52 protein-coding genes, 3 tRNA genes and 3 pseudogenes (2 of these 58 only partly in view) are annotated in these 55,376 nt (G+C 72.9%); 24 read left to right on the top strand and 34 right to left on the bottom strand.

Features of this window, described 5'->3' with window-relative positions:
• Positions 1–42 carry the 3' end of a VOC family protein gene (locus tag OTB19_RS11375; protein ID WP_267797934.1) on the top strand. It extends 366 nt beyond the left edge of the window, so only the last 42 of its 408 coding nucleotides appear in the window; its start codon lies off the left edge, out of view; it ends in the stop codon at positions 40–42.
• A gap of 128 nt (positions 43–170) precedes the next feature.
• Here the strand turns inward: OTB19_RS11375 and nirD are convergent.
• Together nirD and nirB are read right to left on the bottom strand one after the other, a co-directional pair.
• A pseudogene (gene nirD, locus OTB19_RS11370) lies at positions 171–485 on the bottom strand (nitrite reductase small subunit NirD); the annotation flags it as partial.
• Positions 482–3,025, bottom strand: coding sequence for a nitrite reductase large subunit NirB (nirB, locus tag OTB19_RS11365; RefSeq protein ID WP_267797933.1), 2,544 nt, complete (start codon positions 3,023–3,025; stop codon positions 482–484). The pseudogene nirD and the gene nirB, both read right to left, overlap by 4 nt.
• Positions 3,026–3,295: 270 nt before the next feature.
• Here nirB and OTB19_RS11360 point away from each other — a divergent pair, with 270 nt between their 5' ends.
• The 4 genes from OTB19_RS11360 to OTB19_RS11345 all read left to right on the top strand — a co-directional run bounded on the left by OTB19_RS11360 (position 3,296) and on the right by OTB19_RS11345 (position 5,826).
• Positions 3,296–4,237, top strand: coding sequence for a ferric reductase-like transmembrane domain-containing protein (locus OTB19_RS11360; RefSeq protein WP_267797932.1), 942 nt, complete (start codon positions 3,296–3,298; stop codon positions 4,235–4,237).
• Entirely contained in the window at positions 4,228–4,590 is a 363-nt protein-coding gene (locus tag OTB19_RS11355) for a hypothetical protein (RefSeq protein ID WP_267797931.1), read from the top strand. The genes OTB19_RS11360 and OTB19_RS11355 overlap by 10 nt, the downstream gene beginning before the upstream one ends.
• Positions 4,591–4,727: 137 nt before the next feature.
• Positions 4,728–5,012, top strand: coding sequence for a hypothetical protein (locus tag OTB19_RS11350; RefSeq protein WP_267797930.1), 285 nt, complete (start codon positions 4,728–4,730; stop codon positions 5,010–5,012).
• A gap of 37 nt (positions 5,013–5,049) precedes the next feature.
• Entirely contained in the window at positions 5,050–5,826 is a 777-nt protein-coding gene (locus tag OTB19_RS11345; protein WP_267797929.1) for a sulfite exporter TauE/SafE family protein, read from the top strand.
• An 83-nt stretch (positions 5,827–5,909) separates the two neighbouring features.
• Here OTB19_RS11345 and OTB19_RS11340 read toward each other — a convergent pair whose 3' ends face one another.
• Positions 5,910–6,356, bottom strand: a complete 447-nt coding sequence (locus OTB19_RS11340) for a DUF1772 domain-containing protein (protein ID WP_267797928.1) — start codon at positions 6,354–6,356, stop codon at positions 5,910–5,912.
• 91 nt (positions 6,357–6,447) lie between these two features.
• On the opposite strand from OTB19_RS11340, the gene OTB19_RS11335 reads away from it, so the two are divergent.
• Positions 6,448–7,026, top strand: coding sequence for a TetR/AcrR family transcriptional regulator (locus OTB19_RS11335; RefSeq protein WP_267797927.1), 579 nt, complete (start codon positions 6,448–6,450; stop codon positions 7,024–7,026).
• 55 nt (positions 7,027–7,081) lie between these two features.
• On the opposite strand, the gene OTB19_RS11330 is transcribed toward OTB19_RS11335, so the two are convergent.
• From OTB19_RS11330 to OTB19_RS11315, 4 genes are all read right to left on the bottom strand, one after another.
• On the bottom strand, positions 7,082–7,714 hold the full coding sequence (locus OTB19_RS11330) for a class F sortase (RefSeq protein WP_267797926.1): 633 nt from the start codon (positions 7,712–7,714) through the stop codon (positions 7,082–7,084).
• Between the two features lie 136 nt (positions 7,715–7,850).
• A complete protein-coding gene (locus OTB19_RS11325; RefSeq protein WP_267797925.1) occupies positions 7,851–8,393 on the bottom strand; it encodes a hypothetical protein in 543 nt (180 codons plus the stop codon).
• 227 nt (positions 8,394–8,620) lie between these two features.
• The gene (locus OTB19_RS11320; protein WP_267797924.1) at positions 8,621–9,895 is read right to left on the bottom strand and encodes a sensor histidine kinase; all 1,275 of its coding nucleotides are present in this window, start codon (positions 9,893–9,895) and stop codon (positions 8,621–8,623) included.
• A gap of 178 nt (positions 9,896–10,073) precedes the next feature.
• The gene (locus OTB19_RS11315) at positions 10,074–10,310 is read right to left on the bottom strand and encodes a hypothetical protein (RefSeq protein ID WP_267797923.1); all 237 of its coding nucleotides are present in this window, start codon (positions 10,308–10,310) and stop codon (positions 10,074–10,076) included.
• Positions 10,311–10,600: 290 nt separating this feature from the next.
• Between OTB19_RS11315 and OTB19_RS11310 the strand changes: the two genes are divergently transcribed.
• A complete protein-coding gene (locus tag OTB19_RS11310; protein ID WP_267797922.1) occupies positions 10,601–11,044 on the top strand; it encodes a gamma-glutamylcyclotransferase family protein in 444 nt (147 codons plus the stop codon).
• A 37-nt stretch (positions 11,045–11,081) separates the two neighbouring features.
• Here OTB19_RS11310 and dnaG read toward each other — a convergent pair whose 3' ends face one another.
• The 4 genes and pseudogenes from dnaG to OTB19_RS11290 form a co-directional block, all read right to left on the bottom strand.
• Positions 11,082–12,983, bottom strand: a complete 1,902-nt coding sequence (gene dnaG, locus OTB19_RS11305) for a DNA primase (protein ID WP_267797921.1) — start codon at positions 12,981–12,983, stop codon at positions 11,082–11,084.
• A 34-nt stretch (positions 12,984–13,017) separates the two neighbouring features.
• Positions 13,018–14,292 carry an NAD(P)/FAD-dependent oxidoreductase gene (locus tag OTB19_RS11300; RefSeq protein ID WP_267797920.1) on the bottom strand — a complete coding sequence of 425 codons (1,275 nt, stop codon included), beginning with the start codon at positions 14,290–14,292 and terminating at the stop codon, positions 13,018–13,020.
• Positions 14,293–14,400: 108 nt separating this feature from the next.
• Positions 14,401–15,714, bottom strand: a complete 1,314-nt coding sequence (locus OTB19_RS11295) for a deoxyguanosinetriphosphate triphosphohydrolase (RefSeq protein WP_267797919.1) — start codon at positions 15,712–15,714, stop codon at positions 14,401–14,403.
• Positions 15,715–15,779: 65 nt separating this feature from the next.
• A pseudogene (locus tag OTB19_RS11290) lies at positions 15,780–16,651 on the bottom strand (sirohydrochlorin chelatase).
• 205 nt (positions 16,652–16,856) lie between these two features.
• Between OTB19_RS11290 and OTB19_RS11285 the strand changes: the two are divergent.
• Both OTB19_RS11285 and OTB19_RS11280 read left to right on the top strand, forming a co-directional pair.
• Complete coding sequence (locus tag OTB19_RS11285) at positions 16,857–17,546, top strand: SanA/YdcF family protein (protein WP_267797918.1); 690 nt, start codon at positions 16,857–16,859, stop codon at positions 17,544–17,546.
• A 322-nt stretch (positions 17,547–17,868) separates the two neighbouring features.
• A complete protein-coding gene (locus tag OTB19_RS11280) occupies positions 17,869–19,014 on the top strand; it encodes an RNA polymerase sigma factor (RefSeq protein WP_420716826.1) in 1,146 nt (381 codons plus the stop codon).
• A 101-nt stretch (positions 19,015–19,115) separates the two neighbouring features.
• On the opposite strand, the gene OTB19_RS11275 is transcribed toward OTB19_RS11280, so the two are convergent.
• The 4 genes from OTB19_RS11275 to OTB19_RS11260 form a co-directional block, all read right to left on the bottom strand.
• Positions 19,116–21,038 carry an ABC transporter ATP-binding protein gene (locus OTB19_RS11275; RefSeq protein ID WP_324290514.1) on the bottom strand — a complete coding sequence of 641 codons (1,923 nt, stop codon included), beginning with the start codon at positions 21,036–21,038 and terminating at the stop codon, positions 19,116–19,118.
• Positions 21,035–22,768 (bottom strand): ABC transporter ATP-binding protein, encoded by a 1,734-nt coding sequence (locus OTB19_RS11270; protein ID WP_267797916.1) that lies wholly within the window; start codon positions 22,766–22,768, stop codon positions 21,035–21,037. Before OTB19_RS11270 ends, OTB19_RS11275 begins: the two co-directional genes overlap by 4 nt.
• A 247-nt stretch (positions 22,769–23,015) precedes the next feature.
• Positions 23,016–24,464 (bottom strand): FGGY family carbohydrate kinase, encoded by a 1,449-nt coding sequence (locus OTB19_RS11265; RefSeq protein ID WP_267797915.1) that lies wholly within the window; start codon positions 24,462–24,464, stop codon positions 23,016–23,018.
• Positions 24,465–24,549: 85 nt separating this feature from the next.
• A complete protein-coding gene (locus OTB19_RS11260; protein ID WP_267797914.1) occupies positions 24,550–24,855 on the bottom strand; it encodes a YtxH domain-containing protein in 306 nt (101 codons plus the stop codon).
• A 146-nt stretch (positions 24,856–25,001) separates the two neighbouring features.
• Between OTB19_RS11260 and OTB19_RS11255 the strand changes: the two genes are divergently transcribed.
• The 3 genes from OTB19_RS11255 (at position 25,002) to OTB19_RS11245 (ending at position 25,409) form a co-directional block, all read left to right on the top strand.
• Positions 25,002–25,074, top strand: a tRNA-Asn gene (locus OTB19_RS11255).
• Between the two features lie 5 nt (positions 25,075–25,079).
• Positions 25,080–25,152: transfer RNA gene (locus OTB19_RS11250), tRNA-Asn, on the top strand.
• A 180-nt stretch (positions 25,153–25,332) separates the two neighbouring features.
• Positions 25,333–25,409, top strand: a tRNA-Ile gene (locus tag OTB19_RS11245).
• Positions 25,410–25,530: 121 nt separating this feature from the next.
• On the opposite strand, the gene OTB19_RS11240 is transcribed toward OTB19_RS11245, so the two are convergent.
• From OTB19_RS11240 to OTB19_RS11230, 3 genes are all read right to left on the bottom strand, one after another.
• Entirely contained in the window at positions 25,531–26,502 is a 972-nt protein-coding gene (locus tag OTB19_RS11240; RefSeq protein WP_267797913.1) for a hypothetical protein, read from the bottom strand.
• Between the two features lie 140 nt (positions 26,503–26,642).
• On the bottom strand, positions 26,643–28,256 hold the full coding sequence (locus OTB19_RS11235) for an MFS transporter (protein ID WP_267797912.1): 1,614 nt from the start codon (positions 28,254–28,256) through the stop codon (positions 26,643–26,645).
• Positions 28,257–28,465: 209 nt separating this feature from the next.
• Positions 28,466–29,653: a carboxylate-amine ligase gene (locus tag OTB19_RS11230; protein WP_267797911.1), complete on the bottom strand. Its 1,188-nt coding sequence runs from the start codon at positions 29,651–29,653 to the stop codon at positions 28,466–28,468.
• A gap of 215 nt (positions 29,654–29,868) precedes the next feature.
• Between OTB19_RS11230 and OTB19_RS11225 the strand changes: the two genes are divergently transcribed.
• A complete protein-coding gene (locus tag OTB19_RS11225) occupies positions 29,869–31,131 on the top strand; it encodes an MFS transporter (protein WP_267797910.1) in 1,263 nt (420 codons plus the stop codon).
• Positions 31,132–31,265: 134 nt separating this feature from the next.
• Here OTB19_RS11225 and OTB19_RS11220 read toward each other — a convergent pair whose 3' ends face one another.
• Together OTB19_RS11220 and OTB19_RS11215 are read right to left on the bottom strand one after the other, a co-directional pair.
• Positions 31,266–32,606, bottom strand: coding sequence for a carboxyl transferase domain-containing protein (locus OTB19_RS11220; protein ID WP_267797909.1), 1,341 nt, complete (start codon positions 32,604–32,606; stop codon positions 31,266–31,268).
• 68 nt (positions 32,607–32,674) lie between these two features.
• A complete protein-coding gene (locus OTB19_RS11215) occupies positions 32,675–33,367 on the bottom strand; it encodes a LysE family transporter (RefSeq protein ID WP_267797908.1) in 693 nt (230 codons plus the stop codon).
• 70 nt (positions 33,368–33,437) lie between these two features.
• Between OTB19_RS11215 and OTB19_RS11210 the strand changes: the two genes are divergently transcribed.
• A complete protein-coding gene (locus tag OTB19_RS11210) occupies positions 33,438–33,869 on the top strand; it encodes an Lrp/AsnC family transcriptional regulator (RefSeq protein ID WP_267797907.1) in 432 nt (143 codons plus the stop codon).
• Here the strand turns inward: OTB19_RS11210 and OTB19_RS11205 are convergent.
• Together OTB19_RS11205 and OTB19_RS11200 are read right to left on the bottom strand one after the other, a co-directional pair.
• Positions 33,866–35,455 carry a GAF domain-containing protein gene (locus tag OTB19_RS11205; RefSeq protein WP_267797906.1) on the bottom strand — a complete coding sequence of 530 codons (1,590 nt, stop codon included), beginning with the start codon at positions 35,453–35,455 and terminating at the stop codon, positions 33,866–33,868. The genes OTB19_RS11210 and OTB19_RS11205 overlap by 4 nt on opposite strands.
• Positions 35,452–36,489, bottom strand: coding sequence for a rod shape-determining protein (locus OTB19_RS11200; RefSeq protein ID WP_267797905.1), 1,038 nt, complete (start codon positions 36,487–36,489; stop codon positions 35,452–35,454). Before OTB19_RS11200 ends, OTB19_RS11205 begins: the two co-directional genes overlap by 4 nt.
• Before the next feature lie 221 nt (positions 36,490–36,710).
• Here OTB19_RS11200 and OTB19_RS11195 point away from each other — a divergent pair, with 221 nt between their 5' ends.
• Positions 36,711–37,412: an esterase/lipase family protein gene (locus tag OTB19_RS11195; RefSeq protein WP_267797904.1), complete on the top strand. Its 702-nt coding sequence runs from the start codon at positions 36,711–36,713 to the stop codon at positions 37,410–37,412.
• Positions 37,413–37,437: 25 nt separating this feature from the next.
• Here the strand turns inward: OTB19_RS11195 and OTB19_RS11190 are convergent, their stop codons facing one another.
• Complete coding sequence (locus tag OTB19_RS11190) at positions 37,438–38,022, bottom strand: hypothetical protein (protein ID WP_267797903.1); 585 nt, start codon at positions 38,020–38,022, stop codon at positions 37,438–37,440.
• Between the two features lie 78 nt (positions 38,023–38,100).
• On the opposite strand from OTB19_RS11190, the gene OTB19_RS11185 reads away from it, so the two are divergent.
• Positions 38,101–39,051, top strand: coding sequence for an SCO2400 family protein (locus tag OTB19_RS11185; protein WP_267797902.1), 951 nt, complete (start codon positions 38,101–38,103; stop codon positions 39,049–39,051).
• 18 nt (positions 39,052–39,069) lie between these two features.
• Here OTB19_RS11185 and OTB19_RS11180 read toward each other — a convergent pair whose 3' ends face one another.
• Positions 39,070–39,492 carry a MarR family winged helix-turn-helix transcriptional regulator gene (locus OTB19_RS11180; protein WP_267797901.1) on the bottom strand — a complete coding sequence of 141 codons (423 nt, stop codon included), beginning with the start codon at positions 39,490–39,492 and terminating at the stop codon, positions 39,070–39,072.
• Between the two features lie 109 nt (positions 39,493–39,601).
• On the opposite strand from OTB19_RS11180, the gene OTB19_RS11175 reads away from it, so the two are divergent.
• The 3 genes from OTB19_RS11175 (at position 39,602) to OTB19_RS11165 (ending at position 42,025) form a co-directional block, all read left to right on the top strand.
• Positions 39,602–40,624, top strand: coding sequence for an NADP-dependent oxidoreductase (locus tag OTB19_RS11175; protein WP_267797900.1), 1,023 nt, complete (start codon positions 39,602–39,604; stop codon positions 40,622–40,624).
• Positions 40,625–40,688: 64 nt separating this feature from the next.
• The gene (locus OTB19_RS11170) at positions 40,689–41,111 is read left to right on the top strand and encodes an organic hydroperoxide resistance protein (protein WP_053677825.1); all 423 of its coding nucleotides are present in this window, start codon (positions 40,689–40,691) and stop codon (positions 41,109–41,111) included.
• 68 nt (positions 41,112–41,179) lie between these two features.
• Positions 41,180–42,025: an EI24 domain-containing protein gene (locus OTB19_RS11165; protein ID WP_267797899.1), complete on the top strand. Its 846-nt coding sequence runs from the start codon at positions 41,180–41,182 to the stop codon at positions 42,023–42,025.
• Here OTB19_RS11165 and OTB19_RS11160 read toward each other — a convergent pair.
• Complete coding sequence (locus OTB19_RS11160) at positions 42,022–42,936, bottom strand: NAD(P)-dependent oxidoreductase (protein ID WP_267797898.1); 915 nt, start codon at positions 42,934–42,936, stop codon at positions 42,022–42,024. The two genes, OTB19_RS11165 and OTB19_RS11160, sit on opposite strands and share 4 nt — an antisense overlap.
• A 96-nt stretch (positions 42,937–43,032) precedes the next feature.
• Between OTB19_RS11160 and OTB19_RS11155 the strand changes: the two genes are divergently transcribed.
• Together OTB19_RS11155 and OTB19_RS11150 are read left to right on the top strand one after the other, a co-directional pair.
• Positions 43,033–43,425: a winged helix-turn-helix transcriptional regulator gene (locus OTB19_RS11155; RefSeq protein WP_267797897.1), complete on the top strand. Its 393-nt coding sequence runs from the start codon at positions 43,033–43,035 to the stop codon at positions 43,423–43,425.
• Positions 43,426–43,595: 170 nt separating this feature from the next.
• Positions 43,596–43,913, top strand: a complete 318-nt coding sequence (locus tag OTB19_RS11150; RefSeq protein WP_267797950.1) for a hypothetical protein — start codon at positions 43,596–43,598, stop codon at positions 43,911–43,913.
• 61 nt (positions 43,914–43,974) lie between these two features.
• Here OTB19_RS11150 and OTB19_RS11145 read toward each other — a convergent pair.
• From OTB19_RS11145 to OTB19_RS11135, 3 genes and pseudogenes are all read right to left on the bottom strand, one after another.
• Positions 43,975–44,148, bottom strand: a pseudogene (locus tag OTB19_RS11145) (hypothetical protein); the annotation flags it as partial.
• 193 nt (positions 44,149–44,341) lie between these two features.
• Entirely contained in the window at positions 44,342–45,055 is a 714-nt protein-coding gene (locus OTB19_RS11140; protein WP_267797896.1) for a carbon-nitrogen hydrolase family protein, read from the bottom strand.
• Between the two features lie 56 nt (positions 45,056–45,111).
• Complete coding sequence (locus OTB19_RS11135; protein ID WP_267797895.1) at positions 45,112–45,693, bottom strand: TetR/AcrR family transcriptional regulator; 582 nt, start codon at positions 45,691–45,693, stop codon at positions 45,112–45,114.
• Positions 45,694–45,898: 205 nt separating this feature from the next.
• Here OTB19_RS11135 and OTB19_RS11130 point away from each other — a divergent pair, with 205 nt between their 5' ends.
• The gene (locus OTB19_RS11130) at positions 45,899–48,355 is read left to right on the top strand and encodes a beta-glucosidase family protein (protein ID WP_267797894.1); all 2,457 of its coding nucleotides are present in this window, start codon (positions 45,899–45,901) and stop codon (positions 48,353–48,355) included.
• 78 nt (positions 48,356–48,433) lie between these two features.
• Here OTB19_RS11130 and OTB19_RS11125 read toward each other — a convergent pair whose 3' ends face one another.
• Positions 48,434–49,330: an SGNH/GDSL hydrolase family protein gene (locus tag OTB19_RS11125; protein WP_267797893.1), complete on the bottom strand. Its 897-nt coding sequence runs from the start codon at positions 49,328–49,330 to the stop codon at positions 48,434–48,436.
• 249 nt (positions 49,331–49,579) lie between these two features.
• On the opposite strand from OTB19_RS11125, the gene OTB19_RS11120 reads away from it, so the two are divergent.
• Positions 49,580–50,074, top strand: coding sequence for a DUF3145 domain-containing protein (locus tag OTB19_RS11120; protein ID WP_053677844.1), 495 nt, complete (start codon positions 49,580–49,582; stop codon positions 50,072–50,074).
• An 81-nt stretch (positions 50,075–50,155) separates the two neighbouring features.
• On the opposite strand, the gene fabF is transcribed toward OTB19_RS11120, so the two are convergent.
• The 5 genes from fabF to fasR form a co-directional block, all read right to left on the bottom strand.
• On the bottom strand, positions 50,156–51,421 hold the full coding sequence (gene fabF / locus OTB19_RS11115) for a beta-ketoacyl-ACP synthase II (RefSeq protein WP_267797892.1): 1,266 nt from the start codon (positions 51,419–51,421) through the stop codon (positions 50,156–50,158).
• Between the two features lie 79 nt (positions 51,422–51,500).
• Positions 51,501–51,749: an acyl carrier protein gene (locus OTB19_RS11110; protein WP_150519766.1), complete on the bottom strand. Its 249-nt coding sequence runs from the start codon at positions 51,747–51,749 to the stop codon at positions 51,501–51,503.
• Positions 51,750–51,803: 54 nt separating this feature from the next.
• Positions 51,804–52,808, bottom strand: coding sequence for a ketoacyl-ACP synthase III (locus tag OTB19_RS11105; protein WP_267797891.1), 1,005 nt, complete (start codon positions 52,806–52,808; stop codon positions 51,804–51,806).
• Positions 52,809–52,827: 19 nt separating this feature from the next.
• Positions 52,828–53,745 carry an ACP S-malonyltransferase gene (locus OTB19_RS11100; protein ID WP_267797890.1) on the bottom strand — a complete coding sequence of 306 codons (918 nt, stop codon included), beginning with the start codon at positions 53,743–53,745 and terminating at the stop codon, positions 52,828–52,830.
• 89 nt (positions 53,746–53,834) lie between these two features.
• Positions 53,835–55,004, bottom strand: a complete 1,170-nt coding sequence (gene fasR / locus OTB19_RS11095) for a fatty acid biosynthesis transcriptional regulator FasR (protein ID WP_267797948.1) — start codon at positions 55,002–55,004, stop codon at positions 53,835–53,837.
• A 164-nt stretch (positions 55,005–55,168) separates the two neighbouring features.
• Between fasR and OTB19_RS11090 the strand changes: the two genes are divergently transcribed.
• Positions 55,169–55,376: the 5' portion of a pirin family protein gene (locus OTB19_RS11090; protein WP_267797889.1), read on the top strand. It continues 449 nt past the right edge of the window; the window shows 208 of its 657 coding nt (coding positions 1–208); the start codon lies at positions 55,169–55,171; the stop codon falls past the right edge of the window.

Here is a 55,376-nt window from a genome sequence, read left to right as displayed (position 1 = left end):
TGGGAGATCATGTGGATGGACCCGGCGATGATCCAGGGCTGACCTCAGACGGGGACCGTGACACTCTCGGCGGACGGCGCGAACGCGGCGGCGGGCGTCGCCGCGGGCGCGCAGGTCGCGGGCGCCTCGCAGGTCGCCGGCGGCGCAGGGTTCGCGGAGGTCGCGGTGGTCCGCACCGGGTAGGTCCGGACCGCCACCTCCTCGTCGTCCAGGCAGCGCCCCGATTCCAGGTCGAAACGCTGTTTCAGCAGGGGCGACGCCACGAACGCCCTGCCCCGCGCGCACCCCACCAGCCCCCGCGACAACACGTGCGCGCCGGTGAAGGGGTCCTGGTTGCCGATGGCGTACGGGCGCCCCGCGCGGTCGACGAACACCGCGACCTGGCTCCCGTCGGGCAGCAGCGCCGCGACGCCGCGCCCCGGCACGAGCGAGGACAGCTCGCACACGGCGAGCCAGTGATCGTCCAGCCTCAGTTCCACGGTCATCGGGTGCCTCCCACGGGCTCCAGGGTCAGGATCGCCAGGTCGGGCTTGACCTGGTCGCGTTCGGGTACGAAGCGCACCGTCGGGTCGGGGGCGCCGGGGGCGTTGACGAAGGACACGAACCGGCCCAGACGCTCCGGGTCCCGGAGCGTCTCGGCCCATTCGTCGCGGTAGTGCGCGACGTGGTCGGCCATCAGGGCCTCCAGCTCCGCGCACAGCCCGAGCGAGTCGTGCACGATCACGTCCCGCAGGTGGTCGAGGCCGCCCTCCAGCCGCTCCAGCCAGGTGGAGGTGCGCTCCAGCCGGTCGGCCGTGCGGATGTAGAACATCAGGAACCGGTCGATGAGCCGGACGAGTTCGGCGTCGGACAGGTCCTGGGCCAGCAGGTCGGCGTGGCGCGGGGTGGCCCCGCCGTTGCCGCCGACGTAGAGGTTCCAGCCGCTCGCGGTGGCGATGACCCCGAAGTCCTTGCTCTGGGCCTCCGCGCACTCGCGGGCGCAGCCGGACACCGCCGACTTCAGCTTGTGGGGGGCCCGCAGGCCCCGGTAGCGCAGCTCCAGGTCGATGGCCATCCGGACGCTGTCCTGCACCCCGTAGCGGCACCAGGTCTGCCCGACACAGGACTTCACCGTCCGCAGGGCCTTGCCGTAGGCGTGCCCCGACTCGAAGCCCGCGTCCACCAGCCGTGCCCAGATCCGCGGGAGCTGGTCCACGCTCGCCCCGAAGAGGTCGATGCGCTGCCCGCCGGTGATCTTCGTGTAGAGGCCGAAGTCGCGGGCCACCTCGCCGATCACGATCAGCTTGTCGGGGGTGATCTCACCGCCGGGGATGCGCGGGACGACGGAGTACGAGCCGTTGCGCTGCAGGTTCGCCAGGAAGTGGTCGTTGGTGTCCTGGAGGGCGGCCTGCTCCCCGTCGAGGACGTAGCCGCTCGCGCCGAGCGTGGGGGCCAGGGAGGCGATGATCGATCCGACGGTCGGCTTGCAGACCTCGCAGCCGTCGCCGCCCCGGGCGCCCTCGCGGCCGTGGGCGTCCAGGATCTCCCGGTACGAGGTCAGCCGGCGGGTGCGGACGATCTCGTACAACTCGGCCCGACTGAACGGGAAGCAGCCGCACAGTCCCTTGTCGGCGGCGGCCGGCAGCAGCTGTCCGATGACCTTGAGGCAACTGCCGCAGCCCGTGCCCGCCTTGGTGCACTTCTTGACCTCGGGCAGGTCGGCGCAGTCGGCGATCGCCTTCTTCGTGACGTTGTGACAGGAGCAGATCACCGCGCCGTCCGGGAGCGCCGACGGGCCGAGCGCGACGGGCGCGCCGGCCCCCGCCGGCAGCACCAACTGCTCGGGGGTGACGGGCGGCACGCTGCCGGTGAGCGGGCGCAGCAGCCCGTACGCGTCCGCGTCCCCGACCAGGACCCCGCCGAGCAGCACCCCGTCGGGGGCGACGACCAGCTTCTTGTAGACGCCCGACCGGGCGTCGGAGTAGACGACGTCGAGGCAGCCCGGGGTGGTGCCGTGCGCGTCCCCGAAGGAGGCCACGTCCACGCCGAGCAGCTTGAGCTTGGTGGACAGGTCGGCGCCGGTGAACTCCTTCTCCCGGCCGAGCAGGTCGTCGGCGGCCGTCTCGGCCATCTCGTACCCCGGGGCGACCAGCCCGTAGACCCGGCCGTCGGAGGCCAGCGCGCACTCGCCGATGGCGTAGACGCGCGGGTCGGAGGTGCGGCAGCGGGCGTCGACGCCGATCCCGCCGCGCTCCCCGACGGTCAGCCCGCTGTCGCGGGCCAGCCCGTCGCGGGGGCGGACGCCGGCGGAGAAGACCACCAGTTCCGTGTCCACGGTGGATCCGTCGGACAGCCTCATGCCGGTCACCGAGCCGTCCTCGCCGGTGAGCACCTCCTGGGTGCCGACGCCGGTGTGCACCGTCAGCCCCATGTTCTCGATGGTGCGCAGCAGTGCCCCGCCGCCGCCGTCGTCGATCTGCACGGGCATCAGGCGCGGGGCGAACTCCACGATGCGGGTGACCAGCCCCAGGCCCTGGAGGGCGCCAGCGGCCTCCAGCCCGAGGAGCCCGCCGCCGACGACGGCGCCCGCGGTACGGGTCTTCGCGTACTCCTCGATGGCCAGCAGGTCCTCGATGGTGCGGTACACGAAGCAGCCGGGGGCGTCGTGACCGGGGACCGGCGGCACGAAGGGGAAGCTGCCGGTGGCCAGGACGAGCACGTCGTACGGGAACACCCGGCCCGAGCGGGACACCACGGTGCGGGCCTCGCGGTCGATGCGCTCGGCCGGGTCGCCCAGGTGCAGGTCGATCCCGTGCTCGGCCATGAACCCGTCCGGGACCATCGACAGGTCCTCGGGGCTGCTGCCGGAGAAGTACGAGGTCAGGTGGACCCGGTCGTAGGCGGGCCGGGGCTCCTCGCAGAGCACGGTGACGCTGTGTGTGGCCGTGGCCCCGCGCTCGGCGAGGGCCTCCAGGTAGCGCTGCCCGACCATGCCGTGGCCGATGAGCACGATGGCGGGGGTGGGCGTGGGCGTGGCTGCGGCCATGATCGGGAGCCTCCGTCGTCGGTGGGCGGGTCGGTGGGCAGGGGGGACGGGCCGCTGCGGATCACCGCCGTGCGCTGCCGCTCCGCCGTCATGGCACGAGCGTGCGCGGCCGCTGTTTCCCCGCCGCATCGCCGTTGTTACCCGGACGGAACGCGCACCTCAGCACCGGGGTTAAGGGTCGGTGAGGCGTTCCTCAAGGCCGCCTTAAGGATCACGTCGGCTGCCCGCGCGCCCCCGAAACCGGCCCGCCGGCCGCCCAGCGTGAGCGCCATGCGAGATGCGGCGGGGCGGGTCAAGGGCGGTTTGCCGGGCGGGGCCGGGCTGGTCGTCCTGCTGTGGGCGGCCCAGGTGCACCCCTCGGCCCGGCTCGACGCGCTCTTCGCCACCGCCGCGCACCTGAGCGGCCTGCTCGCCGGGTACGGGATCCTCGCGATGCTGTTCCTGATGGCCCGGGTACCGGCCGTCGAGCACGGCGTGGGCGCCGACCGGCTCGCGCGCTGGCACGCGCTGGGCGGGCGCCACGTACTGCTGCTGTGCTTCGCGCACGGCCTCCTCGCCCTCCTCGGGTACGCCGCGTACCGGGGGATCGACGTGCTCTCCGCCGCCGGGGGGCTGCTCGGCTACCCGGCGCTCGCCGCCGCCTGCGCGGGCACCGTGCTGCTGGCCGCCGTCGGCGTCACCTCCGCGCGCGCGGTACGCCGCCGGATCCCGCACGAGACCTGGCGCGGGGCACACCTGACGGCGTACCTCGCCGCCGCGCCGGCCTTCGGCCACCAGCTCGCCGGCCCCGACCTGGCGCTCGCCGCCTGGTTCTGGGCCCTCGCCCACGCCGTCGTCGCCGTCCTGCTGGTCTGGTACCGCGCGGTGGTCCCGTACGGCAGGCCCTGCGGCACGCGCTGCGGGTGGCCGAGGTGCGGGTGGAGGGCCCCGGGGTGGTCTCCGTCGTCATGTACGGGCAACACCTGGCCGAACTGCGCGCGGAACCGGGCCAGTTCCTGCGCTGGAGGTTCCTCCAGCGGCGGCTCTGGTACACCGCCCTGCCGTTCTCGCTGTCCGCTCCGGTGCGCGGCGACACGCTCCGCATCACCGTCAAGGCGGTCGGCGGGCACTCCCGCCGGATCCGCCGACTGCGGCCCGGCACACGGGTGTTGGCCACCGGGCCGTTCGGGGCGCTCACCGCCGCGCGACGGACCCGGCCCAAGGTGCTGCTGATCGCGGGCGGTGTCGGCATCACCCCGATGCGGGCCCTCTTCGAGACGCTGCCCGGCGGCCCCGGGGACATCACTCTGCTCTACCGGGCCGGCGCGGAGGAACAGCTCGTGCTGCGCGCCGAACTGGAGGCCATCGCCGCCGAGCGACAGGCCGGGCTGCACTACCTGCTCGGACGCTCCGACGACGCCCACGACCCGCTGGCCCCGCGGTCGCTGCTGACGCTGGTGCCCGACCTGGTGGAGCACGACGTGTACCTGTGCGGGCCGCCGGGGATGTCGGACGCGACCCGGGCGGCGGTGCTGCGCGCCGGGGTGCCGGCCGGGCGCGTGCACAGCGAGTGCTTCAGCTTCTGAGCCCCGCGCCCGGCCCCCCCCGTCCTGCCCTCCAGGGCCGTCCCGCCCGCCCCTGTCCCTCCGCCAGGCCGGCCCGTCACGCCGCCCGTCCCGTCCCGCGGCTCCTGAGCCCGTCGTTCCCGAGAGGCCAACGCGCCATGCGTCACCCGCTGCACGTCGCCCTGCCCGTGTCCGTGCCCGCCGCCCCCGCACCCGCCGCCGCGGCCCGGCACCGCAAGCCGCGCCGCCCCTCGGCCCTGCGGGCCGGGGTGGCCGCGCCGGCGTCCGTACCGCCTGCTCGGCGACTCGCCGCCGGGCTGGGGCCGGCGAGCGTGCTGGCCGCCAGCGCGCTGACGGCGGCCGTGGACCCGGCGTCGCCGGTGGCTCCCGACCGGGCGCCGGCCCGGCAAAGCTCAACCTTTGCGCAAGTTTCCGGCGATTGATGGTTCGTGCACCCATCCGTTGCCTAGGGTCGAGGCCGTGCCTGACATATCCACGACCATGATCGTCGTCCTCTGCGTGGCCGCCGCCGCGGCCGGCTGGATCGACGCGGTGGTGGGCGGCGGCGGCCTGCTGCTCCTGCCCGCCCTGCTGCTGGGCCTGCCGAACGCCCATCCCGCCACCGTGCTCGGTACGAACAAGGCCGTGGCCATCGTCGGCACCGCGGGCGCCGCCGTGACGTACGTGCGCAAGGCGCCGGTGAACGTGAAGCTCGCCGTCCGGATCGGCCTCGCCGCGCTCGTCGGGTCGATGGGTGGCGCCGCGCTGGCCGGCGGGATCAGCAGGGACGCGCTCCGCCCCCTGATCATGGGCGTGCTCGTCGTGGTCGCGGGCGTGGTCATCTTCAAGCCGGGCTTCGGCGCCGCCCCGTCCACCGCGCCCGTGAGTCGACACCGGGTACTCCTGGCCATCGGCCTCGCGGGCCTCGGCATCGGCTTCTACGACGGCCTCATCGGCCCCGGCACCGGCACCTTCCTCGTACTGGCCCTCACCGCGCTGCTCCACCTCGACCTGGTCACCGCCTCGGCCACCGCCAAGATCGTCAACTGCTGCACGAACGCCGGGGCGCTGGCGATGTTCGCGTACCAGGGCATGGTGCTGTGGCAACTCGCCGCCCTGATGGCGGCCTTCAACCTGGCCGGCGCGATGATCGGGGCCCGGATGGCCCTCAGCAAGGGCAGCGGATTCGTCCGCGCCGTGCTGCTGACGGTGGTCGGGGCGCTGGTGGTGAAGCTCGGCATCGAGCAGTGGGGTTGAGGGGCGCCCCGCCCGTGAAGCCGTGACGGGCCCGGGCGCGGTCCCCGACGCGTGCGCCGTCGGCGTGGTGTCCACCCGCGGGCTCAGGCGAGGGCGGTGACCAACAGGGCGAAGGCGGCGACGATGACGGCGACGCGGACGTAGTGGAAGCGGTCCCAGCGGTTCATCTGCTCCTTCCAGTCGGCGGGCCGGTTCTCGGTGGTCCACGTCTTGCTCTGGTTGTTGATCGGGACGAGCAGCAGGAGCGACATGACCACGCTGAGGATCAGCAGCGCGCCGGCGGTGACGACGAGTCCGGCGCCGTCGTGCTGCCATCCGACGAAGGCCCAGACCGCGACGAGGACGAGCGAGCCGATGTACCAGACCGGCATGACGGCGCCGAGCATCCGGCCACCGTGGCTCCGGCCGCGTTGGTTGCTGTCGTCGGGGAGGGCGTCGAGGATCCGGTTGATGACGAAGGCGACGGAGAACTCCACTCCCACCATCAGGCCGACGAGCACGGTGGTGACGATCTCAAGTGCGTTGAACATGGCTGCCCCTCCTGGGATCTAGCGCTGCTAGATGATGGGGCGATGCTAGTCCTGCTGCCGCTTGATTGTCTAGCGGTGCTAGGATCGGCTCATGTCGGTACAGGAACGCAAGGAGCGCGAACGGGCGGTTCGCGAGCGCCTCATCGTGGCGACGGCCCGCGAACTCGCCGAGCGGCAGGGCTGGGACGCGGTCACCACCCGCCGGCTCGCCGAGCGCATCGAGTACAGCCAGCCCGTCCTCTACAGCCACTTCCGCGGCAAGCGCGAGATCATCGGCGCCGTCGCCCTGGAGGGCGCCGCCGAGATGGCCGCCGCGCTGCGGGCCGCGGCCTGCGCCGCGGACGGCCCGCGCGCCCGGGTCGCCGCCCTCGCCCGCGCCTACCTCGACTTCGCCGAGCGCAATCCGGCGGTCTACGACGCCATGTTCCAGCTCGACGGCGGACTGGCGTTCGCCGACGAGGAGACCCCGGAGCCCCTGAAGGACGCCTTCGCCGCCCTGTCGGAGACGCTCGGTGAGGTCGCCGGGGAAGGCGTCCACCCGGGACTGTTCACCGAGGTGTTCTGGGCGGCCCTGCACGGGCTGGCGACCCTGACCCGGGCGGGACGGCTGCCCAGGGGGGACGCCGAGCGGAGAGCCGGGCTGCTGGTGAACCGGCTCGCCGTGGTCTGACGCGTCGTACGGCCGGGCGGCAGGGGCGCTCGTCGCTCACGACCCGGTGCGCGCCCTAATGGGTTCCCGTCAGGTGCGCGAAGACGACCACGTTGCCCTGGTAGCCCGTACGGGGGGAGAAGCCGCCCCCGCAGGTGATCACCCGGAGTTCCGCGCGCGGCGAGAGCCCGTACACGCGGTCGTCGGGGAAGTCCTCGGCCTCGTACACCTCGACGGCGTGGACGGTGAACACCGCCGTACGCCCGTCCGCGCGCGCCACCTCGATCGCGGCCCCGCGGTGCAGCGCGCCCAGGTGGTAGAAGACCGCCGGACCGGTCGCGTGGTCGACGTGTCCGGCGATGACGGCCGTGCCGACGGCGCCCGGCGTGACGCCCTCCCGGTACCAGCCCGCGAGGTCGCGCCGGGCGGGCGGCGGCACTTGGAGGCTGCCGTCGCGCTCCAGGCCGAGGCCGGTCAGCGGGGCGTCCACGCGGATGACGGGGATCCGGATCCGGGTGGGAGGTGAGCCGGGGAGCGGATCGATGCTCCCGGGGTACGAGGCCTGGGCGCTCAAGGTGTTCAGGGCCTCGGCGGGGGAGGGCAGCGGGGGCCCCGTGGTCTCGGCGGAGCCGTTGGAGACGAGCCAGACGCCGACGCACGCGGCCAGGGCGAGGAGCCCGCCTCTGCCGGCGGCGCGGGAGGAGCCCATGTCTGCCCCCTTGCGCTCGGCGTGCCGTTCCTGTGGCTGAGCCGTCGCCCGGCCCCGCGAACGGGGGGGACCTCGCGGGGCGGGCGACGGGATGCGGTACCGGTCGGACCGCGGCCGAAGCCGCGGCGGGCCTCCGTCAGCTCTGCGTGCCGCTCGCCCGGCGACGCGTGAGCCAGGTACCGCACACGGCGACCGCGGCCAGGACGGCCGCTCCCGCCGCGATCTTGGTGGGGTTGGCGGTGGTGGTCGTCCCCCCACCGACCCCGGTGTGGACGTGGCCCTGCGGGCCGCGTTCGGTGACGATCAGGTTGCCGGTGGCGAACTTGCCGTTCGCGCAGGTCACCCCGATGTCATAGGTGCCGGGTGCGTGGTGGCGGGAGACCTGGAACTGCCCCACGACGACCTCCTTGTGGGTGCCCGGGACCAGCTTGAAACGGCCGCCCCCCACGGTGGTGGCGTCACCGTCGGCGCTGCTGCCGGGTCCGCACGCGGTGGTGTTCACGGTGACGGTGGCCCCGGCGACGGCGGACTTGGGCCACACCTCCAGCGGGGCGAAGTCCCCCGCGACGAAGCCGGGCATGCCGAGGTCTGCGGCGGCGACCGCTCCGGCGACCGGGCCGGCGAAGGCGACGGCGGTCAGCGCGGTGGCGGTGAGCACGTGTGCGGTGCGTCGGCGCATGGGGACTCCTCGGGACGGGGGGTCGTGATCCCGAGGTAACCCGGGGTCGAGCCGTCGTGCCTGCTGATGAGGTGTCAGGTATGCTGGCCGCACGGGCGTTCTCGCAGGTCAAGGACAGGGTTCGGGTCATCTGCGGCCCCCGGCCGGACGGGTGAACCGCGTCCCCGTCGCCCGCCTCGGGGGCCCGTCCGCCCGAGCGTCCGGGCCGCCCCCGTCCCGCCGGGCGTTCAGGCGTCGGGGAGGGTGACCACCGCCGAGGCGCCGGTCGGGGGAGGGTTCGACAGGGTGACCGAGGCGCCGATCGCCGCGGCCTGACCGAGTGCGATGGTCAGGCCGAGCCCCGTGCCCTGTCCTCGCTCCGGCGTCCCCGTCAGGAACCGCCGGGGCCCCTCCCGCAGCACTTCCTCCGGGAAACCGGGCCCCTGGTCCCGGACCGTCACCGTGTTCCCGGACACCGTGACCCAGATCGGGCCCGCGCCGTGGCGGCGCGCGTTGACCAGCAGGTTCGTCAGGATCCGCTCCAACCGGCGGGCGTCCGTGCGGACGGGGTCGGTCGTGTCGCCCCCGATGACCTCGGCCTCCACCCCGGAGCGCCGGGTGATCGAGAGGGCCAGCGGACCCAGCGGATGCGCCTCCAGGCGGGCCTCCTCCCGGTCCGCGTCCAGTCGGGCCACCTCCAGCAGGTCCTCCGTCAGGGTCCTCAGCGCCGCGACCCGGTCGCGCACCAGTTCGGTGGGCCGCCCGGGCGGCAGCAGTTCCGCGGCCGTGTGCAGGCCCGTCAGCGGAGTCCGCAGCTCGTGGGTCACGTCCGCCGTGAACCGCCTCTCCGCTTCCAGGCGTTGCTGGAGACTGGCGGCCATGATGTCGACGGCCGCGGACAGTTCGGCCACCTCGTCACGCGTGCCCGGCGCCCCCGCAGGACCGATCCGCGCGTCCAGGTCCCCCTCGCTGATGCGCCGGGCCGTCTCCGCCGCCGCCCGCAGGTCCCGACTCATCCGGCTGGCGAGCAGCGCCCCGCCGATCGCCGCCAGCGCCACGACACCCACCCCATATGCCACCAACTGCGCGTCCAGCTCGCCGAGTTCGGCATGCTCGCGGACCAGCGACCGCCGTACGGACAGGACGTGCTCCCCGCCCACCGGCCGGGCCGCCCACACCGTCGGGTGCTCCCCGCCCAGGTCGAGCCAGGTCGTGCGCTGCCCCGCGAGGGCCGCCTCCCGGAGCCCCGGCGGCAGGCCCGGACAGTCGATCCGCGCGTCGATCTCCCCGACCCTGCCGAAGTCGAGCCCGCCCGTCAGCTCGTACACCTGCCGCACCCGGACCAACTGGGCCACGGCGCCCGCCCGGGCGGCCTCCCCGACCTGACGGACCCGCGCGTCGTGGATCAGCAGGCCGATGGTGACGGCGACGAGCGAGCACCCCACGGCCAACAGGACGGCGATCTTCCAGCGCAGGCCGAGCGACCCCGGCAGGCGCCGCACCCGCGCCCCGAGGCGTCTCACCGCCCCACCCGCCCGCGGTCCGCGCCCGGCGAGGCGGCGCCGGGGGCGGACGGCGCCCCGGACGTACCGCCCGAGCCGCACCCGCCGTAGCGGCGCTCCTCGCTGACGACCGTCATCCGCCGCCCGTCCCACTGGTACCGGACGGCCTGCTGCGCGCCCGCGTCCGCCGCCGTGCGGATCAGCAGGTCCCGGCGCCGAGGGACTCGACGGCCATCCGCCGGCCCGTCGCGAAGAGGACGGGAACGATCCTCCCGTCCTGCGCCGTGTACACGGTCAGCGCGGTGCGCCCGGACTCCGTGTCCGCGGCGAGGATCAGCTCGGGCTTCCCGTCGCCGGTCAGGTCCAGGTACACGGGCGGCCGCAGCCCGGGCCGGCCGGGGGCGTCGATCCTGCCCCGGGTCGCGTAGTGCGCCATGTTCCGGCGGGCTCGCCCGCGGCGAGCCCGCCGGGGGAGGCGCAGCCGCCCGACACCGCGGCGAGGGCGCACAGCAGCAGGGCGGCGAGGGGACGGTGGGGCGATCGCGTCATGGAGGAGGGCAGCCGTGGGGTGGGGGACGGGCGGAATCCGATGATGGACGGGGCCCGTCACGGGGACCGGAGATTGTGTAACAGCGGTGCGTACGGTGGGATCGTGCGGGGGAAGTCGGGTCTTTCGGCCCGGGGCCGACCCCGCCGAACGTCCAGTGGAACCCGAAGGAGCACCCCGTGACATCGGTCGATCGGCCGGAATCGGTCGGATCACCCCTGCCGTTCTTCGTGTACGGCACCCTGCGCACCGGCGAGGTCAACCACGACCTGTTCCTGCGGGGCCGGGTCGCCGCCGAGACGCCGGCCACGCTGGCGGACGCCGTCCTCTACGAGGGCCCCGGATATCCGTACGCCGTCGCGCGCCCCGGCTCCGCGATACGCGGCGAGCTGATCACCCCGGCCCCCGGCCGGTACGCGGAACTGCTGGTCGCGCTCGACCTGCTGGAGGAGTACGAGGGGCCGGACCGGCCGGGCAACCTGTACGACCGGGTCGTCCGCGAGGCCCTGCTCCCGGACGGCACCCCGGTGCCCGCGTGGGTGTACCTGGCCTCCCCGCTGCTCGCCCGGGACCTGGCCGCCTCCGGCACCGAGATCCCCGGCGGCGACTGGCTCGGCCGCTGAGCGGCCCCGCCCGACCGGGGGAAGGGGCGTCGCGGGCCTACAGCCCCTCGGCACCCCGGTTGCGCAGCCGCCGGCCGTACTGCTGGAGCACCCACAGCTCCTCCTGGACCGCCGCGTGCTGCTCCGGCGGGGCCTGCGGGCTCAGGCGGGTCAGCGTGCCCTGGATTTCGAGGACCCGGCGGTCGACCGCGCGCAGGCGGACCTGCACCAGCTGGACCCCGGCGTAGATCTCGTCCACCGTCTTGGAGTGGATGGCCTCCACCGCCAGCTCCGTGACCATCGCGCGGACGGTGTCGTTCGGGGCGGCCTCGCGGACCCGGGCCAGGTAGTCGTCGGTGTCCTGGGAGGCGCCGCCGGCGTCCTGGATGGCCTGGCGGACCGCCGCGTAGGGCGGGGCGGTGAACTCGTCGATCCCGTACGCGTCGAACGCGGGGGAGACCAGGGCTGGTCGCTGGAGCGCCAACTTGAGCAGCTCCCGTTCGGTGCGGTGGGCGGGGCTGCGCAGGTTCAGCGCGGGCCCGCCGCCGAGCGGCGCCGGCGCGGTGGGGGCGGCCTCCGCCCGGGAGCGCCCCCGGCCCTGCTGCTGCGGCTGGTTGCCGCGCTCGCGCGCCCACCGCGCCAGCTGGGCGACCCGCTTGACGACGAACTGCTCGTCGAGGATGCCGAGCATGCCGGCCAGTTGGACCGCCGACTCGTGCTGGATCGAGAGGTCCTTGATGCTGGCGACGACCGGCGCCGCCTCGGCCAGCGCGGCCGCGCGCCCCGCCGGGTTCTCCAGGTTGTGCCGGGACACGATGTGCCGCAGGGCGAACTCGAACAGCGGGGTCCGGGCCTCCACCAGCCCCGACACGGCGGCGTCCCCCTGCGCCAGGCGCAGGTCACAGGGGTCCATGCCGCCGGGGGCGATGGTGATCGAGGTCTCGGCCGCGAACTTCTGGTCGTCCTCGAAGGCGCGCAGCGCCGCCTTCTGACCGGCGGCGTCGCCGTCGAAGGTGAAGATCACCTCGGCCGTGGCGTTGTCCATCAGCAGGCGCCGGAGGATCTTGATGTGGTCGCCGCCGAAGGCGGTGCCACAGGTCGCGATCGCCGTGGTGACCCCGGCCATGTGGCAGGCCATGACGTCCGTGTAGCCCTCGACGACCACGGCCCGGGAGGTCTTGGCGATCTCCTTCTTGGCCAGGTCGATGCCGTAGAGGACCTGGGACTTCTTGTAGATCGCGGTCTCGGGGGTGTTCAGGTACTTGGGGCCGTTGTCGTCGTCGCGCAGCTTGCGCGCGCCGAAGCCGACGACCTCGCCGCTGATGTCGCGGATCGGCCACATCAGCCGGCCGCGGAACCGGTCGATGGGCTTGCCGCTGCGGCTGTCCTGGGCCAGCCCGGAAGTGATCAGTTCCTTGTCGGTGAAGCCCTTGCCGCGCAGGAACCGGGTCAGGTGGTCCCAGCCGGCCGGGCTGTAGCCCACGCTGAAGTGCGTGGCGGCCGCCTGGTCGAAGCCGCGCTCCGCCAGGAACTTGCGGCCGATCTCGGCCTCGGCACCGTCGAGCTGCTCCACGTAGAACTGGGCGGCGGCCTTGTGCGCCTCGACCAGGCGGATCCGCTCGCCGCGGCCGCTGGTGCCGGCGGTGTAGCCGCCCTCCTCGTACCGCAGGGTGATGCCGGCCTGGCCCGCGAGCCGTTCGACCGCCTCCGAGAAGGAGAGGTGGTCGATCTTCATGATGAAGTCGAGGGTGTCCCCGCCCGCCTGGCAGCCGAAGCAGTGGTACAGCCCCTTGCCGGGGCTGACCTGGAAGGACGGGGACTTCTCGTCATGGAAGGGACAGAGGCCCTTGAGGTTGCCGCCACCCGCGTTGCGGAGCTGGAGGTAGTCGGAGACCACGGCGTCGATCGGGACCGCGTCCCGTACCGCCTTCACGTCGTCGTCGTTGATCCGTCCTGCCACCCGTGAAGTCTACGGCCGGGCGACGGCAATCCCGTCAGGCCCCCTCCGCCACCACCAGCGAGGAAAGCGGAACCGACGGGTCCGAGAGCCTGCCCGGGTCCACCGGCGCCTTCGACCTGATCAGGGCCTGGATGTGCTCGGTGACGTCCCACACGTTCACGTTCATCCCGGCCAGCACCCGGCCGTCGGACAGCCAGAAGGCGATGAACTCCCGCTTCCCCACGTCGCCGCGGATCAGCACCTGGTCGTACCCGCCGGGCGGCGCGTACCCCGAGTACTCCAGGCCCACGTCGTACTGGTCGGAGAAGAAGTACGGCACCCGGTCGTAGGAGACCTCCCGGCCCAGCATCGCCCGCGCCGCGGCCGGACCGCCGTTGAGGGCGTTCGCCCAGTGCTCCACCCGCAGCCGGGTCCCGAGCACCGGGTGATGCGCCGCCGCCACGTCCCCGACGGCGAACACGTCCGGGTCGGAGGTGCGCAGGGACGCGTCCACCGCGATCCCGCCGCCGTGCTCCCGGTCGATCAGGGCCAGCCCCGAGGTCTCGGCCAGCGCGGTGCGCGGCGCGGCGCCGATCGCCGAGAGCACCGCGTGCGCCGGGTGCTCCTCGCCGTCGTCGGTACGGGCGGCCAGAACCATCCCGTCGTGCCCGACGATCTCGGTGAGCCGGGAGCCGAAGTGGAAGCGGACCCCGTGCTCGGCGTGCAGGTCCGCGAAGAGCCGGCCGATCTCCGGGCCCAGCACCGCGTGCAGCGGAGTCGCCTCCGGCTCGACCACGGTCACCTCCGCGCCGTACCCGCGCGCCGCCGCAGCGACCTCCAGGCCGATCCAGCCCGCGCCCGCGATCAACAGGTGGCCGTTGTCCCGGCCCAGACCGGCCAGGACGTTGCGCAACCGCTCGGCGTGCGCGAGCCGCCGCAGGTGGTGCACGCCGGCGAGGCCCGTGCCCGGGATGTCGAGGCGGCGCGGCTCCGCACCGGTCGCCAGCAACAACTTGTCGTAGTGCAGCGCGGTGCCGTCGCCCAGCACCACCTTCTTCGCGTCCCGGTCGAGCTGCACCGCGGGCTGACCCAGATGCAGCTCGATGTCCGAGCGCGCGTACCAGGACGGCTCGTGGACGAAGACGCTCTCGCGCTCCTCCTTGCCCGCCAGGTAGCCCTTGGACAGCGGAGGCCGTTCGTAGGGATGCTCACGTTCGTCGCCGATCAGGATCACCCTGCCGGTGAACCCCTCGGTCCGCAGCGTCTCGGCCGCCTTTGCCCCGGCCAGTCCCGCGCCGACGATGACGAATGTTCGGTGTGCGTCGACCACCTGATGCCTCCTCATAACCTCTCCGCCACATGCGACCACATGCGAGCGTCCCGCACTGAGCCTGCCCCGTGAAGGGGGAATGGCCCGATCGGCTCACCCTTCGGAGCGTCAGGGCCTTCTGGTGAGACGGGCGTGAAGGGAGCGCGCGGACGCGTCGGTGAGACAGGCGATCTGGTCGACGACCGCGCGCTTGCGGGCCTTGTCGTCCGCCGCGGCGTCGAAGATCGCTCTGAACTGCGGTTCCAGGCCCTCGGGCGCGCGGGCGCTGAGCGCCTCCGCGAGTTCGGCCAGGACGACGCGTTGGTCGGCGCGGACCCGCTCCTGCTCGTCGCGCTGCATCACGTACAGGTCCGCGACCGCCTTGAGGACGGCGCATTCGTTGCGAGCCTCGCGCGGGACCACCAGTCCGGCGGAGTACCGGGTCAACCGGCCCGGCCCGTGGGCCTCCCGGGTCGCGGTCTCGGCGGCCGTGCAGAAACGGCCGATCAGTTGGCTGGTGGCGTCCTTCAACCGGGCCTGCGCGATGGCGGATCCGTCGTAGCCGTGCGGCCACCACTCCTGCTCCATCAGCCGGTCCAGGGCCTCGCGCAGCTCCTCGGGCGCGGTGTCGGCCGGCACGTACCGACCGATGGCGACCCGCCAGATCGTGGCGCGCTCGGGCTCCGCGAAGAGCAGGTTCGGGTCGAGGTGGCCGGCGTGCAGGCCGTCCTCGAAGTCGTGGACGGAGTACGCCACGTCGTCCGCCCAGTCCATGACCTGGGCCTCGAAGCACTTGCGGTCGGCGGGCGCCCCCCGGCGCAGCCACTCGAAGACGGGCAGGTCGTCCTCGTACGCGCCGAACTTGACCGAGCCCGGGTCGGTGGGGTGGTCACCGCGGGCCCAGGGGTACTTGGTGGCGGCGTCCAGGCAGGCCCGGGTGAGGTTCAGGCCGACGCTGACGAGCTCGCCCGACACGGCATCGGGCACGAACCGCTTGGGCTCCAGGCGGGTGAGCAGGCGCAGCGACTGGGCGTTGCCCTCGAAGCCGCCGCAGTCCTTCGCGAACTCGTTCAGCGCCTCCTCGCCGTTGTGGCCGAACGGCGGGTGGCCCATGTCGTGCGAGAGGCAGGACGCCTCGACCAGATCGGGATCGCAGCCCAGGGCCAGCCCGAGTTCCCGGCCGATCTGCGCGCACTCCAGCGAGTGCGTCAGGCGCGTACGAGGGCTCGCGTCCCAGTCGTACGAACGCGTGCCCGGGGTGACGACCTGCGTCTTGCCGGCGAGCCGGCGCAGCGCGGCGGAGTGCAGCACTCGGGCGCGGTCCCGCTGGAAGGCGGTCCGGCCGGGCCGTTTGTCGGGCTCGGCGGCCCAGCGCTCGGTGTCGGCCGGGTCGTACGGGTCGACGGGACGGGCGGGTGCGGTGGTGCCTTCCAAGCCTTCCATGGTCAGACGGTAACCGGAACCACCGTCAAGGCGGGCGATCCGACCGGACCCGACCCCGGCAGGACCTACGCGACGGCCCGCTCCAGCGGTCGTTCCCGGCGGGCCAGGGCCTCCTCGTACCGCCGCACCACCAGCCGGGCCAGCGCCGGGTGCGCGCCCAGCGGCGCCGCGGCCGGCCCGGTCGCGGCGGCCGCGCTCGCGGTGGCGAACCGGCCGGGCGCGGTGAAGTACGAGGCGACGGCGACCCGGCGCCCGGTCCGGACCGACAGCGCCCGCACGGCGTCGGGCACGCTCGGCGCCGCGGCCGAGGCGTGGCCCGGGACCACGGCGACCCCGCCGAGGCGCTCGGAGAGCAGGGCCGCGCCGCGGCGGACGTCGACGGCGGCGTCGGGGTCGCGCGAGCCGGCCGCGGCCAGCACGACGGGCGTGCCGGGGCTCCAGCCCGCCTCCAGCAGCCGCTCGTACAGGGCCTCGACCAGCAGCGGATGCGGACCCAGCGGCTCGGCTACCCGGGTCCGCAGATGGCCGGCCCGGGCGGCGGTCGCGGGCAGGTCCCGCTTGACGTGGTGCCCCCGGCTGAGCAGCAGCGGCACCAGGACGGCCTCGCCGGCGGCGCGGTCGAGGGTGTCGGCGAGCAACGGCCGGTTCAGCTCGACGTGCCCCAGCCGGACGTCGAGCCGGGGGCGGAGCTCACGGACCCGTTCGAGCAGGGCCTCGACGGTGGGCAGGGCACGAGGGTCGCGGCTGCCGTGGGCCACGGCGACGAGGGTGGGTTGCATGCGTGGACTCCGTGGTGCCGGGCGCCCGGGCCGTGCCGGGGGCGCAGTCCGCTGAGCTGCGTGCCGAGCTGCGCGGTGATCCGCGTCAGCAGCTCCGCGGCGGTGGCGGGAGGGAGGGGGATGGACTGGTACTCGGGCGGGTGCGCCGACTCCGTCATGAACCGATCCTGCGGGGTCGAGGTTGCCGGGGCGTTGCGCCGGGGTGACGGGTCTTTACCGGCTGCTCACCGGCGCCCGTCGGGCGCTGTGCTTTCCGCGCGGCGCCGGTGGCCGGCGCGCCCCCGGGGCGTGCGCCGAAACCGCGCGCCGCCTCCCCGCGTCCTGATCAGCGACACATCCGAGGGCATCACCGGGGGGACCGTCATGCGTGGGATCGGGAAGAGGCCGAGGCTGCCGCTGCGCACCGTCAAGGCCCGGCGGCGGGCCGTGCAGGCCGTCATGGTCGGCTGCGTGCTGGCGCTGCTGCCCTCGGCCTGGACGCACGCGACGGCCGCGCCGCGGCTGCGGACCACGGCCGACGCGCCGGCGGCCGACGTGGCCGTGGTGTTCGGGGCCGGGTTGTGGAACGGCAGGCCGACCCCGTACCTGGCCGACCGGCTCGACGCGGCAGCCGAGTTGTACCGCGCCGGCAAGGTCAAGGTCGTCCTGGTCACCGGCGACAACAGTCGGACGGAATACGACGAGCCCGACGCGATGCGCACCTATCTCACCGGGCACGGGGTGCCGGACGAGCGGGTCGTCAGCGACTACGCGGGCTTCGACACCTGGGACTCCTGTGTCCGCGCCAAGGAGATCTTCGGGGTGCACCGGGCGGTGCTGGTCAGCCAGGGCTTCCACATCCGGCGGGCCGTCGCGCTGTGCCGGGCCGCGGGCGTGGACTCGTACGGGGTCGGGGTCGACGACGTCCACGACTCCACCTGGTACTACGGCAGCACCCGCGAGGTCTTCGCGGCCGGCAAGGCGGCGCTGGACGCGACGCTGCGGCCCGAACCGCGCTTCCTGGGACCGAAGGAGGAAGGGGTCTCGCGGGCCCTGGCCGCTCTGGCAGACTGACGCCACCGTCGGCGTATGCCGCGGTCGAACTCGCCGAGGCGCGGATCCGCGTCAACTCCGTGCACCCCGGCATGACGCTCACCCCGACTCCGCCGGGCGGGGAGCACCACCCGAACCTCCAACTCGCCCGCCGCCGAACAGGTTTGGGGCGGCTCGCGGGTCCCTCCGTCGAAGCGGCGAACGACCACACGGGTTCCGCGCGAGGACGGGGCGTCGGCCTTCTCGGACATCCGTCCGATCCGCATCGGGGTTCCCGCCAGGGGGTAACCATCGGTCACGCACCGGACTCAGAAAGTGCTCGCACGCCCCTCGTGGCGGCGATGTGTCGTACCCCACACTGAGGTGCGGTGCCCCCGTCCTCGGAGCCCTGGAGGTCGCCCCCGTGCAGACCCAGACCCTGACCGTGAACGTGAGTCACCCCGCTCGGGCCGACGAACCCGTCGAGGCAGAGGCAGAGGCAGAGGCCGAAGCCGTGGACGACGAGCCCGAGGTCCCGGAGCTGATCGAACCGGTGCCGGAGCAGCGCAGGCGCAGCGCGGACAGCGGGAGCGGGGCGGGTCCCTCCGCCGACCTCTTCCGCCAGTACCTGCGCGAGATAGGCAGGATCCCGCTGCTCACCGCCGCGGAGGAAGTGGACCTGGCACGACGCGTCGAGGCCGGGCTGTTCGCCGAGGAGAAGCTGGGCAACACCCCCGGCCTCGACCTCCAGCTCACCCTCGACCTGGACAAACTCGTCGTCATGGGACGCATGGCCAAACGCCGTCTCATCGAGTCCAACCTGCGCCTCGTCGTCTCCGTGGCCAAGCGCTACGTCGGCCGCGGGCTCACCATGCTCGACCTGGTCCAGGAGGGGAACCTCGGGCTGATCCGGGCCGTCGAGAAGTTCGACTACGCCCGCGGCTACAAGTTCTCCACCTACGCCACCTGGTGGATCCGGCAGGCGATGTCCCGGGCCCTCGCCGACCAGGCCCGGACCATCCGCGTCCCCGTCCACGTCGTGGAACTGATCAACCGCGTCGTGCGCGTCCAGCGCCGCATGCTCCAGGAACGCGGGTACGAGCCCACCGCCGAAGAGGTCGCCGTCCACCTCGAACTGACCCCCGAGCGGGTCCTGGAGGTGCTCCGTCTCGCACAGGAGCCGGTCTCCCTGCACGCCCCGGTCGGCGAGGAGGACGACGTCGCCCTCGGCGACCTCATCGAGGACGGGGACGCCACCTCGCCCATGGAGTCGGCGGCCTTCTTCCTGCTCCGCGAGCACCTGGAAGCCGTGCTCTCCACCCTCGGCGAGCGCGAACGCAAGGTCGTCCAACTGCGCTACGGCCTGGCGGACGGACGGCCGCGCACCCTGGAGGAGATCGGCCGGATCTTCGGCGTGACCCGCGAGCGGATCCGCCAGATCGAGTCCAAGACCCTCAACAAGCTGCGCGACCACGCCTTCGCCGACCAGCTCCGCGGCTACCTGGACTGACGCGCACGCCGTCCGGACCGCACGCGACCCGGACGGACCAGCCGAAAGGGGTGCCCCCTCGACGAGGGCACCCCTGACACGACCGCGACGACCCCGCCCGGTCAGTCGACCTCGGCCACCGCCTGCGCGAACTGCGCCGCGTACAGCCGCGCGTAGGCGCCGTCCGCCGCCAACAGCTCCTCGTGGGTGCCCTGTTCCACGATCGACCCGCTCTCCATCACCAGGATCACGTCCGCGTCGCGGATCGTGGACAGCCGGTGCGCGATGACGAAGGACGTACGGCCGTGCGCGAGACGCGCCATCGCCTTCTGGATCAGCACCTCGGTACGGGTGTCCACCGAACTGGTCGCCTCGTCGAGCACCAGGATCACCGGGTCCGACAGGAACGCCCGCGCGATGGTGATCAGCTGCTTCTCGCCCGCGCTGACCCCCGCGCCCTCGTCGTCCAGCACCGTGTCGTAGCCGTCCGGCAGGGTGCGGATGAAGCGGTCCGCGTGCGCCGCCCGCGCGGCCTCCTCGATCTCCGCGCGGGTCACCTCGCGCGAAGCGCCGTAGGCGATGTTCTCCGCGATGGTGCCGCCGAACAACCAGGTGTCCTGGAGCACCATGCCGATCCCGCTCCGCAGCTCCTCGCGGGTCATCTTCGCGATGTCCACGCCGTCCAGGGCGATCTCGCCGCCCGTGACCTCGTAGAACCGCATCAGCAGGTTGACCAGCGTGGTCTTGCCGGCGCCCGTCGGGCCGACGATCGCGACCGTGTGCCCGGGTTCGACCGTGAGCGAGAGGTTCTCGATCAGCGGCTTGTCCGGCTCGTAACGGAAGGCGACCTTGTCCAGGGTGACCTGGCCGCGCAGCGACTCCGGACGCTCCGGGACCTCCGCGTCCGCTTCCTGCTCCTCGGCGTCCAGCAGCTCGTACACCCGCTCCGCCGAGGCCACACCGGACTGCACCAGGTTCGCCATCGAGGCGACCTGCGTCAGCGGCATCGAGAACTGGCGCGAGTACTGGATGAAGGCCTGCACGTCACCGATCGACAGGGTGCCCGAGGCCACCCGCAGACCGCCGACGACCGCGATCAGCACGTAGTTGACGTTCGAGATGAAGAACATCACCGGCTGCATGATGCCGCTGACCAACTGGGCCTTGAACGAGGCCTTGTACAGCTCCTCGTTCTCCGCGGCGAAGACCGCCGCGGACTCCTTCTGCCGCCCGAAGACCTTGACCAGGTTGTGCCCCGAGTACATCTCCTCGATGTGCGCGTTGAGCGTGCCCGTGGTCTTCCACTGCGCCACGAACTGCGGCTGCGACTTCTTGCCGATCTTCGCCGCGACGAAGATCGAGACCGGCACGGTCACCAGCGCGACCAGCGCCAGCAGCGGCGATATCCAGAACATCATCGCCAGCACGCCGACGATCGTCAGCAGCGAGTTCAGCAACTGCCCCATCGTCTGCTGGAGGGTCTGCCCGATGTTGTCGATGTCGTTCGTCGCCCGGCTCAGCACCTCGCCGCGCTTCTGCTGGTCGAAGTACGACAGCGGCAGCCGCGACAGCTTCGCCTGGAGCTCCTCGCGCATCCGGTACACGGTGCCGTTCATCACGTGGTTCGACAGCCGCGTCGCGACCAGCATCAGCAGACCGGCGAGGGTGAAGACCACCAGCGCCCCGATCGCCACGACCCCGACGGCGCCGAAGTCGATGCCCTGGCCCGGGGTGAAGGCCGTCCCGGACAGCATGTCCGCCATGCCGCCCTGGCCCCTGGCGCGCAGGTCGTCCAGCGCCTGCTGCTTCGTGATCCCGGCCGGCATCTGCCGGCCGACGATCCCCGCGAACACCAGGTCGGTGGCATGACCCAGGATCTTCGGGCCGACCACCGTGAACGCGACGCTGCCGATGACGGCGACGACCATGCCCCACAGCTTGACCCGGTCCTGCGCGAGCTGCCCCAGCAGCCGCTTGCCCGACCCCTTGAAGTCCATGGACCGCTGGGCCGGCCCCATCATCATTCGTCCTCCGGGCCCGCTCACGCCGCCTCCGCCTCCGTCAGCTGGGAGAGCACGATCTCCCGGTAGGTCTCATTGCCGGCCATCAACTCGTGATGGCGTCCCTCGCCCACCACCCGGCCCTCGTCGAGGACGATGATCCGGTCGGCGTCACGGATCGTGGACACCCGCTGGGCGACGATGACCACGGTCGCGTTCTCCGTCTCGCGGGACAGCGCCGCGCGCAACGCCGCGTCCGTCGCGTAGTCCAGCGCCGAGAAGGAGTCGTCGAACAGGTAGATCTCCGGGCGCTGCACCAGCGTGCGGGCGATCGCCAGCCGCTGCCGCTGACCGCCGGAGACATTGGTGCCGCCCTGGGCGACGGGCGCTTCGAGGCCCCCCTCCAGCGCGGACACGAAGTCCTTGGCCTGGGCCACCTCCAGCGCCTGCCACAGTTCCTCGTCCGTGGCGTCCGGGCGCCCGTAGCGCAGGTTGGAGGCCACGGTGCCGGAGAACAGGTACGGCTTCTGGGGCACCATGCCCACCGTCCTGGCCAGCAGCTCCGGATCCAGCCGGCGCACGTCCTCCCCGTCGACCAGCACCTCGCCGCCGGTCGCGTCGAACAGCCGGGGGACCAGCCCCAGCAGCGTGGATTTGCCGCTGCCCGTGGAACCGATCACCGCCGTCGTCTCGCCGGGACGGGCCACCAGGTCGACGCCGCGCAACACCGAGGCCTCGGCGCCGGGGTAGCGGAAGTCGGCGCCGCGCAGTTCCAACTGCCCGTGCCGCCGCAGCTCGCGCACCGGGTCGGTGGGCGGGACCACGCTGGACTCGGTGTCCAGGACCTCCTGGATGCGCTCGGCGCAGACCTCGGCGCGCGGCACCATCATGAACATGAAGGTGGCCATCATCACGGACATGACGATCTGCATCAGATAGGCGAGGAAGGCCGTCAACTGGCCGATCTCCATGCCACCGCTGTCCACGCGCATGGCGCCGAACCAGATGACGGCGACGCTGGAGATGTTCACGACGACGATGACGACGGGGAACATCAGCGCGAGCAGCTTCCCCGAGGCCAGCGACACCCCGGTGAGCTCGGCGTTCGCCTCCCGGAAGCGCTCCTTCTCGTACGCGTCGCGGACGAAGGCGCGGATCACCCGGTTGCCGGTGATCTGCTCGCGCAGCACCCGGTTCACGATGTCCAGGCGGGTCTGCATCTTCCGGAACAGCGGCCGGGTCCTGAAGACGATCGCGCCGACCGCCAGGCCGAGGATCGGGACGACCGCGAGCAGCACGCCGGACAGCTTCACGTCGAGCGACAGCGCCATCGCGATGCCGCCGACGCACATGATCGGCGCCGAGACCATCAGCGTGAAGGTCATCAGCGCCAGCATCTGGACCTGCTGGACGTCGTTCGTCGTACGGGTGATCAGGGACGGGGCGCCGAACTGGCCGAGCTCCCGCGCGGAGAAGCTCTGCACGCGGTCGAAGACGGCGGCCCGGACGTCCCGGCCGAGCGCCGCCGCGGTGCGGGCGCCGTGGTAGACGGCCCCGATGTTGCAGACGAGCTGGACGAGCGAGACACCGAGCATCAACGCGCCGAAGCGCAGGATGTAACCGGTGTCACCGTTGACGACACCGTTGTCGATGATGTCGGCGTTGAGCGTGGGCAGGTAGAGGCTCGCACTGGTCTGCAGCAGTTGCAGCAGCACCAGCAGGGCGATGGGTTTCCGGTACGGACCCAGATGGGTCCGCAGAAGTCGTATGAGCACGCGCAGGCTCCGGTCGGCAAGATCGAGGGGGGTTCGCTCCATCTTCGGCCAATCGGGTGCCTGATCCCCACCCGTTTTCGCAAAGGCAGGTCAAAAGGAGTAGGCCGTCTCGGCCCCCCGCGCGCCCGCCGACCGGGCGCACGCCCCTTCGGGCCGAAGCCCGAAGCCCGCCGCCTAGGCCCTGTCGTCGAAGTGGCGCCTGGCCCGCGGCGCCCGGTACCGCACCTCGCCGCGTTGACGACAGGACCTAGAACGCCCCGGGGTGGATCTGCTCGCGCGTCGCGACGTACTGCTGGCGCACCGCCTGCCAGGCCGGGTAGTCCTCGTCCGGCTCGAAGACCTGCGCCGCCGGACCCGGCCAGACCGGCGGGGTGTGCGGGGCGAGGGTGCCGCGCGCCACACCGAGGGCCCACGCCGCCTGGCGGGCCGCGCCCAGCGCCGCGTAGTCGGCCGGGGCCGGGACCACGATCTGCGTCCCGAACAGGCCCGGCGCCGCCGCCTGCACGGCCGGCAGCTCGGCCGCCGCGCCCAGCAGGAACACCCGACGGATGTCCACCCCGCGGTGCCGCAGGATGTCGAGGGCGTCGGCCAGCCCGCACAGCATGCCCTCGAAGGAGGCCCGCGCCAGGTGCTCCGGCTTCATGGAGTCCCGCCGCAGCCCGGACAGGGTCCCCGAGGTCTGCGGCAGGTTCGGCGTCCGCTCGCCCTCCAGGTACGGCAGCAGGACGAGGCCGTGCGCACCCGGAGTCGACTTCAGCGCCAGCGCGCTCAACCCCTCCAGGTCGGTGCCCAGCAGCTCGGCGGTGCCGCGCAGGGCCCGTACGGCGTTGGAGACGTTCACCACCGGCAGGTGCATGCCGCCCGCGTCGGCGAGCGAGGTGATCAGGCCGCCCGGGTCGGGCAGCGCCTGGTGGTGCACCGCCATCACCGAACCGGAGGCGCCCAGCGACACCACCGCGTCGCCCAGACCGAGGCCCAGTCCGAGGGCGGCGGCCATGGTCTCGCCGGTGCCGGCGGATATCAGCAGCCCCTCGGGGGTGGTCCCGGCGGCGTCGGCCGGGCCGAGCACCTCGGGCAGCAGCGCCTGGTGCCCCAGGGCCAGTTCGACGAGGTCGGGGCGGTAGGCGCCGGTCGCCGTCGACCAGTAGCCGGTGCCGGACGCGCCGCCCCGGTCGGTGGTGCGGCGGGCGGGCCGACCGAGCAACTGCCAGACGAGCCAGTCGTGCGGGGACATCAGCACGGCCACCCGACGCGCCGACTCGGGCTCGGTACGGGCCAGCCAGGCCAGCTTCGCGATCGGCTGGGCGGAGTGCGGGACGCAGCCCACGGCCTCGGCCCAGCCCCGGCGACCGCCGAGCACCTCGATCAGCTCGGCCGCGGCGACCTGCCCGCGCTTGTCGTTCCCGACCAGTGCCGGACGCACGAGGGCGCCCTGCGTGTCCAAGGGGAGCAGGCCGTGCTGCTGCGCCGAGACCCCTATGGCCTGGACCCCTTCGAGGAGACCGCCGCCGGCCGCCTCGCCGAGCGAGAGCAGCCACGCCTGGGGGTCCGTCTCGTGGGGGTTCGTACCCCCCGGTTCGCCCGTCGGCTGCGGATGGGGCGCGTAGCCCTGGCGCAACACGGCACCCGTGTCGGCGTCACAGACGACGATGCGAGTGAAGGTGGAAGAGCTGTCCAGCCCGGCGACTATCCCCATGCGGAGAATTCTGCCGCACGCACCGGCGGACTCCGCCGTCGAGGAGGCCTCCCGGCCACGGGCCGAGGGAGGCCTCCGGCCGGCCTCAGGTGTTGCTGGTGCCCCAGTCGTCCTCGCCGCCGGGGCCGGTGCCCCGACCGCGCAGGGTCCGCACCCGCTCGGCGAACGCCTCCGGCACCGCGTCGCCGACCGTGTCGCTCACCGCGGCGAAGGCCTTGCCCGCGAACTGGCGACCGCTTTGACCGGCCGTCTCCGCGGCATTGCGGACCGCCGGGTTCTGCGCGATCTCACGGGCCGACTTCTTCAGCTGCTCGTACCGCTCGCGCCCGGCCCGGGTCCCGAGCACGTACCCGACGGCCAGTCCGACCGCGAACGTGACCTTGTACCGCATGCCTGTCACCCTTCGTCGTGTGGTGCCCGGCCTGCCGCCGATACCGATTGGCGGAGCACCCCCCTGCTTGCGCTAATCTATGACTCGCAACGGGCGCTCGCCCCCCGGCAGACGCCGGAGGTGGGCTGTTCGGTGTAACGCAGCAATCCCCTGTAGCTCAATTGGCAGAGCAGCCGACTGTTAATCGGCAGGTTACTGGTTCGAGTCCAGTCGGGGGAGCGCGGTCCCCTGTAGCTCAATTGGCAGAGCAGCCGACTGTTAATCGGCAGGTTACTGGTTCGAGTCCAGTCGGGGGAGCAAAGAAGAGGAGGGCCCGCAAGGGCCCTCCTTTTTTGCCCTGATTCCGGAACCGGGCAGCGCTCGGCGCGGTCTCTCTGGACAGCGAAGCCGATCATGCGAGGCATCCGAGGCAGGAGATCGTATGAGCGGCTATGCTGCGGCAGACGGCGCGCACACATGTACGCGCCACGCCGTAAAGGGGCGGTAGCTCAGCCGGTTAGAGCAGCGGACTCATAATCCGTCGGCCGTGGGTTCGAGTCCCACCCGCCCCACCACGGGGCTGGTTCGCAGAAACGTTGCGACCAGCCAATCCGGTGCCTCGCCCAGCCTCGCTGGGCCGAGGCACCTTCTCGTTTCCGGCCCTTGTCGTGCGGGGCGGTGGGCGCGGGGCGGGCGTCAGGCGGTCGGGCAGGCCGTGGCCGGGGCGTCGTGGGTGAGGGCGCAGACCATCCCGGCGCCGCGTCCGTGGTCGGGGTACGCCGCGAGCAGCTCGGCCTCGAAGTCCTTCCACTGACGGGCGATCTCGGCGGTGGCCCCGGCCGTTGCGTGCCGGAAGTTGTCGCCCGTCCTTGAACGGTCGGACGCGGCGGTGTCCTTGTTCAGGACGCGGTTGTGGGCGACGCGGCCGGCGCAGTCGGGGGGCTTGACCCCCGTGGAGTCCATGTCGGGGTAACAGCCGGTGGTGAGGTCCCCGGGGATCCGCTCGCGTGCCTCGCGGGTCCACTCGGCGTCCGTCAGGGCGCTGTAGCGGCGGATGTCGAGGAACGGCGCGACGTCCGTGCGTTCCAACCCGGGCGGGTTGTCGAGGCCGATCGGGCCGGGGCCCGGCCGGTCGACCCAGTTGGAGTGCGAGTAGAAGTCCTCGATCTGGTGCCAGCCTCGGCCGAGCTGCTCCAGGACGGCGCACTTGGCCCGCCCGGGCTTCCCGTCCCACGCGCAGGGGGAGGACAGGTCGCTCTGGTCCACGCGCACCTTCCCGTCGGCGTCGACGAGGCCATCCGCGGCCCGGACCGCGTCGCGGAAGCGGGCGACGGAGGTACGGACGCAGGCGAGGAGCTCGGTGGTGGCCTCGTCCCGGGTACGGGGGTAGTCGCGGGCGTCGAGGTAGTCGGCGTTGTCGCAGTGCAGGGGGCCGACGTCGAAGTAGGGGCGGTGGTCGTTGGCGTTGATCGCGCCGCTGCGGGCGTCGGCCATCGCGGTCAGGGTCACCGGCTCCCAGGGCAGCGCGGCGCGGGTGATGTCCTCGTGGTGGTCCCCGGTGAAGGCGTGGGCGGGGCCGCTCGGCACGGCGGCCAGGGCGACCGCCAAGAGCGCCGCGGCGGTCGCGGCGGCGGGCCGGGGCCGGCCGGGGAGCGGAAGGTGGGACATGCGGAGCTCCAGGCGTCCGGGGGCGCGCCCCGGGGAGGGCGAGCCCTGCCTCCATGCTGCGCGCCCACCCCGGGCTCCGCACGCGCGCGGCGGCCGGCACGCTCGCGCGTCCCGGCCGGTGTCCGCGGGCGGTCACAGCCCTAGGGCTCCGTCGAGCGGGGCTGGGTCGACGGGATCCGTTGGGCGAAGAACAGGGCGATGAGCGCGGCGAAGGCCAGGATGGCGAGCGCCGCGCGCAAGCCGTCGAGCCTGGCGTCGGCGTTGGCGGCCATGGCCGCCTCGGACACCTCCGGGCTCGTGCCGGCTTCGTCCAGGGCGGTCTTGAGCTGGGCGTCGGACAGGAACGGCGCGCCGCTCTGGAGCTGGACGGTCGCCTGGCTCTTGACGCTGTCCGGGACCGCCGGATTCGCCTCGACGTTGGTCAGGAAGGACGTCGTCAGCGCGCCGATCATGATCGATCCGGCGAGTGCCGTGCCGATCGAGGCGCCGAGGTTGGTGACGGCGTTCTGTACGCCGCCGACCTCCGCGCTTTGGGACTGCGGCACCGCGGACACGGTGACCGACCCGAGCTGGGACGCCAGCGCGCCCATGCCCAGCCCGATCAGCAGGAGGGGGAGGGTGACGATCTCCGCCCCGGCGTCCGCGTCCAGCGCGGCCATCAGCACCACCGCTCCCGCGAGCAGCGCGAGGGTGCCGAGCCGTACCACCCGCCGCGGCGAGATGTCCGGGAGGAAGCGCGGGATCAGGGTCGCGGCGGCCAGCAGGCTCACCGAGAGCGGCAGGAGACGGGCGCCGGTCTCCAGCGCGGTCAGGCCCAGGGCGACGGACAGGTAGAGCGGGACGACGAAGAACACGCCCATCTGCACGAGGTACTGGAAGAAGAACATCGTCAGGCCGCCGGTGAGCTGCCTGTTCCGCAGCATGCCGGGATCGACCAGGGGATCCCCGCCGCGCTCGACGACCCTCGCCTCCCAGTGGAGGAAGATCCGGATCAGCAGCAGACCCGCCAGCATCAGCCACGTCGTCAGGGACACCCCGATCCACGACGGCGCGTCGGGCTTCGGCTGGAACCAGCCCCACTCGTCGGACCGGAGCACGCCGTAGACGAAGATCCCGAGCCCGAGCGCGGAGAGGACGGCGCCCAGGTAGTCGACGCTCCGGCGTTCACCGGGCGGGGCGTCCGCGATGCGGCGCGCGAGCACGAGGATGCCGAGCACCACCACGACCTCGCCGGCGAAGACCCACCGCCAGGAGAAGTACGTCGTCGCGACACCGCCGATGAGCGGTCCGACCGCGATGGCCACGGCCCCCGCCGCGACGACGAGTCCGTAGGCGGCGGGCCTGCGTTCGACGGAGAAGTTGCCGGCGACGAGCGCCACGATCGCGGGCAGGATGAGCGCCGCTCCGAGCCCCTCCAGGAACGCCCAGCCCAGCAGCAGCACGGGCAGGTTCGGTGCGAGCGCGGTGGTGAGGGAGCCGGCCCCGTACACACCGCAGCCGATCATGAACGCGCGTCTGCGGCCGATCAGCGCCCCGACCTTGCCGCCGGGGATCATGAACATGGCCATCACGAGGGTGTAGGCGGTGATCGCGCCCTGGATGCCCGTCACGGTCGTGCCCACGTCCTCGGCCACCGTGGCGATGGAGACGTTCATGACGGAACTGTCGAGCGCCATCAGGAACTGACCGGACGCGAGCGTCAGCAGGACGAGCCGCGCCTTCGCCGAACTCTCGGCCGTGCTTGGGGAAGCCATTGCCGCATGCTTCCAGCCGCCCGGGGGCCCGGAGGGTCGGCGCGCCAGGCGGTCAACCGGACGGAGGCGGCCCTCCCCGTGCGCGAGGTACGGGCGAGGCCCGCCGACCCGCGGCCCGGTGGCCGACCCGCCGCCGACCCGGTGTCCCGCCGACCCGCCCCGACCACCGACCCGGCATCCGGGGCCGGCGGTCGGCGGTCGGGCCGTGCCTAGACGTCCTCCGTGTCGTCCGCCACGAGGCGCAGTACGTCCATCAGGTCCTGGCGGCGGGCGTACGCCACGCGTTGGCGGTGGGCGCCCGAGCCGTCGCGCAACAGGCCGGCCAGGGCCTTGGCCGCGTGGTCGAGGTCGCCGGCCGCCGCCAGTTCCGGGGCGACCCGGTCGAACAGGGCTTCCGCCAGGTCGGCCGCGGGGAGTTCGGTGCCGGAGTACGGGTCCAGGCCGAAGCCCTCCAGGCCGTCGTGGGCCGCCCGCCAGCGGGCCAGGCGCAGTACGTCGTCCCGCACCGGCGGGTCGGGGACGTGTTCGGCGATCTCGCGCAGGGCCGTGGCCACCAGGGCGCGGGCCAGTTCCGCCTGGAGGATGGCCGAGTCGATGTCCGAGGACATGTCGGGCGCCCGGATTTCGAGCGTCGGCCAGTGCCCGGACGGGCGGAGGTCCCAGTAGACCATCTTGGTGTCCAGGGCGGCCCCGGAGCCGAGCAGGGTCTGTACCGAGCGTCGGAAGTGGGCCGTGGACGTGTAGTGCGGGGGCAGGCCCGCCGAGGGCCAGCCCGCCCAGGCCATCGCGCGCCAGCTGGAGTGGCCGGTGTCACGGCCGCCCCAGAACGGCGAGTTGGCCGCCAGCGCGATCAGCGTGGGCAGCCAGGGTCTGACCCGGTTGGACACCGCCACGGCGGTGTCCACGTCGAGGGTGCCGATGTGGATGTGGCGTCCGCAGCTGACCAGGGTGTCGGTCAGGGCGCCGAACCGGCGGTGTTGTTCGCGCTGGCGGGGTTCGTCGTCGGTCAGGTGCAGCGGGCCCTCCACGGCCAGGATCGGCGAGGGCGCCGCCAACAGCCGGCAGCCGTGGGCGCGGGCCGCCGCGCCGAGGGAGCGCCGCAGGGCGCTGAGCTCCGCCCGCAGCGTGGCCGCCGAGTCCGCGACCGGGGTGGCGATCTCCACCTGGTAGCGGGTCCCTTCGGGGTGCAGCTCGTGCGGGAGTCCCGCGGCGGTGGCGAGGACGAGAGGTGCGGCCGGGACCACGCGCAGGGTGCGGGCGTCGACGAGGAGGAACTCCTCCTCGATCCCGAGCGTGAGGGGGGCCGGGTCGCCGCCCATGAGGTGCAGACCGCCGCTGCCCGCGGCGCGGACGCCGGTGTGACTGGTGCTCGTGGTGCTGTTGCCAGGTTCGATCACTACGCCTCCCTGGACATACGAGTCTTTTCATCATGGGCCGCGCGGGAGGCGAGGAGGGTACGCCGATTCGGTCAAATGTCCGGTGATAATGGCGAGTTAGCGGCAAGATCCGACTCGGGGTGGGGTGCCCGTTTCCGGTGGGGCGGCTGTTGCGCGGGCGTGAACAGGCGGGAAAAGGACGCGGGCCGCGCGCGGGCCGCTGGTTATCATCCGATGTGACCGGTACGACGTCCCCTCCCCGACCCGAGCGGCGCATATTCGCCGACTTGACCCCGCTGCGCACCTCCCCGGACTACCGGCGGCTGTGGGTCGGCGGGACCATCTCCTGGATGGGCCAGGCGATGACCGCCCTGGCCATCTCCCTCCAGGTCTACGAGATCACCGGGTCGAGCTTCTCGGTCGGGCTCGTCGGGCTCTTCTCCCTCGTGCCGCTCGTGGTCTTCGGCCTCTACGGCGGCGCCATCGCGGACACCGTGGACCGGCGCAAGCTCGGCCTCCACAGCTCCACGGGACTGGCGGTCCTGTCCGTCGCGCTGGCCGCCGCCGCGCTCCTCGACTACCACCGGGTCTGGCTGCTCTACACGATCGTCGCGCTCCAGGCGGTCTGCGGGGCGCTCAACGGGCCGGCCCGGTCGGCGATGATCCCGAGGCTGCTGCCGCCCGAGCAACTCCCGGCGGCCAACGCCCTGGGCTCCGTCACGATGACCTCCGGCACGATGATCGGGCCCGTCCTGGGCGGGCTCGTCGTCGGCTGGTGGGGGTACCAGGCCGCCTACCTGGTCGACGCCGTCACCTTCTGCGCCGCCCTCTACGCGATGTGGCGGCTTCCCTCGATGAAGCCCGACCGGGCCGAAGGGGTCCGGGGCCGGGCCTCCGTGCTGGACGGGCTGCGGTTCCTCGGGACCCGGCCCAACATCCGGATGACCTTCTTCTCCGACATGGCGGCCATGGTGCTGGCCCACCCCCGGGCACTGTTCCCGGCGATCGCCGGACTCTGGTACGGCGGCGACGCCAAGACGGTCGGCCTGCTGGTGGCGGCTCCGGCCGTCGGGGCGCTGCTGGGCGGGGTGTTCTCCGGCTGGCTGGGGCGGATCAGGCGGCACGGCCTGGCCATCCTCCTGTCCGTCGCCGCCTGGGGGCTGGCCATCGCCGTCTTCGGGCTGACCCGGAACCTGTGGCTCGGGCTGTTCTTCCTCGCCCTCGCCGGCTGCTCCGACACCATCTCCATGGTGTTCCGCTCCACGATGATGCAGGCCGCCAGCCCCGACGAGATGCGGGGCCGGCTCCAGGGCGTCTTCATCGTGGTCGTCGCGGGCGGGCCCCGACTCGGGGACTTCCTCGCGGGGACGGTGGCCGACCTGACCTCGCCCGCCGTGGCGATCACGGGCGGGGGACTGGCCTGCGTCCTGGTGGTGGGTCTGCTGGCCTCGTGGTGGCGCGGGTTCGCCCGGTACGACGCCAGGTCGCCGCAGGCCTGATCCCTGTCCGGCGCGGGGTCGGACGGGGCGGCGCGGCCGGGACCCGCGGGTGGTCCGGGACGTCCGACGGCCCCGGCCCCGGACCGCGTTCCGGTTCTGCCGTCGAGCCGGCCGCGCGCGCCCGGCGCTGATCCTCAGGGTTTCGCCGCGACCACGCCGCGCGCCACCCCCAGGGCCACCAGGTCCTGGGGGCGGACGCGGAGCTGGTCCGCGGTGGCCGGGGCCTGGTCGGCGGGGCGTTTGAGGATGGCCGCCGCCAACTCCGGTGCGATCACCGAGAAGTAGCTGTCCGGGGTGACCCAGGTGTTCCCCGGCGCGGCCAGGGCGAGGGCCCCGCCCGATCCGCCCTCGCCGATCAGCAGGGTGGTCACCGGTACCGAGGCCCCGGCCACCGCCGCGAACGTGTCCGCGATCGCCGCGCCGGCGCCCGCGTGTTCGGCGGCGGCGTCGTTGGCCGCGCCCGGGGTGTCCACCAGGGTCAGCACGGGGATCCCGAGCCGGTCCGCGAGGCGGATGACACGGGCGGCCGTCCGGTAGCCCGCCGGGCGGGTGGCGGTGCCGCACTGGGCGGCGTACGCGACGGCCCGCCCCTCCCGCAGCCCGAACCCGCACAGCATCCCGGGATCCGTGCCGCCCGCCCGGTCCCCCGACAGGGGCAGGCGCAGCGCGAAGTACGCGTCGAGGTACGCCCGGGCGCGCGGCCGGTCCGGATGCCGGGCCTGACCGACGGCTTCCCAGCCCGTCGCGGGCGGCGTCGCGTCCGCCAGCGCGGCCGGCGGCTCGACCGGTTCGGTCGACCGGGGCGCGGCCAGCAGGCGCAGCCAGTCCGTCACGGTGCCCGGCAACGACGCCGCGGGCACCACGGCGTCCACGTGCCCGGCCGCGTACTGCCCCTCGGCGGTGTAGGCCGCCGGGTCCGCGTCGGCAGGCCGCACCCGGGACCCGGCGAAGCCGACCTGCGCCCCGGGGAGCGCGAGCACCACGTCGGCGCCCGCCCCGAGGGTCGCCCAACCGCCGCCCGTGGTCGGGTCCCGCAGGACCGCGATCTGCGGGAGCCCGGCGGCGCGGGTCAGCACGGACTGCCGGGCCACCCGCTGGAGTTGGGTCAGGGCGAGCATCCCCTCCTGCATCCGGGAACCGCCGGTGGCGATCAGGGACACCAGGGGGAGCCGGCGCGCGCGAGCGTGGCTGTACGCGGCTTCGAGCCGGTCTCCGGTGCGCTCGCCCAGCGACCCCCCGAGGAAGCCGAACTCGAAGGAGATCAGGGTCGCCTCGTGACCGCCGATGCGGACGGTCCCGGTGACGACGGACTCCCGCTCGCCGGTCCGCAGTTCGGCGCGGGCGCGGGAGTCGTCGTACCCGCTCCATGCGAGGGGGCCGTCGGCCGGGGACTCCCGCGGCGGAACGGGGAGTTCGACGAAACTGCCGGGGTCGGCGAGGGAGGCGATGGCCGCGCGGGCCGAGAGGCGGGTCACGGGCTCACCCTAGAGGGTGAACAAGATCCTCGCCCGGCCGCCGGCTCCGGCCCGGTGCCCGGCCCGGCTCAGGTCCCGGGGAGGGGGAAGGCGATCTTCAGGGCGTAGGCGGCGACGAGACCGTGGCCGAGGCGGAAGGTCCACAGGCGGACGGTGGGGGAGACCCTGGCCCCGGCGAAGGAGCCGAGGACGACGAGGAACTGCTGCCAGAGCAGGGAGGCGAGGGCGACGCCCGCGAGGAAGGCGGCTCCGGTCGGGCCGCTGCGCAGACCGCCGCCCTGGGCGGTGGTGAGCGCCGCGAAGTAGAGCGCGGTGGTGGGGTTCACGGCGGTCAGGGCGACGAACCGGCCGAAGGCCCTGCCCGGCCCGGCGGCCCCCGAGCCGACCGCCGGTGAGGCGGCGGCGGGTGTCGCGGGTGTCGCGGGCGCCGGGGATCGCGCGGGCGGGGCCGTGACCTGCGGGAGTCGGGGGCCGCGCGCGGAGTGCAGCCCCCGCGCGGCGATCACCAGCAGGATCAGGGCCGACGCCAGTCGGACCCAGGCCTCGACGGGCCCGACGTGGGAGGCGAGCCGGGGCCCGAGCACCGTCGCGAGCGCCGCGTAACCGAGGTCCACCACCGCGATGCCCGCCGCCGCGGCGACGGCCGCGCCGCGATGCCGCATCGCCTCCTGGAGCAGCAGCACGCTCATCGCACCCATCGGCACCGCCACGCCCAGGCCCGCCACCGCCCCCGACACCGCGGGAGCCATCAGTTCGCTCATGCCCGTGAGGATGCGGCGGGCACCCCTACGGACGGCGGCGGGTATCGGCCCGCGCTGCGACAATCGCGGCATGGACCGTCTGGACAGGGAGATCCTCGGCATCCTTCAGCAGGATGCGCGGATCTCGTACCGCGACCTCGGCGTCCGCGTCGGACTCAGCGCCAACGCCACCGCCGACCGTGTGCGCCGGATGCGCCGGGACGGGGTGATCCTCGGATTCACCGTCGTCGTCGACCCGGCGGCCGACACCCGGGGCGGGCTGGTCGTCTTCATCGACCTCACCCTGCGCCAGGACGTCACCAACGAGGAGTTCGAGCAGCGGGTCGCCCGGCTGCCGGGGATCACCGAGGTCGTGCACGTCACCGGGGAGTACGACTACCTCGTTCGGGCCCGCGTCGCCGACGCGACGGCCCTCGACGCGCTGCTGCGCCGCCTCAAGCGGGAGACCGGAGTGGCCCAGTCCAGCACCCGCATCGCCCTGCGCGCCGCGAACACTGCCTAGTGCTGTGTCAGGCGGTTGCCCCGGAGCGGGGACTCCCAGGTCAGGGTCGTGCCCCGGGTGCCCGTCTCGGTGCGGCCGTCGTCGGAGACCGTCAGCCTGACCCGGGTCGGGCCGGCGTCCACCGCGACACGGATGGAGGTGACGTCGGTGCGGCGGTGGGCCGCGGCCAGGGCCCCGCGCAGGGTGGACAGCAGGTCGCCGGCCACCGGTTCCGTGAGCAGGGTGTCCACGGCGCCCTCGAAGTGCACGGACGGTTGGAAGCCCAGCAGCACCGCCGCGCCGCCCGTCTCGCGCAGCACCCGGCCGCGGAAGGTGGTGGGGGCGTCGGTGGGCGGCTGTTGGAGGGCGAAGATGGCCGTGCGGACCTCCTGGATCGTGGAGTCCAGTTCGTCGACGGCCCGGCCGAGTTCGTCGCCGACGGTGTCCCCGGCGGGGGCGGCCGCCGAGCGCTTCTTGGTGCTCTCCAGCATCATCTCCGTCGCGAACAGCCGCTGGACCACGAGGTCGTGCAGGTCCCGCGCGATCCGGTCGCGGTCCTCGTACACGGCCAACTGCTCCCGGTCGTGCTGCGCGTCCGCGAGGACGAGCGCCAGCGCCGCCTGGGAGGCGAACTGCGAGGCCAGCAGCCGGTCCACCGCGTCGTACGGCCGCCCGCCCCGCTCCCGGGGCAGCGCCAGCGTGCCGATCAGCTGACCGCCGCTCTGCAACGGGAGCATCATGCTGGGGCCGAACCGCACCCGCACGTGCGTGGTCATCCGCGGATCCGTCGCCGAGTCCTCTATGAAGACGGGCTCGCCGCCCAGAAGTTGCTCCAGGACCGCCGAGCCGGGGGCGATGGCGGTGCCGACCATGTCGCCGGGGTCGCCGTGCGTGGAGGCCGCCACGATCTCCATGCCGCCCTCGGGGGTCGGCTGGAGGACCACGCCGGCCGCCGCGTCCGCGAGCAGCCGGGCCCGTTCGGCCACGCACATCAGCGCGTCCGCCGCCGGGCGGCCCGCCAGCAGGGCCGTGGTCACGGCGGCGGCGCCCTCGATCCAGCGCTCCCGGCGGCGCGCGGTCTCGTACAGCCGGGCGTTGCCGATCGCTATCCCCGCCTGCGAGGCCAGGACGCGCAGCAGCGCGAGGTCCTCGTCGGTGAACGGGCCGCCGCCCTGCTTCTCGGTGAGGTACAGGTTGCCGAAGACCTCCGTGTGCACCCGGATCGGCACCCCGAGGAAGGTGCGCATGGGCGGGTGGCCGGGTGGGAGGCCCACCGAGCGGGGGTCCCGGGCGAGGTCGTCCAACAGCAGCGGCCGGGCGTCCGTGATCAGCGCTCCGAGGACCCCGGACCGGCCGTCGGGGAGCCGGGGGATCGCGGCCCGTTCGGCCTCGGTCAGTCCGGCGGTGAACAGCTCGGTCAGCCGGGCGCGCTCGGGGTCGACGACCCCGAGCGCGCCGTAGCGTGCGCCGCACAGTGCGGCGGCCGACTCCACGATGTGCTGGAGGGATGTGCGCAGCTCCAGTTCGGAGCCGACCGAGAGCACCGCCTCCAGCAGGGCGGGCAGGGCGGACCGTTCGGCCGCGGTCCCCTGGGGATCCAGCGTCATCCGGCCAGCGGGTTGAGAACCATGGGGGCGATCTTTCCTTCGAGCATCGCGCCGAGACCCAGTACGGCGCACACGTCGGGCCGTTCCGCGATGGCGACGGGCATCCCGGTCGCGTCCCGCAGCATCTGGTCCAGGCCCGGCAGCAGGGCGCTGCCTCCCACCATCATGATCCCTCGGTCCGTCAGGTCCGCGACCAGGTCCGGCGGGCAGTCCCGCAGCACCTTGCCGATCCCGTCGAGGACGGCGGTCAGCGGGGTGAAGATCGCGTCGCGGACCGCGGCGGTGTCCACCTGTACCGAGCGGGCGAGCCCGGTGGCCACGTCGCGGCCGTGGATGAGGGTGGAGGCCGGCCCATCGGGGGTGATGCCGTTGCCGTGCAGGGCCAGCTGGAGCGGCCGGACGGCCTGGCTGGGCAGCATCAGTTCGTGCGCGTGCCGCAGGTGCTGGACGATCGCGTGGTCGATGGCCTCGCCGCCGACGGGGATCCGCTCGGCCGTGACGATCGAGCCGAGGGAGAGGACCGCCACCTGCGTGGCCGCCGCCCCACACACCATGATCATGGTCGCGGTCGGCTGCTCCACGGGCAGGCCGCAGCCGACGGCCGCCGCGATCAGGGTGTCGACGAGTTCGACACGCCGGGCGCCGAGTCCGACCAGCGTCTCCACGGTGGCCCGCTGGGCCAGTGGATCGGCGTCGTGCGGGGTGCAGGCCGCGGCCCGCAGTCGGGGCTTGCGGCGCAGGGCGCGCCGCAGCTTCTCGCCGAGGAGGTGACGCAGCATCCGCTGGGCCATCTCGATGTCGACGACGGTGCCGCCGGAGACGGGGCGCACGACCCGGATGTAGTCGGGTGTGCGGCCGGTCATCCGTTCGGCGAAGGTGCCCACGGCGATGAGTGCACCGGTGCGCGTGTTCACGGCGGCGACGCTGGGCTCGTCGACGACGAGGCCGGCGCCCTTCACGTACACGCGGGTCCTGGCCGCCCCCAGGTCGACGGCGACGTGGCAGCGGCGCAACTGGTCAAGGCTGACGGTCACGGCGGATCCTCCCGAGTGCGCTGACGCAAGGAGACCGACGGATGCCGGTCGCAATCCATATCTTCTCGGGTAAATGGGGTATACCGCCCGTTGGAATGCTCCGGGTGGGGTGTGCCTGAGGGGTCGAGAGGTGCTGCACGGGGGTGGATTTCTGTACCGACAGGCAGCACGATGCGCGCACCGTCCGCGCTACTCGCGCGTAACAAGGTAAAGGGGACCCGATGCTGACGCCCCGCCAGAGATTCCTGGCGCTCCTGACGCTCTGCCTGGCCCTGCTTGCGCCCTTCCCTGCCCAGGCCGCCGACCAGGCCGCTCCCCGGCAGGCTCCCGCCCGAAATCCGGTGGTCCTGGTGCACGGTTACAACGCCGACCCCGGCGTCTGGGGGTCGCTGCGGGAGGACCTGCGCGCCGACGGGTACGCCGACGCGCAGCTGTACTCCTGGGGGTACGACACCCACCAGTCCGTCAACGAGGTCCTCGCCGGCAGGCTCGGCGCGTACGTCGAGCAGGTCCGCCGGGAGACCGGCGCCGCCCGCGTGGACATCGTGGCGCACTCCTTCGCATCCCTCGTCAGCCGTTGGTACGTCACCTACGGGGGTGGCGGCGCGACGGTGGACCACCTGGTCTCGCTGGCCGGCCCCAACCACGGCACCTCCATCGCCTGGGGCTGCGCCCTGTGGGACCAGGCCTGCCGGGACATGACGCCCGGTTCGTACGTCGTCAAGAACCTGGCCGCGGGCGACGAGACGCCGGGCGCGGTCGCGTACGCCACCTTCTGGTCGAACTGCGACGAGGTCGTCAACCCCGACCACAGCGTCCCGCTGACCGGGGCCACCAACACCCCCGTCGGCTGCCTGGGGCACAACGACCTGCTCGGCGACGACGCCACCTCCGCGGGCGTCCGTGCCTTCCTGCGCTCCTGACCCCGCGCGCCCGCACCCGGCCCGGTCAGCCGCCGCCGGGCCGGACCTCCTGGAGCAGCCCGTAGGTGAACTCCGCGATGTACGGCGCCCCCGACACGGCGAACGCCAGCCGCCACCGTGTCGGCGCGGTTCCCTCCATCGGCCGAACCGGGGCGAAGGCCCGCGCCACCTCGTCCACCGTCGCGGACCAGGGCAGCAGGTCCGCCGCCGTCTCCAGGACGGGCGCGGGCGCGCCCGGGGCCCGTACCAGCCACTCGTTCCACACCGCCCCGTCGGGCGCGGCCAGCACCTCGAAGCGCAGGTCGGGCCAGAGCGGCACCGGCCACAGCAGGGCCTCGCACTCCAGGTCGCCGATCCTGCGACGCCCGGTGGACTCCGCCGGGCCCAGCACCGACCGGTAGCGGGCCAGCGCACCGCGCGAGCGCGGCGACCGGACCATGGCCTGCCAGCGCTTGTTCGCCTCCCGCTGCTCCGCGAGCGAGGCGCCGAGGCGCAGCCGGGCCGCCTCGGCGAGGTCCGGCCGGAAGTCGGCCATTCTGCGCAACAGCACGAGTTGGAAACCGGCCGGGCCGAAGGGGCCCGGGGTGGTCGGACCGTGGTTCAGCGTCATGGAGTCCACGATTCCACACAGAATCCTTACGTTCCCGGGGCCCGGATGTGCTCCCTCGCCGCATAGCCTGCGGGCGCCATGAACTTCTGCCACGCCTGCCGGAGACACCTCAATGGCGCACTGGCGTGCGCCGGATGCGGAACCCCGGCCGAATACCTGACCCCCGCGGCGCCGACCGCCCCCGCCGCCCCGGCCGGGTACGCCGAGCCCGGGTACCCGGAGCCGGGACACGCCTCGCCGTACGCGCGACCGGAGCAGGCGCCGCGGTACGCGGAGCCGCAATACGCGCCGCCGGGGTACGCCGAGCCCGTGCATCCGGAGTCCGAGTACGCGGCCTCCGCGTACGTGGCGTCCGCGTACGCGGCACCCGGCCACGTCGACCACGCGGCACCGGGGTACGTCGAGCCCGGTTATCCCGAGCCCGCCCGGGAGCGGCCCGAGGCCTCCGACGCGTACGTCGAGTCGCTCGTCACACTGTCCGGCCCGGCCGACGGCCGGTCCGGCGCACGGCGCCGCTCCGCGAACCGCAGGCGCCGGACCGTCCTCGCCGTCGGGCTCGGGCTGGCCCTGGCCACCGGCGGGTCCGTGGCGCTGGCCCGGATGGCGACCGACGAGGAGCGCACGGACCGGGCGACCGAGGTCGTGCTGACCGACGACACGGAGCCGCAGCAGCCGGTCCCCGCTCCCGCCCTGCCGAGCACGGCCGCGCCCTCGGCGCCGTCGAAGGGCGGCGGGAGCACGAAGGCCTCCGTGATCGCCACGCGGACGACCGGTCCCACCGGGTCGCCGAGCGGGACCGCGGCGCCGGGGCCCGAGGGGAGCGCCTCCGCCCCCGAGGAGTCGTCGTCGCCGTCGTCCTCGCGGACCGCCGGCCCGGGACCGGGCCCGTCCGCGAAGCCCTCGATCTCGGGACAGCCGTCTCCGAGCACGTCGTCCGGGACCGCGAAGCCGAAGCCCCCGGCGACCCCGAAGCCGACCCCCACGCCGACGCCGACCAAGAGCGAGTGCTGGATCTGGTTCCTCTGCTGAGGGGCGGGGAGCCGGGGCTCAGCCCAGCATCCGCCTGAGCAGGTCCCTCAGCGCCGTCCGCTCGGCCGTGGACAGGCCGGCCAGCGGTTCGCGCGCGAAGTCCAGCGACTCGCGCAGCCGGTCCGCGGTCTGGAGCCCCTTCTCGGTGGCGGCGGCCAGCTTCACGCGGCGGTCGGCCGGGTCCGGGCGCCGCTCCACCAGGCCGCGGCTCTCCAGCCGGTCCACGATGCCGGTGACGTTCGACGGCTCGCACTTCAGCTTCTGCGCGATCTTGCGCATGGCCGTCGGTTCCAGGGAGAGCAGGTTCAACACCCTGGCCTGGGCTCCGGTGAGCTGGTGGCTGGCCGCCGCGTGCTCGTATTCCTGGTGGTAGCGGGCCACGACGTCGCCGATGAGCTCGACGACCTCAAGGGTCAGTGGGTCTGCGCGACGACTGGGCATGGATCCAGCGTACCCATTTACTTGACAACATGAAATATCCAGGAGCATGGTTGTTTCACGTTGTGAAGCATTTTCTTCCGCCCTTCACCCCGAGCGTCAGGAGCGCACCATGTCTGAGATCCCCGCCGTGAGCCGCGAGTGGCACCTCGTCCGCCGCCCGCAGGGCTGGCCCGTCGCCGAGGACTTCGCCCTGCGCGAGGTCCCCGTGAACGCGGAGCCCTCGCCCGGCCGGATCCTGGTGCGCAACCTCCACATGTCCGTCGACCCGTACATGCGGGGCCGGATGAACGACGTGAAGTCCTACGTACCGCCCTTCCAGCTCGACAAGCCGATGGACGGCGGCGCGGTCGGCGAGGTCGTCGCCTCCGCCGACGAGCGCTTCGCGGTCGGCGACCACGTCCTGCACGGCCTGGGCTGGCGCGAGTACGCCGAGCTGGACGCCAAGCACGCCACCAAGGTCGACGGCTCGCTCGCTCCGCTCTCCACCTACCTCGGCGTGCTCGGCATGCCGGGTCTGACCGCCTACGCGGGCCTCTTCGAGGTCGCCTCCTTCAAGGAGGGCGACGCCGTGTTCGTCTCCGGCGCGGCCGGCGCGGTCGGCAGCCTGGTCGGCCAGTTCGCCAAGATCAAGGGCGCGTCCCGGGTGATCGGCTCGGCCGGCTCGGACGAGAAGGTGACCCTCCTCACGGAGAAGTACGGCTTCGACGCCGCCTTCAACTACAAGAACGGCCCCGTCGGCGAGCAGCTGAAGGAAGCCGCCCCCGAGGGCATCGACGTCTACTTCGACAACGTCGGCGGCGACCACCTGGAAGCCGCGATCTCCTCCCTCAAGGTGCACGGCCGCGCCACCCTCTGCGGTGCCATCGCCCAGTACAACGACACCGAGCCCGCCCCCGGCCCGCGCAACCTCGTGCAGGTCATCGGCAAGCGCCTGCGCCTTCAGGGCGTGCTGGTCGGCGACCACGCCGACATCCAGCAGCAGTTCGTCCAGGACGTCGCGGGCTGGCTGCGCTCCGGCGAGCTGCGCTACGACGAGACCGTCCACGAGGGCGTGGAGAACGCGACCGAGGCTTTCCTGGGAATGCTGCGCGGCGAGAACACCGGAAAGATGATCGTTTCTTTCACCGGTTAGGCTCACTGCACACCGTCGTGATCGTGGGCGCGAGTCACGGCGATTACCAGGAGGATCTTCTTACATGTCCATCCAGCAGTCCGATGTCGCGTACACCGCTGTCGCCACCGCCGAGAACGGCCGTGACGGCCGCGTCGCCACCAACGACGGCAAGCTCGACGTCGTGGTGAACCCGCCGAAGGAGCTCGGTGGCAGCGGCGCCGGCACCAACCCGGAGCAGCTGTTCGCCGCCGGCTACAGCGCCTGCTTCCAGGGCGCCCTGGGTGTCGTCGCCAAGAACGAGAACGCCGACATCTCCGGCTCGACGGTCACCGCCGAGGTCGGCATCGGCAAGAACGACGACGGCTTCGGCCTGATCGTCAAGATCTCGGCGTCGATCCCGAACGTGGACGCCGCCACCGCCAAGGACCTCATCGAGAAGGCCCACCAGGTCTGCCCGTACTCCAAGGCGACCCGCGGCAACATCACGGTCGAGCTGGCCGTCTGATCCCGCACCCCGCTCATCGCGAAGGCCGCGCCCCCCAGGGGGCGCGGCCTTCGCCGTAAACTGCGCGCATGAGTGCTTTCGCGGGGGGATTGCGGTACTTGCTCGCCGGCCAGCGGTGGGTCTTGGGCCACGGGCGGTGGTTCGGCGTCGGCCTGCTGCCGGGACTGGTCGCGATGGTGCTGTACGCGGGCGCACTCATCGGGCTGGGATACGGCGCCGACGACCTCGTCGGTTGGCTGACCCCCTTCGCCGACGACTGGGGCTCGCCCTGGCTGAGCCTGTTCCGCGGCTTCCTGACCGCGCTGGTCTTCAGCCTCGGGCTCTTCCTCGCCGTGATCACCTTCACCGCCGTGACCCTGCTGGTCGGCCAGCCCTTCTACGAGTCGCTCTCCGAACAGGTCGACCGGTCCGAGGGCGGCGAGGTCCCCGAGTCCGGCCGAAGCCTGTGGCAGGACCTGTGGATCTCCGCCCGCGACAGCGTCCGCCTGCTCGGCCGGGTGGTGCTGTACGGGATCCTGCTGTTCGCCCTCGGGTTCATCCCCGTGCTCGGGCAGACCGTGGTCCCGGCGATCGGGTTCTGCGTCTCCGGCTACTTCCTCACCCAGGAACTCACCTCGGTCGCCCTCCAGCGCCGCCGCGTCGACCTCGACGAGCAACTGGTCCTGCTGCGGTCCCGGCGCGCGATGGCGCTCGGCTTCGGCGTCCCGCTGGTGCTGGCGTTCCTCGTCCCGCTGGTCGCGGTGTTCCTGATGCCGGGCGCCGTGGCCGGAGCCACCCTGATGGCCCGCGACCTCGTGGGCGCGGACACCGAACCCGAGGGCCCCGACGGGGGAGCCGGCCCCGAAGAACCCGCCCCGAGCCCCCCGGCGCCGCAGGCCACCGGCTTCGGCCCGCCGCCGCCCGCCTACTCCTAGAGCCCGCGTCGGTCCCGTCCGGGCCGGCGGCGCAGCAGGGTGATCGCCCCGGTCGTGTCCTCGCCCGCGTGGGCCGCCGGGTCGGCCTCCAACCGCTCGCGCATCAGATCCAGGTACGGGGTGATGAGCTTGGCGTCGACCCCCTGCTCCGCGGCCGTGCGCAGCAGGGTCCCGCTCGCTGCGACCTGCATGGACAGGTTCGACACCACCGCGGTGGTGAAGTCCCCCGAGGTCAACCGGTCGGCGGCGTTGCCGACGAAGAAGCCCATCGCGCCCAGCCACTCCGACAGCAGCGGCGCCAGGTCCTTCGGGGCGACGTCCTCGCCGTCGATCAGGGCGTAGGCGTGCGAGATCCCCGCGAACAGCCCGTACATCGCGCTGAGCAACGCCACGTCGTGCAGGGCCGCGTGCCCCGGGTCCTCACCGACGAAGCGGGCCCCGCCCGGTACCTCCAGCGTCGCCCTGTGGTGGTCGAAGAGGGCCCGGGAGCCGCTGTAGAAGACGTAACCACCGGCCTCCGGGACCCCGATCATCGACGGGGTGGCCATGATGCCGCCGTCGACGAACCGGGCCCCGCGCTCCTGGGCCCAGGCGGCGCGGGAGCGACCCTCCGCAGGGGTGCCGGTGGTGAGGTCGACCAGGTCCCTGCCCGTGAGGTCGATCCCGTCGAGGGTCGAGCCGACGGAGTCGTCGTCGAGCAGGCACAGGACGACCAGGCCGTTCGCGGCGACCGCCTCGGCGGCGGTCGCGGCGACGCGCGCGCCTTCGGCGGCCAGGGCCTCGGCCTTGGCAGCGGTGCGGTTCCAGACGGTCAGGGGGTGGCCGGCGGCCAGCCAGGTGCGGGCGAGGGCGGTGCCCATGTCGCCGAGTCCGAGGAGGGTGAGCGGTGTCTTCACGAGGTTGTCGGTCATGACGTTCAGCCTGGTCGCAGGCCGTGAGACGCTCAAGTACGCACTTCGGAGTGGGTGGTTACCCCGAGGTGAGCGAACAGGTGGGAGGGGTGCGCGATGGCGATGACACGAAGGCCCGGGGCGGATCACTGCGGGATCGCCGCGGCGATGTCCGTGATCGACGGCAAGTGGAAGGTCTCCCTGTTGTGGGAGTTGGAGCAGCGCCCGCGCCGTTTCGGTGAACTGCGCCGGCTGGTTCCGGGGGTCTCGGAGAAGGTGCTCTCCGCGCAGCTCAGGGAGTTGGAGGCGGACGGGATCGTCCACCGCGAGGTGTACGAGGAGGTGCCGCCCCGGGTGGAGTACTCGCTGACCCCGCTCGGCAGGGAACTGAACGCGGCCCTGGCCCCGCTCGGGGAGTGGGGCGGCAGGCACCTGCTCCCCGCCCCCGCGCCGGTGGGAGCGGCCGGTCAGCCCACCGCGGCGTACGGGTCGGTCGAGCGCTTGGTGTAGGCGCCGGGCGTCTCGCCGAAATGGCGGCGGAAGGCCAGGATGTAGCCGTTGGCGCTGACGAACCCGACCGGGCGGCGACCACGCTCACCAGGTGGCCCTGCCCCGGCAGTTCCAGCGAGTGGTTCAGCCGCAGCCGGGTCCGCCACTCCGAGAAGGCCAGACCCGTCTCCGTGCGGAAGGCCCGCCGCAGGCTGGTCGAGCTGGTGTGCAGGTCCTCGGCCCACTCGGTCGCGGTGCGCGGGTCGGCGGGGGTGCGGGCCAACTCCCGTGCGACGGTCGAGGCGGCCCGGCCGGTCGGTTGGGGCAGCGGGAGGCAGTCGCGGTGGGCCGAGCAGAGGGCCGCGAAGACCGCCGGATCGTCCTCGGACACCTCGGAACTGCGCATCCGGGCCGGCAGCAACCGGCGCTGTTCGGCGGTCGCGTTGACGACGGTCGCCTCGGTGTACGGCAACGCGTGCAGGCCGGCGTCGAAGTCCTCGACCGGATGAGGGAGTCGCTGTCGAAGCGGGCGCTGTGCCACACCCCGGCGGGTATCCACAGGGCCACGGACGGGGTCAGTTCGTGTTCCCGGTCGCACGCGGTGACGACGATCCGCCCGATCGGCACGTACGGGAACTGGTGGAACGCGTGGACGTGGGGCGGGTGTCCGCCCGCCGCGATGAAGTCCTCGTCCACCGTCAGCTCCTCCCACCGGTCTGCCGCCACCGCGCCGTGACCCCCCATTGTGGGCGGTGCGACGCGGCACCGACCCCCCGCAAAGAAGGTAAGGGCAACCTAAGTAATCACCACGACCGCGCCGGAGGCGATCACGGCCCCGAGGTCGATCGGCGCGGGGACATCACCAGTGGCCGGAGCGGCACCACGCGCGGCTGCCCCGCCACGGGGTGCGGCACCGACGGGTCGGGCGGTACGGCGCTCATGCCGGCACCTCCGCCGTCACCACGCCCTGCGTGTGGTCGTCGGCCTCGACCACCGCCGAACCGTCCGGGGCCCAGACGGCCGCCCCGCCGCAGCCGGTCCACGGGCCGGCCGGTCCGACGTGGTTGGCCAGGACCACGTACAGGCCGTGCTCCTTGGCGATCCCGGGATACACGGTGGTCCGCTCCGCGACCCCGGCGCCCGTCCCGTAGAGGGAACTCGCCAGGTGGACCGTGCAGCCGTCGGCCGCGCCCCGGCCGGGCAGGTCGGGGAAGTGGTTGTCGAAGCAGACGCCCAGGCAGAAGCGGATCCCGCCGAGTGTGAAGCGGCCGTCGACGGTGCCGGGCGCGAAGGCGTCCCGCTCGTGCTCGAAGAGGTGCTGCTTGGCGTACGTCGTCACGTGCGCGCCGTCCGCGTCGTGGACCAGGGTCGCGATGGCCGGCAGCGGCCCGTCGGTGCGCAGCGCGGCGTTGACCGCGGTGGCGATCCCGGCGGAGCGCAAGGGGTCCAGTCTCGGATCGTCGGGGCCCGTCAGCCACAGCCCCGGGTCGGCGGTCAGGGCCTCGATCTCGTAGCCGGTCAGGGCCAGTTCGGGCAGGACGACGAGTTCGGCGCCCTGGTCGCGGGCCGCGGCCGCGAGGGCGGCGGCCTTCGCGGAGTTGGCGTCGACATCGGCCGGGACGCAGGTCATCTGGGCGGCGGCTATCCTCATGCGCTCAGCATGCCGGCCCGGCCCTCGACCCCCGTCCGGCAGGGCCGCGCGGGTCGCTACGGCGCCTCGGGGGCGCCGCGGAGCAGCGTCAGGAACGAGCGGAACGCGCCCGGCATGTCCACCGACTCGGGGGACAGCAGCCACTGGTACTGGAGCCCGTCCATCACCGCGGTGAGCAGGGGTGCCGCCTGTTCGGGGGTGAGGCCCGAGGGGAGCCGGTCCCCGAACTCGGTCCGCAGCACCGCGGCCATCTCGCCCCGGACCTGCGCGTACCGCTCGGTGAAGAACTCCCGGGCGGGGTGCCCGTCGGTGACGCTCTCGCCCAGCAGCGCCGAGAAGGTCTGCACGATGCCCGGGCGCATCGCGTTGTAGTCCACCAGCGAGGCCAGCAGGTCCAGCCGCCAGGTGCCGGTCGAGGCGCGCGAGCCCCCGCCGGTGTCCCAGCGGTCGCGCTCCTCCAGCACCGCGACCAGCAGTGCCTCCTTGGTCGGGAAGTGGTGCAGCAGCCCCTGTTGGGTCAGGCCCACCCGTTCCGCCACGGCGTGCAGGGACGCTCCCCGGTAGCCGCGTTCGGCGATCACCTCGACCGCCGCGCGGACGATGTCGCCGCGCCGTTCCTCGCTCCTCGCCCTGACCATGGCCCGGCACTCCCTCCGACTCGCACCCCTGCCCGCAGGACCGTACGCGATCCGCGCCCGACAAGCCGAGATCACAAGAACGTAACGAACCCTACCGTTCACCAGGCGGCGGGTCCACGATGGGGTCACCGCACCGCACCGCACCGCACCGCAAGCCGCACCGCACCTCGCACCCGCACACCGCACTCGATGAGGAGGCTCGGCCGTGACCGATGCCGAACAGGTCCGCCACGACACCGCGGAAGCCGCACTCGACAAGCTGGACCTCGACACCAAGACCCGGCTCCTGGCAGGTCAGGACATGTGGTCGCTGCCCGCCCTCCCGGAGATCGGCCTGGGCTCCCTGGTCATGTCCGACGGCCCCATCGGGGTGCGCGGCGTGCGCTGGACCGCCGACGACCCCTCCATCGCCCTGCCGTCCCCCACGGCGCTCGCCGCCGCCTGGGACCCCGCCCTCGCCCGCCGCGCCGGCCGCCTCCTGGCCCAGGAGGCCCGCCGCAAGGGCGTCCACGTCCTCCTCGCCCCCACCGTCAACCTGCACCGCTCCCCGCTCGGCGGCCGGCACTTCGAGTGCTACTCCGAGGACCCGTACCTCACCGGCGCCATCGGCACCGGCTACGTCAACGGGGTCCAGGACGGCGGCGTGGGCACCACCGTCAAGCACTTCGTCGGCAACGACGCCGAGACCGAGCGCTTCACCGTCGACTGCGTCATCGCGCCCCGCCCGCTGCGCGAGCTGTACCTGGCCCCCTTCGAGGCCATCGTCACCAACGCCCACCCCTGGGGCATCATGACCGCCTACAACCGGGTCAACGGCACGTCGATGACCGAGAACGCGTACCTGGTCAACGAGGTCCTGCGCGCCGAGTGGGGCTTCGACGGCGCCAACGTCTCCGATTGGATGGCCGCCCGCTCCACCATCGGCGACATCCTCGGCGGCCTCGACGTGGCCATGCCCGGCCCGCAGACCGTCTACGGCCCCGCCCTCGCCGAGGCCGTCCGCGCCGGCGAGGTCCCGGAGTCCGCCGTCGACGACGCCGTCCGCAACGTCCTGCGGCTCGCCGCCCGCGTCGGCCTCCTGGAGGGCGCCCCCGCCGTCGTCGGCGACCCTCCGGCCGCGATCGACGGACAGGCCCTGGCCCGCGAGATCGCCGCCCGCGGCACCGTCCTCGTGCGCAACGAGATCGTCTCCGGCGAGCGGCGCGCCCTGCCCCTCGACACCGGCTCCGGCCGCACCGTGGCCCTCCTCGGCGCCGCCGCCCGCGACGCCCGCGTCCTCGGCGGCGGCTCCGCCACCGTCTTCCCCGAGCGGATCGTCTCCCCGCTCGACGGCCTCACCGCGGCCCTCCCCGACGGGGCGCTGACCTTCCGCGTCGGCGCCGACCCCAGCGAGGAACTCGGTGCCGCCGACAAGGGATTCGAGCTGCGCGCCGTCTGCCGCGACGCCTCCGGAGCCGTCCTGGGCGAAGGCAGCCTGCCCACCGGTCAGGTCCAGTGGATCGGCGACGACCTGCCCGAGGGCGCCGCGTACGAGACGATGGCGAGCATCGAGGTCACCGGCACGTTCCTGCCGCGCGAGAGCGGCGAGCACGCCTTCGGCACCCGCGGGCTCGGCGCCTTCGCCCTCGCCGTCGACGGCCGCACCCTCTGGGAGGGCGTCCAGGAGATGGGCGACGAGGCCGACCCCTTCGAGGCCTTCTTCGGGGCGCCCAGCGAGCGCGCCCGGCTCCCGCTGACCGAGGGCGAGCCCGTCGAGGTGTCGCTGACCTTCCAGGTCCCCGACATCACCGGCCTGCCCCTCAAGGCGATCATGTTCTCCCTGCTCCACCTCGGCCCCCGGCGCGACCCGGACGAGCTCATCGCCGAGGCCGTGGCCGCCGCACGGGCCGCCGACACGGCCGTGGTGGTCGTCGCCACCACCGAGCGGGTGGAGTCCGAGGGGTTCGACCGCACGGACCTGACCCTGCCCGGCCGACAGAACGACCTCGTCGCGGCCGTCGCCGCCGCCAACCCGAACACCGTGGTCGTGGTCAACGCCGGTTCCCCCGTGGAACTGCCCTGGCGCGCGGACGTGGCCGCCGTGCTCCTGACCTGGTTCCCCGGGCAGGAGGGCGGCGCCGCACTGGCCGACGTGCTCCTCGGGGACGCGGAGCCCGGCGGCCGACTGCCCACCACCTGGCCCGCCGCGTTCACCGACGCGCCCGTCACCGAGGTCACCCCGACCGACGGCAGGCTGGAGTACCGCGAGGGGCTCCTCGTCGGCTACCAGGCCTACGAGGACCGGGGCGTGGTCCCCGCCTACCCGTTCGGCCACGGCCTCGGCTACACGGACTGGACCTACGACTGCCTGGAGGTCGCCGGCACCACCGCCCGCGTCCGCCTCACCAACACCGGCGCCCGGACCGGCCGCGAGGTCGTCCAGGTCTACCTCGCCCCGATCGCCGACACCGTCGAGCGCCCCGCGAGCCGGTTGGCGGCCTTCGCCTCCGTCGAGGCGGCCCCCGGCGAGAGCGTCGAGACCGAGATCGAGCTGCCCGCCCGGGCCTTCGAGATCTGGGACGAGGGCACGCGCGGCTGGCGGCGGATCGACGGCGGATACGAGGTCCGCGCGAGCCACGCGCACGGCGACACCCGCCTCACCGCCACCCTCGACGTCCGTTGAGCCGCCGCATGGCCGGAAACCACCCATGAACCGGACCGGGGACGGGTCCTGACCCCTGTCCCCGGTCCGTACCAACCGTCAACGCGGCGCTTGCGCCGCCGTCACCTGTCGGTGCGCGAGTTCCGCCAGCCGCGCCTGCCCGTCCTTCCCCGGATGGAAGAAGTCCCAGCGACTCAACTGCTCCGCCGAGAACGGGTACTGGAACACCGCGCCCCCGTCGTACCGGCAGAGCGGGTCCTTCGCGCAGACCTCGCGCAGTACCTCGTTGTACTCGACCACCCGCGCCCGGACCTCCTCCCGCCGCGAGGTCGCACCCGTCGCCAGGGACAGCGGATCGGCCAGCATCGACTGGCAGATCCCCAGCTTCCAGATCTGCCGCACCATCGGCAGGTCCTTGCCCTGCTCCCACAATCGCTGGAGGTCCGGCACCGAGGAGACGTACACCTGAGAGGTCGGGGACGCGGCCCGCAGACCGGTCAGCGCCTTCTCGAAACCGGCCCGGAAGTCGGCCACCGAGGTCATCGACGAAGCCAGCGGCCGGCAGGCGTCGTTGGAGCCCACCATGACCGTGACCAGGTCGGGCTTGTGCGCGGCCGCCGAAGCCAGCTGCCCCGGCAGGTCCGCCATGCGCGAGCCGGTCACCGCGTGGTTCCAACTGCGCGCGGGCGCCTCGGCGGCCCCGATGAGACGGGTGGCGAGGGAGTCGACCGCGGGGTCGTCGCCGGTGGCCCAGGAGACCTCCGGGCAGTCCGCCAACACCGAACAGGCGTCGAAGCCGCGCGTGATGGAGTCGCCCACGGCGGCGATCGAGGTCGGCGCGGTGTTCCAGCGGGGACCGGACTGCGCCCCCCGCTCGCCCTCGGCCGCCGACCCGCCGCCGTCACACCCCGTGACCACCCCGGCCAGCACGGCGGCCGCCGCGACCGCGCCCGTCAGCTTCCCACGCGCGCGACGGCGTGGAGCGGTGGTGCCCATCGGGTGGTCCCTCCCTCGTCGCCCCGTGTCCTTCCGGGGCGTCCTGCTGAGTGAATGCTGTGCGTTCACGGGTTTCGGAGCGACCGTACGTCACACCGGGACCCCCCGCGCACGGTAGCTTTTTCCCGTGGCGTTTCGGCCGCACGTCCCACGACGCAATGTCAGATCATTTCCGGTAAATTACATCACGTCACATACTGTCCGTTTTCTGGAGTTTATTCCCGACCTCGTCCCACACTGGAGGTCCCGGTGACGACACGTGGAGTTCTGTACGTGCATTCCGCGCCGCGTGCGCTCTGCCCGCACGTGGAATGGGCTGTTGCGGGCGTACTCGGGGTGCGGGTGAACCTCGACTGGATCAGACAGCCCGCCTCCCCCGGCACCTGGAGAGCCGAGTTCTCCTGGCAGGCCGAAGCGGGCACCGCGTCGAAACTCGCCTCCGCCCTGCGCGGCTGGCACCTGTTGCGCTTCGAAGTGACGGCCGAACCCTGCTCGACCTCCGAGGGCGAGCGGTACAGCTCCACCCCGGAACTCGGTATCTTCCACGCCGTCACCGGAATGCACGGCGACATCCTCGTTCCCGAGGACCGATTGCGCGCCGCCCTCGTGCGATCCGCGCACGGCGAGACCGACCTGGAAGCCGAGATCGCCAAACTGCTCGGCAAGCCCTGGGACGACGAGTTGGAGCCGTTCCGCCACGCCGGCGAAGGCGCCCCCGTGCGCTGGCTCCACCAGGTCGTCTGACCCGGCGACGCACGGACGACACACGAGAGGGGCCCCACCCGGCAACCGCCGGGTGGGGCCCTCTCACACGGTGCGCGCGACTCAGACGGAGCGGAACGCCAGCGAGACGTTGTGGCCGCCGAAGCCGAAGGAGTTGTTGATCGCGGAGATCGGACCGTCGACGGGCAGCTTGCGCGGCTCGCCGCGAACGATGTCCGCGTCGATGTCGTCGTCCAGGTCCTCGACGTTGATCGTCGGCGGGGCGATCCGGTGGTACAGCGCCAGCACGGTCGCCACCGTCTCGATGCCACCGGCGCCACCCAGCAGGTGACCGGTCATCGACTTGGTCGCGGAAATCGCGATGTGGTCGAGGTCGTCGCCCAGGACCTTGCGCAGGGCCTTCAGCTCGGCCGTGTCCCCCTGCGGGGTGGACGTGGCGTGCGCGTTCAGGTGCACCAGCTCGGCCGGGTCCAGACCCGTGTTGTCGAGCAGGTTCCGCAGCGCGGCGGCGACGCCGCGGCCGGTCGGCTCCGGCTGCGCGATGTGGTGGCTGTCCGCGGACAGACCCTGACCCAGGACCTCGCAGTACACCCGCGCACCGCGCGCGGCGGCGTGCTCGGCGGACTCCAGGATCACGACGCCGGCGCCCTCGCCGAGGACGAAGCCGTCACGGGCCTTGTCGTACGGGCGCGAGGCCTGCTCGGGGTGCTCGTTGTTCTTGGACATCGCCATCATGTTGGCGAACGCGGCGATCGGCAGCGGGTGGATCGCCGCCTCGGTACCGCCGGCGACGACCACGTCGGCACGGCCGGTCCGGATCATCTCGACGGCGTAGCCGATGGCCTCGGCACCCGAGGCACACGCGCTGACCGGGGTGTGAACGCCCGCGCGAGCGTTCACCTCCAGGCCGACGTTGGCCGAGGGACCGTTCGGCATGAGCATGGGGACGGTGTGCGGGGAGACCCGGCGCACACCCTTTTCCTTCAGTACGTCGTACTGGTCGAGCAGGGTCGTCACGCCACCGATTCCGGAGGCGATCACGGTACCCAGGCGCTCGGGCGCGATGGACTCGTCCTCGCCGGCCGGTGCGGTGTAACCCGCGTCGGCCCAGGCCTCACGGGCCGCGATGACGGCGAACTGCGCCGAGCGGTCCAACTTGCGGGCCAGCGGACGGGGCAGTACCTCGCTCGGGTCCACGGCGGCCTGCGCGGCGATACGGACCGGCAGTTCGGCGAAACGCTCGCCCTCCAGGGGCGATACGCCGGAACGGCCGGCAAGCAGACCTTCCCAGGTCGAAGCGCTGTCGCCACCCAGCGGAGTGGTTGCGCCGATACCGGTGACGACCACGGTGCGATTGGTCGGGCTCACAGGAATTCTTTCTCCACGTCTCAGGGGGTGCTGAATTGTCACGGCGCCACCGCCAGGTGGCGACAAACGCTCGTCAGGCTCAGGCCTGGTGCTTCAGGATGTAGTCGGCGGCGTCGCCGACCGTCTTGAGGTTCTTGACGTCCTCGTCCGGGATCTTGACCTCGAAGCGCTCTTCGGCGGCGACGACGACCTCGACCATGGACAGCGAGTCGACGTCCAGGTCGTCGGTGAAGGACTTGTCGAGCTGGACGTCCTCCTGCGGGATGCCGGCGATCTCGTTGACGATCTCCGCGAGACCTTCGAGGATCTCTTCCTGCGTGGCGGCCATGTGGCGCTCCTTCTTTAGCTACTGGATGTTCAGGGTGGGAAAGCGATCCCGACCCTAGGGGAGGGTAACGACCGTCGCGGCGTAGACGAGTCCCGCCCCGAAGCCGATGACGAGCGCCGTGTCGCCGCTCTTCGCCGCACCGGTCGCCAGGAGCCGCTCCATTGCGAGCGGAATCGAGGCGGCCGAGGTGTTGCCGGTGGTCTCGACGTCACGGGCTACCGTGACGTGCTCCGGCAGCTTCAGAGTCTTCACCATCGAGTCGATGATCCGCATGTTTGCCTGGTGCGGAATGAAGACGTCCAGGTCGTCCGCGGTGATCCCGGCCGCGTCGAGCGCCTGCTGGGCCACCTTGGCCATCTCGAAGACGGCCCAGCGGAAGACCGCCTGACCCTCCTGCGTGATGGCCGGGAACTTCTCCCCGCCGCCCTTGCCGAGGTACTCGTCCCACGGCACGGTCTGCTTGATCGTCTCGGACTTGTCGCCCTCCGAACCCCACACCGTGGGGCCGATGGCCGGCTCGTCCGAAGGGCCGACGACCACGGCGCCGGCGCCGTCGCCGAACAGGAAGGCCGTCGCGCGGTCCTCCAGGTCGGTGAGGTCCGACAGCCGCTCGACACCGATGACGAGGACGTACTGCGCCGACCCCTCCACCACCAGGCCCTTGGCCAAGGTCAGGCCGTAACCGAACCCGGCACAACCCGCGGAGATGTCGAAAGCGGCGGGCTTGATAGCCCCGATCCGGTGCGCGATCTCGGTCGCGACGGCCGGGGTCTGCTTGAAGTGCGACACCGTGGAAACGATCACGGCGCCGATCTGCTCGGGGGAGACCCCGGCAGCGGCCAGCGCCTTGCCGGAGGCCTCCACCGACATCGCGGCGACGGTCTCCTGGGGCGAGGCCCAGTGCCGGGTGGCGATGCCGGAACGCGAACGGATCCACTCGTCGGACGAGTCGATCGTCTCCAGGATGACCTCGTTGGGCACCACGCGGACCGGGCGGTAGCCGCCCACCCCGAGGATGCGGGCGTACGGGGAGCCCTTGGCCGGCTTGATCTTCGACATGCTGTGTGGGCTCCTTCTCTCAGACCGCGTGCTCGGCGAGGAGCGCGGCGGCCTTGTCGAGATCGTCCGGCGTCTTCAGGGCGACGGCCGGCACGCCCTTGAGCGCACGCTTGGCCAGACCCTGGAGGGTGCCGCCCGGGCAGAGCTCGACGATCCCGGTGACGCCCAGTTCGGCGAACGTCTCCATGCACAGGTCCCAACGGACCGGGTTGGCCACCTGGCCGACCAGGCGGGCGACGACGTCGGCGCCCGTGGTCACGACCCGACCGTCCTTGTTCGACACGTACTTCAGCGCCGGGTCCGCCGGGGCGAGGGCCTCGGCGGCCTTCTCCAGCGTGGCGACCGCGGGCGCCATGTGGTGGGTGTGGAACGCGCCCGCGACCTTGAGGGCGACGACCTTCATGGAGCCTTCGGGCTTGTCGGCCACGAGGGCGGCGATCTGCTCCGCGGTGCCGGCGGCCACGATCTGGCCCGCACCGTTGATGTTCGCCGGGGTCAGCCCCAGCTTGTCCAGGTGCGCGACGACCACGTCACGGTCGCCGCCCAGCACCGCGGCCATGCCGGTCTCGGTGACGGCGGCGGCCTCGGCCATGCCGAGCCCCCGGGTGCGTACGAACGACAGCGCGTCGTCCTCGCTCAGTACACCGGCGTACGCGGCCGCCGTGATCTCACCGACGCTGTGACCCGCGACCGCGCCGAAGGCGGTCGTGGTGCCGAGCGCGGAGGCGGACAGCAGACCCGCGGCGACCAGCAGCGGCTGGGCCACCGCCGTGTCGCGGATCTCGTCCGCGTCGGCCTTCGTGCCGTAGTGGGCAAGGTCGAGCCCGATGGCGTCGGACCACCCCGCGACGCGCTCGGCGGCGCCGGGGAGTTCGAGCCAGGGAGTCAGGAAGCCGGGCGTCTGAGCGCCTTGGCCTGGAGCGACGAGTACGAGCACCCTCACACTCTCTCTTGTATGTGGCCCGCGCCGCCCGTGGGGACAGGGACGAAGAACCGACGGGGTAATTGTTGATGTCCGACAAAAGTCTAGGACTGGGGATCGCCGTCGGCCAGGCGCCCCAGGATCAAGGCGATCCGCAACGTGAACGCCGAACGGACATCGGAGGGTGACCAGCCGGTGACGTCGGTCACACGTCGGAGCCGGTAGCGCACCGTGTTCGGGTGGACGAACAGCATCCGCGCGGCCCCTTCCAGACTGCTCGCCTGCTCCAGGTAGACGCTCAGCGTCTCCAGGAGCGCCGAACCCGCCTCCTCCAGTGGTCTGTAGATCTCCTCCACCAACTGCTCCCTCGCCGAGGGATCGGAGGCGATCGCGCGCTCGGGCAGGAGATCATCCGCCAGAACGGGGCGCGGCGCGTCCTGCCACGCCGTACAGGCCTTCAGTCCGGCCGCGGCGGCCTGCGCCGACTTCGTCGCGTTCAGCAGGTCCGGGACCACCGGACCCGCCACCACGGCACCCGCCGCGAACGGCCCGATCAGGGACTTCGCCACCTGCATCGGGTTGTCGCTGCCGCCCGCGATGACCACCAGCCGGTCGCCCAGCACCCCGGTGAGGACCTGGAGCTTGTGGTGCCGGGCCGCCCGCCGGATCGCCTCGACCGTCAGTTCACTGTCCCCGTCCGGGGCGGTGCCCAGGACGACGCACACGTGCTCCGGCGAGTTCCAGCCCAGCGCCGCGGCCCGGGACAGGGCGCCCTCGTCGGCCTCGCCCGACAGCACCGCGTTGACGACCAGGGACTCCAGCCGGGCGTCCCACGCCCCGCGCGCCTCGGCCGCCTGGGCGTACACCTGAGCCGTCGCGAAGGCGATCTCCCGGGCGTACACCAGCAGCGCCTCCCGCAGGATCGACTCGTCGCCGGGGGCCGCGACCTCGTCGATCGCGGTCTCCATCACCTCGATCGTCGTACGGACCATCTCCACGGTCTGCCGCAGCGTGATCGCCCGGGTCAGCTCGCGCGGAGCCGTCCCGAACACGTCGGTCGAGATCGCCTGCGGGGTCTCCGGGTGCCGGAACCACTCCGTGAACGCGGCGATGCCGGCCTGGGCGACCAGGCCGATCCAGGACCGGTTCTCCGGCGGCATCGCCCGGTACCACGGCAGGGTCTCGTCCATGCGCGCGATGGCGTTGGCGGCGAGCCGCCCGGAGGATTTCTCCAGCCTGCGCAGCGTCGCGGTGTGCGGATGGGCGGGATGCACGGCATGCGCCGGGTGCGCGGGGCTGGTCTCGGGAGAAGGCTCACGTTCGGGTTGGGGCACGGGACAAGACTGCCCTATCGGCGCCCCGGCGCGGACTCCGGTCCCGCGGCGGAGCGCCCGCGCCCCGAGTCGCGCCGCGGCCGGCGGGGTCTACGGTGGCCTTCATGATTGATGTACGCCGCGCCGCCGACCGGCACGAGGGCGGGGACCCGGCCGCCGGGATCACCACCCGGCACGCCTTCTCCTTCGGATCCTTCTACGACCCGGACAACATCCGGTTCGGCCCGGTGCTGGCCTGCAACGAGGAGATGCTGCGGCCAGGCTCCGGCTTCGAGGAGCACGCGCACAGCCACACCGAGATCGTCACCTGGG

The sequence above is a fragment of the Streptomyces sp. H27-H5 genome, from assembly GCF_026627505.1.
Classification (GTDB): Bacteria; Actinomycetota; Actinomycetes; order Streptomycetales; family Streptomycetaceae; genus Streptomyces.
Note: the sequence above shows the minus strand (reverse complement) of the source record. Positions and strands in the feature narration are given on the sequence as shown.

What these genes read in the sequence shown, in the direction of transcription:
- OTB19_RS11190 (WP_267797903.1), bottom strand. Translation starts at nt 38,022, where the DNA reads ATGACGCTGAACCACGGTCCGACCACCCCGGGCCCCTTCGGCCCGGCC.
- OTB19_RS11360 (WP_267797932.1), top strand. Translation starts at nt 3,296, where the DNA reads ATGCGAGATGCGGCGGGGCGGGTCAAGGGCGGTTTGCCGGGCGGGGCC.
- OTB19_RS11315 (WP_267797923.1), bottom strand. Translation starts at nt 10,310, where the DNA reads ATGGCGCACTACGCGACCCGGGGCAGGATCGACGCCCCCGGCCGGCCC.
- OTB19_RS11325 (WP_267797925.1), bottom strand. Translation starts at nt 8,393, where the DNA reads ATGCGCCGACGCACCGCACACGTGCTCACCGCCACCGCGCTGACCGCC.
- OTB19_RS11140 (WP_267797896.1), bottom strand. Translation starts at nt 45,055, where the DNA reads ATGAGGATAGCCGCCGCCCAGATGACCTGCGTCCCGGCCGATGTCGAC.
- OTB19_RS11155 (WP_267797897.1), top strand. Translation starts at nt 43,033, where the DNA reads ATGGCGATGACACGAAGGCCCGGGGCGGATCACTGCGGGATCGCCGCG.
- OTB19_RS11185 (WP_267797902.1), top strand. Translation starts at nt 38,101, where the DNA reads ATGAACTTCTGCCACGCCTGCCGGAGACACCTCAATGGCGCACTGGCG.
- OTB19_RS11175 (WP_267797900.1), top strand. Translation starts at nt 39,602, where the DNA reads ATGTCTGAGATCCCCGCCGTGAGCCGCGAGTGGCACCTCGTCCGCCGC.
- OTB19_RS11295 (WP_267797919.1), bottom strand. Translation starts at nt 15,714, where the DNA reads ATGGAAGGCTTGGAAGGCACCACCGCACCCGCCCGTCCCGTCGACCCG.
- OTB19_RS11235 (WP_267797912.1), bottom strand. Translation starts at nt 28,256, where the DNA reads ATGGCTTCCCCAAGCACGGCCGAGAGTTCGGCGAAGGCGCGGCTCGTC.
- OTB19_RS11195 (WP_267797904.1), top strand. Translation starts at nt 36,711, where the DNA reads ATGCTGACGCCCCGCCAGAGATTCCTGGCGCTCCTGACGCTCTGCCTG.
- OTB19_RS11240 (WP_267797913.1), bottom strand. Translation starts at nt 26,502, where the DNA reads ATGTCCCACCTTCCGCTCCCCGGCCGGCCCCGGCCCGCCGCCGCGACC.
- OTB19_RS11260 (WP_267797914.1), bottom strand. Translation starts at nt 24,855, where the DNA reads ATGCGGTACAAGGTCACGTTCGCGGTCGGACTGGCCGTCGGGTACGTG.
- OTB19_RS11335 (WP_267797927.1), top strand. Translation starts at nt 6,448, where the DNA reads ATGTCGGTACAGGAACGCAAGGAGCGCGAACGGGCGGTTCGCGAGCGC.
- OTB19_RS11125 (WP_267797893.1), bottom strand. Translation starts at nt 49,330, where the DNA reads ATGGGCACCACCGCTCCACGCCGTCGCGCGCGTGGGAAGCTGACGGGC.
- OTB19_RS11160 (WP_267797898.1), bottom strand. Translation starts at nt 42,936, where the DNA reads ATGACCGACAACCTCGTGAAGACACCGCTCACCCTCCTCGGACTCGGC.
- OTB19_RS11105 (WP_267797891.1), bottom strand. Translation starts at nt 52,808, where the DNA reads ATGTCGAAGATCAAGCCGGCCAAGGGCTCCCCGTACGCCCGCATCCTC.
- OTB19_RS11205 (WP_267797906.1), bottom strand. Translation starts at nt 35,455, where the DNA reads ATGACGCTGGATCCCCAGGGGACCGCGGCCGAACGGTCCGCCCTGCCC.
- OTB19_RS11165 (WP_267797899.1), top strand. Translation starts at nt 41,180, where the DNA reads ATGAGTGCTTTCGCGGGGGGATTGCGGTACTTGCTCGCCGGCCAGCGG.
- OTB19_RS11265 (WP_267797915.1), bottom strand. Translation starts at nt 24,464, where the DNA reads ATGGGGATAGTCGCCGGGCTGGACAGCTCTTCCACCTTCACTCGCATC.
- OTB19_RS11215 (WP_267797908.1), bottom strand. Translation starts at nt 33,367, where the DNA reads ATGAGCGAACTGATGGCTCCCGCGGTGTCGGGGGCGGTGGCGGGCCTG.
- OTB19_RS11170 (WP_053677825.1), top strand. Translation starts at nt 40,689, where the DNA reads ATGTCCATCCAGCAGTCCGATGTCGCGTACACCGCTGTCGCCACCGCC.
- OTB19_RS11330 (WP_267797926.1), bottom strand. Translation starts at nt 7,714, where the DNA reads ATGGGCTCCTCCCGCGCCGCCGGCAGAGGCGGGCTCCTCGCCCTGGCC.
- OTB19_RS11350 (WP_267797930.1), top strand. Translation starts at nt 4,728, where the DNA reads ATGCGTCACCCGCTGCACGTCGCCCTGCCCGTGTCCGTGCCCGCCGCC.
- OTB19_RS11180 (WP_267797901.1), bottom strand. Translation starts at nt 39,492, where the DNA reads ATGCCCAGTCGTCGCGCAGACCCACTGACCCTTGAGGTCGTCGAGCTC.
- OTB19_RS11110 (WP_150519766.1), bottom strand. Translation starts at nt 51,749, where the DNA reads ATGGCCGCCACGCAGGAAGAGATCCTCGAAGGTCTCGCGGAGATCGTC.
- OTB19_RS11210 (WP_267797907.1), top strand. Translation starts at nt 33,438, where the DNA reads ATGGACCGTCTGGACAGGGAGATCCTCGGCATCCTTCAGCAGGATGCG.
- OTB19_RS11285 (WP_267797918.1), top strand. Translation starts at nt 16,857, where the DNA reads ATGCGTGGGATCGGGAAGAGGCCGAGGCTGCCGCTGCGCACCGTCAAG.
- OTB19_RS11135 (WP_267797895.1), bottom strand. Translation starts at nt 45,693, where the DNA reads ATGGTCAGGGCGAGGAGCGAGGAACGGCGCGGCGACATCGTCCGCGCG.
- nirB (WP_267797933.1), bottom strand. Translation starts at nt 3,025, where the DNA reads ATGGCCGCAGCCACGCCCACGCCCACCCCCGCCATCGTGCTCATCGGC.
- OTB19_RS11340 (WP_267797928.1), bottom strand. Translation starts at nt 6,356, where the DNA reads ATGTTCAACGCACTTGAGATCGTCACCACCGTGCTCGTCGGCCTGATG.